The sequence below is a fragment of the Francisella salimarina genome, from assembly GCF_007923265.1.
GTDB classification, from domain to species: domain Bacteria; phylum Pseudomonadota; class Gammaproteobacteria; order Francisellales; family Francisellaceae; genus Francisella; species Francisella salimarina.
On sequence record NZ_VOJA01000004.1, the window covers coordinates 115,344 to 173,014 of the forward strand.

Consider the following 57,671-nt stretch of genomic DNA (forward strand, 5'->3'; position numbering starts at 1 on the left):
TACAAATGCACTATAAGTGTTATGAGGTGTCGTATTTGAATTAATCTCTTTTGCTCTTTGCTCAACTGGCGTTATATAGTCGCCAAGGTTAGGGTATGATGCAAATAAATCTGTTTCGACAGATTTTTCAATCTCGACATGTGGCTTAAGAATTAATGAGTCTAAAGGAAGTCTAAAGCCAAGCGGAGAATTACCTGCTAATAAGAACATATTTCCTCTTCTAAACTCCCATTTGGAGCTTATCCATTTTGTTTTACCAAAATCTAAGGGTAAGGCATAACCAACCTCTTCATCTAATCCAAAACTCAATTTCTCAGCTATAGTACGTCTTTCTAAAGGATCTTTGAGATTATATTTCATTGGGTCGACATCTACAGGAAGCTCAGCCTCTTTCATTATGTAGTAGATAGGATCTTCATAAGCAGCTATGATATTTTGATCGCTAACTCCCAAAATCAAAGATAGTGTAGATAGAAATTTTTTAGCATCAGCAGTTTTATATGGATATGATTTGCTCATATCTGCCAATAGTTCAGGACTTTTCCATACTGGATTGCCATCTTTTCGCCAATAAACAGTAGTTTGCCATCTTGGAAGAGGTTCTCCTGGGTACCATTTACCTTGAGCATGATGTAATAATCCACCATTAGTTGTAGATGATAATAGTTTTCTAGATAGTTTATTCGCCAGCTCTCTTTTGTGTGGGCCATCAGCTTCTGTATTCCACTGAGCTGATTCCATATCATCTATAGATACGAAAGTTGGCTCACCTCCCATCGTTAATCGCACATCATTTTCAACCAGGTCCCTATCAACTTTGAAGCCTAAATTGTAAATATCTTGCCATTGGTTTTCTGTATATGGTTTGGTAACTCTTGGAGACTCAAATATTCTTGTGACCTTGTTCTCGTAGAAGAACTCTGTTTCACAGACATCAGTAGCGCCCTCGATAGCATGAGCACTATTGTAGTGAGGAGTACAAGCTAGTGGAATATGGCCTTCTCCAGCAAAAAGCCCACTAGTAGAGTCTAGACCAATCCAGCCTGCTCCAGGTACATAAACTTCAGTCCAAGCATGTAAGTCTGTAAAATCTTCTTCTGGGCCATTAGGTCCATCTAATGAATCAACATCAGCTTTTAGTTGTACTAAATAGCCAGATACAAATCTTGCTGCAAGTCCAAGATGTCTTAGAACCTGTACAAATAACCAAGAGAAGTCTCGACAGCTACCTAGTTTCTTATCAAGTGTTTCTTTAGGTGTTTGTACACCTGGCTCAAGGCGGATAGTATAATCAAGAGTGTCGTATATTTTTTGATTTATTTCCACTAAGAAGTCTATTATAGGTTTCTTAGACTTATCTACTGATGCAACAAAGTTTCTTAATTCTTTTGAATCATCTTCTAACTCTAGATATGGTGCTAACTCTTTTTTCAAATCGTTTTTGTACTGGAAAGGGTAGTCCTTTGCTCCTTCTTCAACAAAGAAATCAAAAGGATTAATGGTAATCATGTCAGCAATAATCTCAACATCAATACTAAATTCATCAGTTCGTTCAGGAAAGACTAATCTTGCTAGATAGTTTCCAAAAGGGTCTTGTTGCCAATTAATAAAATGGCTATTTGGCTTAATTTTAAGCGAGTAAGATTCTATCGGTGTTCTGCTATGCGGAGCTGGTCTTAATCTTATTATATGAGGAGATAATGAAATTTTCTTATCGTACTTATATTGAGTTTTATGAGAAATAACTACTTTTAAAGCCATAATAAACCTACCTTTTATGCTTCTGTAATGAGATACATAGATAAAAATAATCATCTATATAATCTAATAATACATAATTTTAAGGATTTTATGAAAAGTAAGTTGGTTTCTAGAGATAAAAAAATAGATAGTATCAAAATAAAAAATATGAAAACCTAATTTACTATAAGCTTTCATATTCAATTGTCATGATTGGATATATGTTGAAGTAACAAAGTTAAAATATGGTTTACTATCACCGTAAATTAAACTAATATATAGTTTCAACATCGATTAATCATTTGAGAAATTTAATGAAAATAATGTTCTCAGCAGATGGTATCTCTAAATCAGATTTAGAGAAAACAGCCGCTGTTTCAAAGTATGTTGACTGTGTTAAAATTGGTCATATTTTATGTTCAACTCTATCATTTAAAGAAATTCATCAATTAGTTGGCGATAAAGATATCTTTTTGGATTTTAAATTACACGATATTCCTAATACAGTTAAAACCGCAATAGAAAACTACTCAAAAGCTATCCCAAATTTTAAATACTTCACATTTCACGGTACTGCTAGTGATGAAATGGTCAAAGCAGCACTTACAGCAGATACTCAAGCAATACCATTAGCTGTGATTACTCTTAGTAGTGATGCTAATTTTGATAAGGCAGGTAGTCTAGCAAAATTTCAGAGATGTGTGGATTTAGGTGTGGAAAACTTTATATGTCATCCACATTTAGTTGCAGATGTTAGAGCAAAATTTGGGGATAAAATCAAATTGTATGTACCAGGTGTGAGACTTGAAAGTGACTTAAGTGATGATCACTTTAATGCTTTGACACCTAAAAAAGCTAAAGAGCTAGGTGTTGACTACATTATCGTAGGTAGACCTCTTCTACGTGCAGATGATATTGTTGAGAAGCTAAAAGAATTTAAGTGTTAAGATGCAAAATCAAGATCTTAAAAGAATAATAATCTCGCCACCATTTGGTAAATATCTTAAATTTACCGAAACCTCTAATGTTTATGGTTCTTTTACAGTTAATAGACGCTGGGGGCTTATCAAACAAGCTCTCAAAACCATCCGTAAAATAGATAAAAATGCTTGGCGTAATAAGATTGGTTTGCGTAACCCAGGGTTGGCAAATACAAAGTCACCGAAAAGGTCGCAAGATATTATATCTTTGGCGGCATTAGAAATGTCAGACTGGCATAGTTTTGCAGAGACTTTAAAGTTACCAAAGTTTGCCAATCATAAGAATATTGAGATAAATATAGGTTGTCCTAACGCTAGTATTGTTGATTTTCCAGCTGAGCTAGCTCCGATATTTGCTGGTAGAAATATCAGTATCAAAATGCCACCAACTGTAGATCATAATGCTAAGATTAGAGAGTATCTTGCAGTAGGTATTACAACTTTTCATCTATGTAATACTATCCCTACAGCTAAGGGCGGTGTTTCAGGGTATCCATTACATGAGTATAGTTTGCCTGCTATCAAAAAAGCTAGAGAAGAGTTCGGCGATAGTATCACTATTATTGGAGGTGGTGGTATTTACACGCTAGATGATGCCAAGAAATATATCGAGGCTGGGGCGGATCATTTATCTCTAAGCTCTATAATGTTTAATCCTATTAAAGGTAAAAAAATAGTTAAAGAGATTGTTAAAAATTTTGGTTAGATTAATTTTTAAAAGCCTTTATTATTTGATTTAGCTACTTACTATGTAAGTTTTAGGGATATACTTTTTTCATGACAAAAAAAGTATGCAAAACTGCCTAGCACTACTAATCGCTAATGTGCGCCTTAAATTATCTAGTATTAGTCTTATGTAAGAAGTTAGTAGCCTTTCTTTTTAAGTAGTAGCTTATCTGTATTCTTATAAGACTGAGGGGCGAAATCTCCCATCCATTCTTTAACTGCTTTGAAGTTCTCGATAAATGTTTGTTTATCGCCATCTGATACTTTTTCAGCATTAGAGTTTACAAATTCAGCAAATTCGGTGATAGTTTGCTGTCTTTGCTTATCTGACATAATAATATCAGCATATAAGCCTGGACCTTGGCTAAAAAGTCTACCAACAATGTTGAGTTCCATTTTATATACAGGGCTCGCTAACTTTAGCATTCTTTGAATATCAACATTTTTGTGCTTAAGAAATAGACCTAGACAGTAGACACTAAAATGCTCAATACCTTGGATAAAAGTCATAGCTTCATCATGCTCTTCGGGAGTCATTTTTTCGATACTAAAGCCAATTCTCGCTAGATCATCGATAAAGTATTGATACTTATCTTGCTGTTTACCATCACAGACTACAATTACCTGATTGTCGGGAGAGCTAATAGTTGGACCAAATATGGGATGTAGCCCCACCACAGGACCATCATAATTAGCTAACATACTATCTAAAGGTTCTTTTTTGATACTAGTATAGTCAGCTAATATAGTGCCTTCAGAAAGATAGGATATTGTTTTTTTGATAATTTCATCAGTTAAATATATTGGTACAGATAATACAACAATGTCTTGATTAGCAAGTTTTTGCTCGGGGGTTTGCCAATCACTTTCATCAAAAATAGTTAGTGCATACTCAGGTAGGAATTTGCTAAAGATATTTTGAGTCATCTGACCCATTTCACCACTACCACCAATTATACAAATTCTTTTTTGCATATTTATACCTTAAAAGTAAAAGTTACAGGACCATCATTTGTCAAAGACACTTTCATATCAGCACCAAATATTCCTGTTTGGACTTTATCATATTTATTCTTGAATATATCTACAAACTCTTTGAATTTTTCTTTTGCTATTTCAGGAGGACAACCGCTACTAAAGCTTGGTCTATTACCTTTCTTTGTATCAGCAGCAAGTGTAAATTGTGGTACAAGAATTATCTCTCCATTAATATCTGCTAGAGATAAGTTCATCTTGCCTACATCATCTTCAAATATACGATACTTGATGATTTTATCAGTCATTTTTTCGAAGTTTTGGTGAGTGTCTTCTTTCTCAACACACACTAGTGCTAAGATACCTTTATTTATATCAGCAACTTTTTGACCATCAACCGCTACATTTGCGCAGTTTACTCTTTGTATGATACTAAGCATATCAATATATTGTTTTTGTTAAATCAATCCTTAAATTGTATCAAAAACATCTGTATACTCTTACAAAAATATTTGTTAAATAAAATCTCTAAATGAAAAAAATATTTCCTCTGGTTCTTTTTGTCGTTTTGTATCTTTTGATATGGGATGGGCTAACTCTCTTGATTCATTCTCCTTATAGTATTTCTCCGGATACTGCAGAAAATATTATGTGGGGTATGCATCCAAGTTTAATGTATGATAAGCATCCAGGGTTAGGTGCACTATTCCTTAGACCATTTGTATTACTTTTTTCACCATTATTAGCGAATCTATTAGCAACATCTATTTGTATAGTCGTTACTTGGCTCTATGTATACAAGATAATGAGGCTATATTTTGAGCATAAAGAAGCTATTTTTGTTACGCTACTATCATTATTAAGCTTTTTTTATATGGGAGAGTTTTTTCTTCAATATAATCAAAATATAATATTGTTGCCATTTTGGACAGCAAGTGCTTATTACTTTATAAAAGCTGTAAATTCTAATAGAGTTATCTATTGGCTCTTAACAGCTTTAATAGTTGCTTTAGCAGTTTATGCTAAGTTTCAAATAGCTATAGTAGCAATCGCAATGCTGATGTATTTAATATTTAATTACAAGATTCATTATACTAAGAATATCTTATTATCAGCTATATTTGGTTTTGTATTGCTAATACCAGGTATGGTTTCTTTGTATGAGCTTAACTTTATCACTATACATTATGCCGCAGCTAGAGTTGCGGAACCTGATTCAGGTATGCTTTTTAATATATTTAATGGCTTATTTGATAGTATATTTCAGCTACTTAATTTTGCTGTTGCTATAGTTATCCTTGTATATTTAGCTTTTAGAAAGAATTTAGTGAGAGGTGACTCTAAATTAGCCAATAACCAAAAGGCTATAGTTTATATAGGAGTTGTTCCATATATAATTTTTTGTTTATTAGAAATGTTTAATGGAACATTACCAACAGAGTGGTTAGTGTGTGCTACAGCACTATTTATTCCAGCAATATATGTGTTATTAAGGCTGAAAGTTTCTAATATTTCTATATATAAAATAGTAATGTTTGGTTTGATTGTGAATCTGATTTATTTTATTGTGTTTAATATAAATACTTTCACAAATAATAGGATAGAGCATAATAACATTGGCAATGGTATTGCCGTAGTAGCCGATAATTTAATTAAAGATAATCATTTAGCTTACCCAGAGTATGCATCAGGAAGCTGGGATTATGGACTTTATCTGACAGCATTTATGAGTAAGCATCCTAACTTTGTAAGAGAGTGGTACAAATTAAGCTCTAAAGGCTCTATGGTTATGGTTTTCCCTGGCTGTGGTGGTGAATATGGTTATATAGATAATGATATCAAAACACTCGGCTATAAGGTTATATATAAGAAGTGCCAAAATGTGCAATTAGTAGATAAAATAAAACCTCAAGAGAAACCTTTTACGTTCTATTTTGTTGAGAAGTAAGCTTTCTTATATGCACCATAAAAATTATAACTATAATAATCACACATAAAATTGGTCCAAGTATAATAGGAACCTGTTTGTCTATATGTTGACCTAAGAATCCAGAAATAAATAAGCAGATTGAAGCGCCGATTGAGCCAGACATTATCAAGAAAGAAGACACTTTAGGACTTGAGTAATTAGCATTATTTATACCATAGCCTAGAAGTGTAGGGAACATCGCCGCACATCCAAATCCTAATACTACACCACCTAATATAAATCCATAAAGACTCTCAGCAATCAAGAATATTATAAATCCTATCAAAGTAATAAATGAACTTATCATAATATAAACAGCAGGCTTAATTCTTGTAAGTACGAATAGTCCTACAATCAATCTTGAAATAGCAATAATACCCCAAAATAAGCCGATAATAAGACCGACATCGGTGACTTTTAGGTGCTTAGCTTCTTGTAAATATGGTGAGAACCAATATGAAACAATATATTCGATATATACATAAATCATTATCGCTAATGCAATCAGCACTACACTAAGATTTAGAAGTTTTGGTTTAGATGATTCGAGCTTGTTATCTACGTTATCAATTTTGATTGAACTTTTATCTTCAAACTTAGTCAAAAATATAATTACTAATAACACTAAGTATAAGCATCCCATGCCTATAAATACTGCACGCCATGAGAAGTGTTCAACTATATGACCACCAATAAAAGGTACAAATGCAGATCCTGCGCCAAAGAAGAAATTTAGAACATTTAGGCGTGATTCACTTTTGCCACTTTTAGCGTATGCTGCATGAATAGTCTGACTAACAGCAGGAACTAAAAAGCCTACACAAGTACCATTTAAAAGAGCGCACAAAGCATAGATATATAAAGGAAATCCTACTGCTATAGTAAATTGAGCGATAAGGCCTATTATCAAGGCAATTAATAAGGTATTTCTGCAACCTAAAGAGCTCATTGTTTTTGAGCTTAAGGCGTTACCTATCAAGAGACCTAATATATTCAACACATCAATATAGACAATATGTGATACATTTACATGATAATGACTAGAAATTTGAGGTGATACTAGTCCTAATATAGCTCCAAAACCACCTGTAATAAAAGCAGCTATGAAACAAATACTTACGGCTTTTATTTTTAAGTTTTCTGGGACTATAAAAGTTGATAATTGATTACTTGTATTAATTGATGCCATTACTATACTCTCTGTTTTTTTATTCCCATATTGAACTAAGCTGATGTAGTTTGACAGTTATATCATTTTTATTAGCTACTCTTATCTGTAATGTATTTTCTATTATATTAGAAGGATCAAATCGCATCGTAATAGACTCTTCACCTTTATTAACAAAAAGCTCTATACTAGTTGTATCTAAGAAAATATCTACACTTACATTTTGAGATGATATATCTACTATAGAAGCTTCTGTCATGACCTCCGAGAAGTTATTTTTTACAATTAACTGATTATTTTGATAGCTAATATTAAAGATATGATTTTGATTAGTTTTAAGAAGATTTAGTTGCCATTGCTCTTTAGAGCTAAAATCTAAATTTAGTTCTATTAGATTTGAAAGCAGAGCAATATCTTGATCGAAGTTTCTGATTTCTATAGTTTTATTTCTAAGGTTTTTATAATTATCTACAGGATAAGATAAAAGTTTATCTTTGTTTATTCTAAGCTGTCTCATTAAGCTCATAGCACCTGCAGAATCTTCTTTTGCTCGATTTTTAAAATCTTCCCAACAGTTCATCCAGCCTATGGTATACCTATTACCATTAGCTTCGAAAGTTTGTGGAGCATAAAATTCCTTCGCTGAGTCTATATATCTAAGAGGAGTCTTAGGTATGAAATGTTTGCCATCAAAATCACCAATATAGTAATACGATTGATAATTAAAATCTTTTTTATCTTTAGTTTCAAATATTGACAAAATAAGAACATATTTATCATCAAGGTAAAATAGATCCGGACACTCTAATGTTCTACCTGAGAGAGTTTTCTCTTGAAATAAGATACTATGATAAACCCAGCTCTCAGCATCATTAGATCTATACAGTACAACGCTTGGATATCCATTTGCATAGGTGCCAATAATTAGGTAGTAACAGTCAAATTTTTCATCAAACCATACTTTAGTATCTCTAAAATCATAAGAACAAAAATCTGGCTTATGATTTATTACTGTTGTGGGTTTTGAGAAGTGAATAGCATCTTTGCTTTTGATGAGATTTTGTTTTTCTATAAAGATATTTGGAGTATTGTCTAAATCTTCAAAGTGCTCTGTATAAGTCAGAAAAAGCTCATTATTGATAACTGTAGCACTTCCTGAGAAAGCCCCACCAATATATCTATCATCAAGATCGTTTTGTGGGTATATAGCAATAGGTAGATGTTGCCAATGTACCATATCTTCAGATACTGCATGTCCCCAGTGTAGCATTGGTGTATGCTTACCATAAGGATAATGTTGGTAAAACATATGATATTTACCATTGAAGTAAACTAGGCCATTTGGATCATTTAACCAAGCTTCTTTTGCAGTGAAGTGATATTGTAGACGTTTAGTATTTCTTATATTTGAATTATCATGAGAATGACATGACTGCCATTTACCATGTTTCAGACTAAAGCAGATACCTCCCTGCTCAAGCAAAGAATCATCATACAGCCAACCGTTCTCTATACTTATATTTTGAGTATCACAAACAATTTTTAGGATATATTCCTTATTAGCTTCTAGTAACCACTCAATATGATAATACTTAGTTTTTAGTGTGGTTGTTTGGATTGGATGACATTCTACAACTGTATCATTGTGATAGAGCTTAAATTGCCCATGCTGATTGGTATTATAGTCAAAAGATATTACACAGTTAGTTTTGACATTTAGGCTAAAAGAATTTTCATCGAGTTTTGTTATAAGCATTTTCAAAACAATAAAGAAGTATATAAGAAAAGTTTAAGTGACTAAATATCTATAGTCAATTTATAATCATTAAAACAAAATTAGGCTTACTATTTTGCACAATGTGTTATAGATTATATTGTTATAAATTTAGTAAAGAGAATTGGTTTTGATAAAAGATATAAAGGTAAGGCAGTTTTCAGTATTGTGGTTTATAGAGTTATGGGAGAGATATGCTTTTTATAGCTTCCAAGCTTTATTTATGCTTTTTATAACAGCTAGTCATATTAGTGAGTCACAAGGGTATCTAATTTTTGGGATATTTGCTTCATTAATTTATATTACGCCAACCATAGGTGGATATATATCTGATAAAGTTATCGGCATAAAAAATGCTTTAGTTACTGGTGCAATTCTACTGTTATTAGGTTATGTTGTATTAGCAATGTCTAATGATCTTAAGCATATTAGCTGGGCGTTATCATTAATTATTGTTGGTAATGGTTTATTTAAGCCTGCTCCAACAGCGTTAATTTCAAAGATTTTTAATGACAATCCTGCACAGTCACATTCAGCATTTACACTTTATTATATGGGTGTAAATATAGGGAGTTTTTTAGCAATAGCATTTACTCCTATTATTGCAAAATATACTAGTTATTCATATGCTTTTATAATTTGTGTTATTGGTATGATTTTAGCACTATCAAATTATGCTTGGCGTGCAAGATTATTAAAAGATATTGAACCAGAGAATAAAAAAATAACCAATAAAACTAAAGCTCTAGTCTCATTGGTATGTTTATTACAAATAGCTATTTGTTATGCTTTATTTCAGATGACAGATATATCTCTGTATTTAATAATAGTTGTCTGTTTATTAACTTTTTTGTACATGCTGAATGATGCAAAAAATACTTCGAGTAAAAAAGAAAAAATACTACAGATAATCGGTGTGATTTTAGTAATTGAAGCAGTTATCTATTTTATTATTTATAACCAAATGTTTTCTACATTAGTTTTGTTTGCTGACCATAATGTAAATCTTAATTTGATTGGGTTTAATGTTTCTCCAGCAACTTATGCAGCACTAGACTCTTTTTGGTTAGTGGTTCTAAGTCCTATTTTGGCAATACTGTATAAGAAGAGTGTAAGTCACTTATCAATCCCTTATAAATACTCTATAGGTACAGTGATAGCTGGGTTAGCTCCATTAACATTATACTTAGTCATTATGTTAACGCAGAAAAATGGCTTTATTGATGGTAATTGGATGATTATCTACTTCTTCTTTGGAGCATTAGCAGAATTGTTGGTTGCTGCTTTAGGTTTTTCTTTGATAGCGATTTATTTTAGAAAAGAGATAGTTACGCTAGGCATGGGCTTTTTTATGCTTGCATTAGCTTTTGGCGGCGCATTATCTGGTAAACTAGGTCAGCTTGTAGCTATGCCAGAAGGTAAGATTGATCCTATTATGAGTTTAAATATCTATCAAAATTACTTTTTATGGCTAGGTGTAATAACTATCATTTTAGGTATCGTATATGCTTTGGTAGCTAGACTAGCTACTAGTATAGCCAAGAAGAATAACATTTCTTTAGGATAATATAATAAGAGTTTTATAGTCTATTTATAATCTCATCGGTAAACTCTATTGTTGAGGCTAGTTTAGTTCCTTGAGTGTATATATCTGAAGTTCTAAAGCCATCTTCAAGAGTCTTATTGATAGCACTTGCAATGGCTTCTGCCTCTGTTACTAAGCCAAATGAATAAGAAAGCATTAATGAAGCAGATAATATCTGCGCAATTGGGTTTGCTTTGCCCTGACCTTTGATATCATAAGCAGAACCACCAGAAGGCTCATATAACCCAAAACCATCTTTATTTAAACTTATTGATGGTACTAAGCCAATAGAACCAGGTAATACAGATGCTAAATCAGAAATAATATCACCAAAAAGGTTACCAGTAACCATTACATCAAATTGACTAGGATTAAGTACCATTTGCATTGCACAATTATCAACATACATATGATTAACATTTACATTTGGATAATTTTTAGCCACTTCATTGACAATATTTCTCCATAGCCTTGATGTATCTAAGACATTAGCCTTATCTACAGATGTAAGTCTATTTGAGCGTTGAGTGGCTCTTTCAAATGCTTGTACGACAATATTTCTAATCGTATGTTCATCATACTCAGCAATATCAGTTGCACATCTTACACCACATTCATCTGTAAAAGTTCTATGCTCACCAAAGTAGATATCTCTAGATAATTCTCTAAAGATTTCAATATCTGCACCATTTGCAATACGACTATCCTTTAGTGGACAAGCTTCTTTGAGTGCTGGAAAAATCTGGCTAGGACGGATGTTTATATTAAAACCAAAGTGTTTTCTAAGAGCTAGGATACTATTAGCCTCACAGCCTTGCCATTTTTCTTCATTTTGAGCTTCAACAGGTCCGCCAACAGAGCCAAAAAGTATTGCATCAGAGTTTTTACATATCTCTAATGTTTCTTCTGGACAGTGGCTTTTATATTTATCATAAGCAGCACCACCAACAAGAGCTTCTATATAGTTAAATTTATGATTATATTTTTTAGCAATAGAATCAAGAACTTTGATTGCTGATTCCATTACTTCAGGTCCGATTCCATCACCTGCTAATATAGCAATATTTTTTTCCATTTTAGCCTCTTTGTGATTGTTCAAATTGTTTGATTATATCTAGATGTTCAATAAGATAAGTCATGTCATCAAGTCCTCTAATCAGGCAATCTTTACGGAAAGGGTCATAATCAAAATTATAAGTATCACCATCTGCACTAACCGTTTGCTCTTGTAAGTCAATAGTTATACTAAATTTTGGATCTTCAGCCTTATCACATAATTCTTTGACAATATCTTTGTCTAATGAGATTAACAATAAGCCATTTTTTGCAGCATTATTGAAAAAGATGTCAGAAAATGATGGTGCAATTATAACTTTGATACCCGCTTGAGTTAATGCCCAAACAGCATGCTCTCTTGATGAACCACAGCCAAAATTATCTCCAGCAATCAATATTTCAGAATTAGAGTAGTCAGGGTTATTAAAAACAAAACCACTATCTTTTTCCTTTAAGTTATGAAATAAACTTTTACCATAACCATCTTTTGTTGTTTGAGTTAGAAAGTTTGCAGGAATAATCATATCTGTATCAATATCACTTAGCCATAAAGGAATTGCGCTAGATGTTAGTTTTTTAAAAGCTTGCATTCTTATAGCTCCTTATCTAATTTATCAACACTACAAATCTTACCCATAACAGCACTAGCAGCAACTGTTTGTGGTGAAGCAAGATGAGTTATACTTCCTTTACCTTGACGGCCTATAAAGTTTCTATTTGAGGTACTAATACATCTTTGACCTTCTGGAACCTTATCATCATTCATTGCTAAACACATTGAGCAACCAGGCATTCTAAATTCAGCACCAGCATCCGCAAAGATCTTATCTAAACCTTCTGCTATTGCAATATTTCGTACTTGCTCTGACCCAGGAACTATATACATAGTTACATTTTTAGCAACCTGTTTGCCTTTTAAAACATTAGCCACAGCGCGCATATCTTCTATACGACCATTAGTACAGCTACCAACAAATGCCCACTGTATTTCTTTACCAAAGATATCTTCATCGGCATTAAATTTAGTATAGTCATAAGCTTGTTGAGCCAGTTTGTGTTGATGAGTAGGTATATCCTTCAAGCTTGGAATCTTAGCTGAGATACTGATAGCATGTTGAGGGTTTATTCCCCATGTAACCATTGGCTCAAGTCCTTCAATATCGACTTTGATAGTTTTGTCATAGTGAGCGTTTTCATCACTGATAAAGCTATTCCAATATTCTACAGATTTGTCAAAATCCTTACCTTGAGGCGCATATTTTTTACCTTTTAGATAACTAAAAGTTTTCTCATCAGGAGAAACCAAACCCGCTCTTGCACCACATTCTATCGACATATTACATAACGTCATACGCTCTTCCATAGTCATATCTTTGATTGCTTGGCCAACATACTCGATGACATAACCACCAGCACCGCCAATACCAATATTAGCGATTAGCTTCATGATAATATCTTTAGCCGTAGCTGACTTTGACGGCTTACCAACAAACTCTACTTTCATTGTCTTTGGTCTATATTGCAAAATACAGTTAGTAGCAAGTACATGTCCAACTTCAGATGTTCCCACCCCAAATGCCAAAGCACCAAATGCACCATGAGTTGAAGTATGAGAGTCACCACATACAAGAGTTATACCTGGTAATGTAAAGCCAAGCTCTGGACCTATGACATGGACAATCCCTTGATGTTGGCTTTCAAAATCATAAAAATCAATACCAAATTCTTTAACATTGCTTCGTAATTTCTCAACTTGAGCTTGAGCAGTTTTATCTTTCATCTCTAATCTATTGATTGGTGATGTTGATATACTATGATCTACAGTCGCAATAATCGATTTCGGATTATTGATAGGTATATTTAACTCTCTAATTTTATCAAAAGCTTGAGCAGATGTTACTTCATGCATAAGCATTCTATCTATATATAAAATATCAGGAAAGTCAGGTATATGTTTTACAACGTGAGCATCCCAGATTTTATCAATAATATTTTTTGCCATTTTATTTCCTATAGTTTGTTTCTATATATAGCTTATTAGTCGCTGTTATTAATGCTTTAAGTGAGGATATCTCAATATCTTGATCTACAGCAATCCCTTCAACGACCGGACTATTTTCACCAGTTTTGATTATAATGGTGGTTTCAGATTTAGAATTAATTCCAGCATCTTTTAATGATCTAGAGAAGTAATCTGAAATATTTATCTCTGGTATATGCTCCTGTATACCTTTTAATAGTGCTGAAAGAGCTGAGTTATCGCCATTATCAGTAACTTTATAGTCTATATTTCCAAAGAATTTTCCTTTAAGCTCAACATAGGTTTCACCATTAGATTTACCGTAGTCTATAGCTGATACATTAATCGGAGATTTAATCTGCTTATAAGCCAGTATTAGTTCTTCATCTGTGATACCTTTTCTACGCTCATGATAAATATCTTTTATTTGCTGAGCTATAGCTGCTTTTTCTTTATCATCACAAATATAACCATTTTCTTCGATAATTTTCTTAGCATGGTTACCACCTGATAATGGACCAAAAATAAAGCTAATTTCATTACCGACAGATTCTGGGTGAAATGGCTGATATGCTAGAGGATTATTCAATATAGCATTTGTATGTCCACCAGAAGTGTGTCGTGCTGAGTTTAGACCTGTGATAGGGTGGTGAGGTTGTCTTGATAACATTCTCTTGCCAATAAAATCTGAAATAGTTTTAAAATTAGCAATATTAATATTATTATAATAATGACAATCTTTTTGTTTACCAAAAAGGTTTATAAACATCACACATTGTTCTAATGATGCGTTACCAGCTCTTTCACCAACACCATTGATACAGCCCTCTACTTGTGTTGCAGGACCATCAAATACAGCGTTCATAGAGTTCTCTAATGCTAATCCCAAATCATTATGACAGTGTGCTGACCAGATTATATTTTTATCAGGGAATTCTTTTTTGATGATTTCAGCATGTTTAGTCATATTTTTGACAAAGTAGTTATCATTTTCACGCTCACAAGCTCCACCAATAGTGTCAGGACAGTTGATAACTGTAACACCAGCAGATACTGCAGCCCTAAAAACATCAGTAACATAGTCAAAAGTATCACCTAGTCTTGAATATCCTTCTGCACTAAACTCGACTTCAAAGCCTTGATCACTAGCTAGCTTAATTAACTCATAAACATTTTTGATATTCTGCTCGTTATCATTTTTGCTACCAAGACTAGCTTGAGCTAGATTTGGATCTACAGGCAAATACATATGAACTCTAGCTTTAGCTATTGCTAATGATGGACGTAATGCATCCATAGTTATTTCTACTTGATTTTTTCTTAACTGACATAGTCCAGCAATAACCATATTAGAGTTTTTCTCAGCCATTCTTTTTGAGATAGTATTTACTATTTCAAAATCTGTATTACTTGCTGAAGGGAAGCCTGCTTCTAGGACATCGATATTTAGCTTATCTGCAAGATCTGCATACGCAATATTATCTTCAAAAGACATCCCAGCTCCAGGAGACTGTTGTCCATCTCTAAGAGTTGTATCAAAAATATAAATTTTCTTTTTATCCATTTCACTGGCTCCTATACATAAGTTAAAGCATCTTTATAAGCTTCGCCTTTTTTAAGTTTTTCAAAGACTTCTTTTATTTGATTGGTTATTGTGTGGTCATTACTTTTTAACTTATTATCATCTATACTTGCCACAGGAGTGATTTCAGCAGCAGTTCCACAGAAGAAAGCCTCATCTGCATTTATTAGCTCATCAACTTTAAACAAGCGTTCTGTAACTTTATAGCCCAAATCTTTAGCAATTTGGATTATAAGCTTACGAGTTATCCCATCTAGTATAGTTCCTAATGGAGTTGTTATAACTTCATTATCTTTGACAAAAAATACATTCATGGCAGCACCTTCAGCTACATTGCCATCAGCATCTAGAAGCAGAGATTCATGGTAATGCGTACCAAGAGTCTCTCTAGAAGCTAATATACTGTTGACATAGTGACCACCAATTTTCGCATCACAGACAGTAGAGCGAGGGTGAATTCTTATATATTTACTAACTTTGATATCTACTTTATCAGCAGCCATATATTTACCCATATCTATGCAATAGATAGTGATATCAACAGGGTGATCTTTCGCTGGTAGAACACTAACTCCTCCTTCAGCAAAATATGCCAACGGTCTTATATAGCAAGATTTTTTGCCACTAGCTCTGATAGTATCTAATACAGCTTGGCATAGTTCATCAAGGGTATATTTACACGTCATGCCTAGGACACTCATCGAGTACATAAGTCTTTGCATATGCTCTTTTAGTTTTAAAACACCTACACCATTAGGAGTATCATAGGCTCTTATACCTTCAAATACAGATGACCCGTAATGCAAAGAGTGAGTATCTATACCAACTTTTGCTTCTTTATAGGAGATTATCTCGCCATTTTTCCAAATTTTACCTATCATATTGACCCTCGATATTTTGTAATTATTTAAAATATATTTTTATGCAACAATGTCTAAAATTATAGACAGAGGAGTTTTGTGCTGAGGGAGAGGAGTGCTTGAGAAGAGTTACTTTGAGATTTGATTTTTTGAGAAAACATAGCAGTGGCTGTTTTACCACTACCAACTGCTTCGACTATAGAGAAATTACTCCCTTTTTGTCTTCGTATCTGCATACATGAATCTACTTTTTTATGCATTTTCCCTTAGCTTTTGATTAAAGGATATTTTATTTAAAATACCACTATATAAAACTCAATATAGTTATTGTAGCCATATAATATTTTAGAGTAAACCTTGATTTAGCTTAACTAGTGAAATTTTTTGAAAGGGAAGAATTTAAAAGATAGTTAATTATCTGCGATCAGCATAAATTTTTGCTTGAGCAGCTGATAATCTTGCTATAGGAACTCTAAAAGGAGAGCAAGATACATAGTCAAGATCCAAATCATGACAGAAACCAACAGAGTATGGTTCACCACCATGCTCGCCACATATACCCATTTTAGCATTTGGGTTAACAGCTTTGACACCTTCTTTAGCTATTTCCATTAGTTTACCTACACCTTTAGGATCTAGTCTAGCAAATGGATCGAAGCTTAAAATACCCTTTTCAAGGTAGTCTTTAATGAATTTATTAGCATCGTCTCTACTAAAGCCAAAAGTCATCTGAGTTAAATCATTTGTACCGAATGAGAAGAACTCACTGCCAGCTTCAGCAAGCAGGCCTGCACCAATAGCTCCACGAGGAGTTTCTAGCATTACCCCAACTTTATAGTCGATATCTATTTTTTCACGTTTAAGAATTGTGTTAGCAACTTCTCTAACTATACCGCTTAGTAATTTGAATTCTCCAAGAGTGCTAACTAATGGAATCATAAGCTCAGGTTTAACTTCAATTCCCATACGTTTGCTTGATATTGCCGCATAGATGATAGCTTTAGTTTGCATCTCGATGATTTCTGGATATGTCACAGCGAGTCTACAGCCTCTATGACCCATCATAGGATTCATTTCATTTAAAGCTTCTATACGAGCTTCTAACTCACTGTAGCTAATATTAAATTCGCGGGCTAGATCATCAATCTCATCAACTTCATGAGGTAAGAATTCATGTAGAGGAGGATCTATAAATCTGATAGTTACAGCTAGATTATCCATAGCCTCAAAAAGCTCTTCAAAGTCTTGTTGCTGTACTGGAAGCAACTTATCCAAAGCCTTTTGTCTTTCTTTTTTATCTTTAGCTAAGATCATTTGTCTAACATAAGATATACGGTCTTCTTCAAAAAACATGTGTTCTGTACGGCATAGTCCGATACCTTCAGCACCATACGCTCTAGCAACAGAGGCATCTTTGAATGTATCAGCATTACATCTAACACGAAGCTTACGAACATTGTCAACAAATTTCATAAACTCTTCAAAGTCTTGAGTAACTTCAGGATCAACAGTTTTGATAATACCTCTGTATACAGTACCTTTTGTACCGTCAAGAGATAAATAATCACCCTCAGAGAAAACTTGACCTCTCTCAAAAGTAATAGTTTTTTTATCTTCATCGATTCTAGCTGCTTCTAATCCAGATACGCAACATTTACCCATTCCACGAGCTACTACAGCAGCGTGAGATGTCATACCACCACGTAGAGTTAAGATACCATTACAAGCATTCATACCTGCTATATCTTCAGGAGAAGTTTCAATTCTAACTAGGATAGTTTTTTCCTCACCACGAGCTTTAGCTGCTAGCAAAGATTCAACATCAAAATATATTCTACCACTTGCAGCACCTGGTGAAGCACCTAATGCAGAACCAAGAGGGCGCTTAGAAGCAAGAGCTTTTTCATCAAATTTAGGATGTAGTAGTTGCTCTAGCAAGTGAGGTTCAACCATCATCACAGCCTCTTCGTTTGTGATTAGGCCTTCTTTAGCCATATCAACAGCTATTTTCAAAGCTGCTTTTGCAGTTCTTTTACCGTTTCTTGTTTGTAGCATGAAAAGCTTACCATCTTCGATAGTGAACTCCATATCCTGCATATCTTTGTAGACATTTTCTAAATTTTTAGCAATTTTTACAAAGTCATTAAACACTTCTGGCATTTTGTCTTTCAAAGTTGAGATATGTGCAGGAGTTCTGGTACCTGCAACTACATCTTCACCTTGAGCATTGATCAAATATTCACCAAAAAGTTCATTCTCTCCAGTGGAAGGGTTTCTTGTAAAAGCAACACCTGTACCAGAGTTATTTCCAGAGTTACCATAGACCATTTCTTGGACGTTAACAGCCGTACCCCAGTTATTCGAGATATTATTGATTTCTCTATATATGATTGCTCTTTCAGCATTCCATGATCTAAATACAGCCTCTACAGCTGCTAAAAGTTGCTCGACAGGATCTGTAGGAAATTCTTTGCCAACTAGATCTTTATAGACTTTCTTATATTCTGCAACAATATCTTTATAGTCTTGAGCACTTAGATCGCAGTCATTTTTGACATTTCTCTTTTCTTTTTTATCATCAAGTATTTTATCGAAAGGTTTTTTCTCACAGTCCATAACAACATCTGCAAACATCATTATGAATCTTCTGTAGCTGTCATAAACAAACTGCTCGTTATTTGTCTTTGCTACCATAGCTCTTGCAACTTCATCATTTAGACCAAGGTTTAGAACTGTGTCCATCATACCTGGCATAGAAACTCTAGCACCAGAACGCACGGATACAAGTAGTGGATTACTTCCTCCACCAAAAGTTTTGCCTGTTCTTTTTTCTAAATCTGCAACATTTGCAAAAATTTGTTCTTTAACCTGATCATTTAGTTTTTGACGGTCATCATAGTATTTTAGGCATGCTTCTGTAGTTACTGTAAAGCCATCTGGTACAGGCAATCCACTATTAAGCATCTCACTAAGATTAGCTCCTTTACCACCTAACAAATCACGCATAGACTTATTACCTTCGCTAAAGGCATAGACAAATTTCGACATAAAAACTCCTCTCAAGTTTTTCATAAAATTAATTTGAAACTAAGCATACTCTCAAGTATACCTAATCTTCATCATAGCACATTTGCTGAGCTAGGTTAAAGATTTTTTGTGATGTATTTAAAAAACTTTTAGAAATTCAGTAATGGACTATTAAACAGATAAAAGTTTTTGTCTATAGAACTTTAACTCAGAAATAGACTCTCTAATGTCATCTAGAGCTTGGTGTGTAGATTTTTTATAGAAGCTCTCGCCATCCCCCCAATATTCATTGAGAAGCTTTAAGCTTGTAACATCAAGCATTCTATAATGGCAATAGTCGTCTATATCAGGCATATACTTTGCTAAGAATCTTCTATCCTGCCATATTGAATTACCACATAGAGGAGAACTTTGATAAGGGACATATTGTTTTATAAAATCTAAGGTTTTTCGCTCAGCTTCTTTTAATGAAGTCTTACTATCTCTTACTCTCTGAGTTAGACCTGTTTCTCCATGAACCTTTATACACCACTCATTCATTGTATTTAGAATTTCATCTGATTGATGGATTGCTATTGGCTCTGCTTCTGCAATGATATTTAGGTCTTTATCTGTAATAATTGTAGCTATTTCAATAATTGCGCAACTATCAACATTTAACCCCGTCATTTCAAGGTCAATCCAGATCAAGTTATCTGTAGATTGCATTTGCTTAATCCTTTACTCTTGATACATAGGTCGAAGTTCTAGTGTCAACTTTTATGATTTCACCAGTTTGTACAAAAAGAGGCACTCTAACTACCGCACCAGTAGATAGTGTTGCTGGTTTGCCACCTGTGCCTGCAGTATCACCTTTAAGACCAGGATCTGTCTCAATAATTTCTAAGTTAACAAAGTTCGGAGGGATGATGGAGATGGGTTGGCCATTAAAAAGAATTACTTGATATTCATCTTGATCCTTGAGCCATTTTTTTGTTTCACCAAGAGCATCTTGAGAAACCATATATTGCTCAAAAGTTTCTGGATGCATAAAGACATAGCACTCACCATCAAAGTATGAGTAAACAGCAGATAATTCTTCAACATCTGCAGCCTCAACAGATTCGCCAGATTTAAAAGTTTTTTCAACTACTCTGTCATTTAATAGGTTTTTTAGTTTAACCCTATTAAATGCCTGTCCTTTACCTGGTTTTACAAATTCATTTTCAATAATAACCATCGGGTTGCCATCAATTAAAACTTTCAGGCCACCCTTAAATTCATTAGTACTATAATTAGCCATTTTTATTCCTCTATTTTACAATGAAATTAATTCCAACATTCTGCATTATAATTTTCATCACTATCTTTCGCGGTTTTATTTACAATACCACCATCAACTTCAAGCTCTATCATTTCACATGGAGTATCGGCTGTTTGTGATCCTTGAGCAGTGGCTGTTATTACATAGCTTATATCAGGGCACTCAGGCTCCCCAGAGCAATATGTAAGGCGGTAGTAGTTATTAGGAGTGTTTTCATGGTAGAAACTATTTATGTTACTACCAGAAGGAAAAGATCCAAAACGGATTTCAAAATTATCAGCTGCACTAGCTGCTGAAAGCAGCTCAGAGGTTGCTTCAGTTCGGTGATTTCTCAGTATATAGTTGTTATACATTGGTATGCCAATTGATGCGAGAATTGCTATTATCGCGATTACAACCATCAACTCAACTAATGAAAATCCTTTTTTTTTATTATTTATCGGCATATCAACACTACTCTAATATATTTGAGGTTCGCCATTTGGTCTAGTTCTATAGCGACGATGTTGCCATAAGTATTGCTCTGGATATTTTCTTATAGCATCTTCCAGGAATTTATTTGTCATTTCAGCATCTTTATGGGCGTCACCTGTAAACTCTAATGGCTCACCTATGACAATTTTATACTTTTTTAGGCACTTTTTTCTAACATAATATACAGGTAGTACTACAGAGTTTGTTTTTTCAGCTAACCATGGGGTTACGGTCAAAGTTGAACACAATGTTCCAAAAAATGGAGCAAAAATAGAGTTTTCAAGTCCAGTGCTTTCTAAGCCAAAGTCTTGATCTGGAGCGTACCACATAGAGTAGCCTCTTTTTAAGCTTTTAATAACACTTATTAAGTTTTTACTGTCTAGACATCTATATATGTTTTTTTCACGATATTTTTTGATTAGCTCCTCAAGAAGGTCATTGGTATTCTTTTGGTACATAACTGTAAGAGGGGGATGATTTTCTGCTACATGGCGTCCAACTATTTCTATACAGTGAAAGTGAAAACCTAAGAATATAACATTTGTATTCGGGTTTTCATGATATTTTTTGAATATACTTAATGAATCACCTTCCCATTCAAATTTTATTTTATTGAACCTTTTTTTTGATAAAAACCAAGCGGCAGTAGTTTCAGCTCCTGATAGAACCATAGAATAATAGCTTTTATCAACAAGTTTATTTATTTCTTTTAAAGACTTTTCTGGGAATGCAATCTTTAGATTTTCTCGAGCAATTCGATTTCTGCTTTTTAAGAATGGTTTAATAACAATACCAATAGCAAGCACTATATACTTATGAGTAAAAAGAGGTAACTTGGAGCCAAAGTTCATTATACCTACAATAACCCAAATACCCCAGTTCTTCGGTTTAAGCTTGTTACTATTCATCAGTATCTTTAAATTAAAATCTTAAACCTATTTTAACATACACTTTTTTAATCATAAACATTAATAAATCTTTTCTTCTCCTAGAGGTCTTGTCTTATAGCGACGATGTTGCCATAGATACTGCTCAGGATGTTTTTTTATGATATCTTCAAGAATTTTATTTGTCAGTTTCGCATCTTCAAAGTCATCACCAGTAAATGTGATTGGGTCACCTGTTATAATACTGTAGCCAGAGAAATTTGGCTTTCTGATATAGTATGCAGGGATTACTGTTGAGCCAGTCTTTTTTGCTAACCATGGTGTTACAGTTAGGGTGGTGCAAAGTTTACCAAAAAATGGAGCAAAAACCACATGCTCTTTAAAGTCTTGATCTGGAGCGTACCACATTGACACTTTTCTCTTCAAACTTTTTATGACAGAAATAATATTTTTCCTTTGGAAGCATTCAGTTACATATTTCTTTCGGGATGAGGTGATTATGTGTTCCATTAGGGGATTTTTGTGATATTGATACATTACGGTAAATGGACTATAGTGTTCACCAATATATCTACCAGCTATTTCAAGACAATGGAAGTGAAAACCCAGTACTAGCAATGTTTTATCTTTATCATAATGAATTTGATCAAATGTTTTTAGGTCATTGTCAAAAGGAATTTTGTTAAAGTTTTTTTTAGACATAAACCAGGATATTAGACTTTCAAACCCTGCCATACTTGCAGATTTGTAACTCTCATTAGCCAGTTTTTCTATCTCTTGATCCGATTTGTCGGGGAATGCGATTTTAAGATTTGTTATAGCAATCTGTTGACGTTTTTTTAATAGAGGTTTTGCCAAAAAACCTATACCTAACGCAATTCGCATTAACACACTGTAAGGAAGCGTGTTTACTAAAATCTTAGCAATCCAGATTATAATCCATAAACCCCAATATTTTGGTTTAAGTAGAGATTTATCCATATTACTTTTTATGAGTAGCTTGGTAATGTCTTGTGATAATCCACTGTTGTAAGATACTAATTACGTTGTTAGTTAACCAGTACAGTACTAGACCAGATGGGAATGAAGCAAATAAGAATGTAAATATCACAGGTAAGAACATCATTATCTTAGCTTGCATAGGATCTGCAGGAGCTGGAGATAGTTTTTGCTGTAAGAACATTGATATACCCATAAGTATAGGTAATACAAAGTAAGGATCTTTCATTGATAAGTCATGAATCCAGAAGATAAAAGGAGCTTGTCTTAGCTCTACAGATTCTAGTAATACCCAGTACAGTGAAATGAAAATAGGAATCTGTATAAGCATAGGTAAACAACCACTTAGAGGGTTTACCTTCTCTTCTTTATACATTTCCATCATTTTCTTACCTAGAGCCTGACGATCATCTTTATATGTTTCTTGTAAGCGTTTGATTCTAGGTTGTAACATTCTCATTTTTGCCATAGAGCGATAACTCTTAGCAGAAAGAGGATAGAATATGAGCTTGATCAGGCAGGTTACAAGGATAATAGCTAAGCCCCAGTTACCTACTAGTGAATGTATGTGATTCATCACCCAGAAAATTATCTCTGAGAAGAATGATAACATTCCGTAATCTAGAGTTTTTTCTAGGTTAGGAGCTAAATCTACTAAGTTGGCTTTAATAATTGGTCCACTATATAGTACTGAGTCTATATTTTCTGATTGACCAGGTGCGATCGAAAGTCCAGTGTAAGCACCTGCTTCAAATACATCATTGTTTAGGTTTTTATAGTAAATTTTTGAGTCATTTGATTGTGGAATCCAAGCGCTCATAAAGTAATGCTGTATGAAAGCAACCCAACCTAGACCTTGACTACTTATAACCGTTGGCTGACCGTTAGTTTTTGAAATGTCTTTGAAAGATTCTTTTCTGAAAGAGTCATTAGCTGTTGAGTAAGCGACACCAGTAAAAGTATAGCTGTGAGCATTTAATAGGCTAAAGCTATCGCCCGCTGGATTAAAGTCTCTAGCTAATGAGTCATCAATAATAACATTTACAGGCGCTGAAGTTGTATTTTTAATATTCTGAGATACAGATATATTGTATTTAGCATCATCAAAAGTATATGTTCTAGTTATTTCTAACCCATCAACATTTCCAGTAAGAGTTAGTACCTGTTTTCCATTTTCTTTTTTGATTCCCTGACTTTCAAAATTGACATTAATAGGCTTTTTGTTGATAACAATAGTACTTTTAGCAATATATTCTGAACCTTGCTTATTTGTAAGCAGAGACATTGGGGTTTTATCATCAAGACTAATGCTATAATCTTCTAATGATGCTGAAATAATAGCACCATCAAGTAAGCTGATCTTAAGATTTTTGAATACATCTGTGTTAATAGTTACGCTTTTAGCATCATCATATTTTGAGAAACTTGTAGTTTTCGTTAATGATGCTTTTGCATCAGATGTTGACACGTTCGTTGTGGCAGGAGTATCACTATTATAGTGACTATTGTCTTGTTGAGTTTGAGTCGTTTGTGATTGACTGCTTTTTGATGGGAAAGTTTGCTCCCATCTACCCATCAATGAGATAAGCATTATAGCTATCGTGACTAATAGTAGTATTCTTATATGATTAGCTTTCATTGTTTATTATTAACCTTTTTATTTTTACAAGGAACCGGATCGTAGTAGTCTCTTTTTGCAAACGGATGACATCTTAAGAGCCTACGGGTACTTAAATATAATCCCTTTAGTATACCATGAGTTTTTAGAGCTTCTAGAGCATATTCTGAACAAGTAGGATAATATCTGCATCTAGCAGGTATAAAGGGGCTTATACAATAGCGGTATAAATTGATTAGAGCTATAAAAGGAACTAGTGTAATTCTTTTAAAAAATTTTCGAAATTTTTTATCGAGTGCCACAGTTCTTCCTTAGTCGCTTGAGCAGCTGGTTTTTTACTTAAAACTATCAAGCATTTGTGTTCTAAGATATCTTTGTGTAAGCGAAAAGATTCTTTAATAAGTCTTCTACAAAGATTTCTTTTAGTAGCCTTTTTGATGCTTTTTTTTGGTAAGATTGCACAAATACCTGGCTCTTTATGAGTTCTGTGACTTAAAAGGAATGTGAAATGTAGGGTGCTGAGTTTTTTATCTACATTACCAAAGGCTTGTTTAATCTCACTTTTATCGAGTATATTTTGCTTTGTTAGGCAAAAGTTACGCTGCAAGCTTTGCTCTACCTTTAGCTCTTCTGTTTCTAATAACTTTTCTTCCGCTTAATGTTTTCATGCGAGCACGGAAGCCATGAGTTCTTTTTCTTTTTAAGTTTGAAGGTTGGAATGTTCTTTTCATTTTAATTTCCTCTTTAAAATTCTAATCTTTATTTAATACATTACAGAAATAGTTTCGGTATTCTATAGAAAAAACCTTAGTTAGTCAAATACTAATTGCTAGAGTTGGAGCATGGTATTAGATTCATCTCTGATAATTGTTTCCAAGATTTATCAGGACAGTTTTTAGGTTTTTCAGAGGGGAAGCAGTAGCCTTGCCATCCTCTATAGTTTTCAACCTCTAAACATTTTTTGAACTTTTTGACGCTGAGGTATGCAGGTGTCCAAGTTGCGGAGTTTGAGCCAACTAGTTGTTCTTGTTGCTTAGGTTGGTCTATGGCTGGTATGTTACCCTCTTTAGCTTCCTTACTTAAAGGAGATGGTGTAGCATTCATTGCCATAGGCGTTGCATGATCGCTGGGTTTAACTGAGTTAGCTTCCGTTAGGGCAGGATTAACGTTAACATCAGAACCACTACTAGCTAAGCTATTGTCTATTGTGGCATTTGCAGAAAAACCAATAGAAACATACAACGCAGCCACAAAGAAAGTACATATTTTTTTCATTTTCTCATAATAAGTATGTCAATTTATATAGCTCATATAATATTTATTTTCTTTCCAGTATTCAAGTTAATGATTCTTGCTATGATATAATTCATACAAAATTTACAAGGTTTTTTTAATTTTATGCAAGATTTGTATCATGTAATTGGTTATCCAGTTAAACATAGTTTATCTCCCAAAATTCAGATGGAATTAGCTGAGCAATATCATCAAGATATACTTTTTACAGCTGTTGAAATTAAGCCAGAGAATCTAGCAACAAAGATTCAAGAGTTCCGTGATAATTCTCAAATTAAAGGGTTAAGTGTAACTGTACCACATAAGGAAAAAGTATACGATTTAGCAGATGATGCAGATGATACTGCTAAGGCTGTTAAAGCTGCTAGTAATGTTGTTTTTACCGAAGATCGTAAAATGATAGCTCTAAACTATGATGGTTTGGGTATAGTTAATGATATTAAGAATAACTACAAAATAGGTTTTGTAGGTAAAAAGGTTCTTGTTGTAGGTGCCGGAGGAGCTGCCAAAGCAGTTATTGCAGCGGTTATCAAAGAGTCTCCATTATCTGTGAGTATTACTAATAGAACCAAAGTAAAGGCAGATGCAGTAAAAGGTCTATTCGGGTTAGATGATAAAATAGATGTGATTGATTTTGATGATATCAAAGAATCATTTGATATCGTGATTAATTCAACATCATCAAGTATTTATGGTGAATTGCTTCCTTTACAGAAAACAAATTTTAATAGAAACGCATTTGCTTATGATTTGATGTATAGTTCAGATGGTGGGACTATTTTTACAAAATGGTGCGAAGATAACGGTATTAAGGCTGCAGATGGTAAAGGAATGTTAAAAGAGCTTAGTCTTGCAGTATTTAAGTATTGGCGAGGATTATGACTAATGTAGTCATTGTGCTAAAATATTTCTATGTAGTATCTACTAGCATAACTGCTTCTGAAGGTTAAGTTGAAAAAAAAGATATTATTCCTTGGAGTCGGTGGTATTGGAGTTTCAGCGCTGGCTATTGCAGCCAAAAGGTTAGGTGCAGATGTTGCTGGTTATGATAGTGTACCGAATAAGCTAACTGCTAAGCTAGAATCTTCAGGTATTTCAATATTTTCAAGTCCCACTAGTATTGATGTTTCAGTCTATGATACTGTAGTATACTCAAGTGCAATTCTTGATAGCCATCCATTGTTGTCAAAGGCACGTGCTTTAGGGGTGCAGTGTTTACAAAGAGCGATGTTTCTAGCGTTATTAATGAAAGATTTTAGGTATAGCATCGCAGTCACCGGAACTCACGGTAAGACTACAACATCAAGTATTTTAGCTACATTGCTATGTAAGCTTGATACAACTAGTAGTTTTGTTGTTGGTGGTGTAGTTAAATATGCTGACTCTAATATTCAGGTTAATGGTACAGACAGATTAGTTATAGAAGCAGATGAAAGTGATGCTTCATTTTTATATCTAAACCCAAATGTCGCAATAGTTACGAATATTGATCTTGATCATATGTCGACATATAAAAATAGCTATGACAACTTACTTGAGAACTTTGCAAATTTTTTGATGAAAGAAAGTATCGAAAATATATATTTGTGTGTTGATGATTATGGTTGCAATGATTTGCTAGAGAAGTATCGTTCGCAAGTAATAGGAAATATTGTATCCTATGGGTTTGCTACAAACGCAAGCGCTCAAATATATGACTACAGGGTAAATGGAAGCTTAACCTCGTTCTCTATTAAATATAAGTCTAGCAAATATGATTTTAAATTAGAGTTGCCTGGCAAATATAATGTTCAAAATGCTGCAGCATGTGTAATAACATGTCTAGACTCGGGGTTTAGATATGAGGATATTTATAAAGCATTAATTACAGTGAAAGGTGTTGTGAGAAGATTTGATATATATACTAAGCGAATATTGGGTCATGAGACTCCTATTGTTGATGATTATGGACACCATCCTGTAGAAGTTGTAAGTAGCATTGGAGCTGTGAGAGATAGGTATCCGGATAAAAAAATAATACATGTCTTTCAGCCACATAGATACACGCGCAATAGGGATTTGTTAACGGACTGGTCAAAAGCCTTATCTTTAGCCGATCAGCTAATAATACTTCCAACATATTCAGCGGGAGAGCAGGTTATACAGGGAGCTGAGAGCCAAGATCTTATCAGAAATATCCCCAAAGCGCTTATGGCTGATAGTTTTGATCATGTGCTTTCTCTCTTAGAGAAGCTTGTGGATGATAATATGGTTGTGTTAATTCAAGGAGCGGGAGATATTACAAATTTGGTGGGTATGATAGGTGAATAGTATAGAAAAAGGAACTCTTTATGTTGTATCAACGCCTATTGGTAATTTACAAGATATAACTTATAGAGCTATGAACATTCTGAGTGATGTTGATGTGATTCTAGCAGAAGATACACGAATGACAGCTAAACTATTGGCTAGCCTTAATATTCGTGGTAATCAGAAGTTAATTTCTTGCCATGATTTTAATGAAGGGTCACGAGTTGATTATGTCAAAGAGCTTTTGAGTGGAGATAATAGAGTAGCTTTGGTTAGTGATGCAGGTACACCATTAATTTCAGATCCTGGTTATAAAATAGTTGCGAGCTTACGCAAGGACGGTCATAAAGTAATTCCAATACCAGGTGTTAGTGCTGTTATTACAGCACTATCTGCTGCAGGCATACCGTCTGATAGTTTTATGTTTAAAGGATTTTTGTCAGCAAAACAAGCTAAAAGGCAACAGCAAATCCGTGACTTCCAACAAGCAAATACAACAGTAGTAATATATGAGTCTGTACATAGAATTACATATCTTTTGAATGATTTGTTAGAGATAATGCCTCATAACAATATCGTTGTTGCTAAGGAACTTACCAAGCAGTTTGAAAAATTTGTTGCTGGTTCAGTAGAAGAAGTGCATAAGTTTTTTAAGGATAATCAAGATGTCATAAGAGGTGAGTTTGTCGTTATTATTGATTGTAATAATGGCGATGTTGACGAGCAAAATAATTTAAAAGTTGATATCGATGACCTATTAAAAGATCTGCTTGAAGATATTCCCGTTAAAAAAGCAGTGAAGCTGGTAGTTAAACTAACTGGTGCAAAAAAGAATGATATATACGAAAGGGCATTAGTCATAAAAAAAGAAGTAACTGGTTAGTTTATTTACTAGTTCTGAATTTCTGTATTTGTACTCTTAGCATGTTGATTCTGAATATTCTTCGGAAGCTGGCTTTCAAAGCCTTTTAAAAAAGAGTCTTTATCTTGCTGGTTTTCTAGATTAGTGCTATAGAATGCACCCATGATATAGCTAAACTCAGCTACTTGCTGTTTTGAAAGAGTATATTTTTTGTTATTTAAACCTGCCTTCATGCCACTAATAAATGATTTTTCATCTAGAGTTGATGGATTATGATTTTTGGGTATTTTAAACAAATTAAAACCTAAGCTATAGCTAAATTGATCTTTGCTGATATCTTTAGGAAGAGTTTGAGTATTGCTTTTTAGTATTTCTCTAAGTTTTGTGTTTTCTATAAGCTTAAATTTTGATTTAGTGCTATTATAATGATCAGATATTCCAGCTATAACCGCTTGTGGATTGTATAGATCACTTTTCGGTTTGGGAGTAAACAGGAAGCCTTTTTTAAGGCTACTTTCACCAGTTCTATACCCCATCGAGAAACTAACTTTTTCTATATCATAATCTTTTAAGGAAATACTATCTTGATTATTTATTCTATCTCTTAGACCTTTATAGAAGTCTTCTAAAGAGTATTTTTCATCCGTACCACAGATATTTTTATCTTTGAGTTCTTTTGCAAAATTTACAGCATTATTGTAGTAGTTTTGAGAGTTTGTATTTACTATTTGTGAGCTGATACCCAAAGATATGCTTAGTAGACAAATTAGAGGAATATATAATTTTTTAAGAATTTTAGTTAGCATAAATTCAAAAACACATTTGTGCTAATAGATTGTTTTGTTGCTATACTATAAATATAAAACTATAAAAATAAAATATTATGCTACAGCGCGTGTTTTATACTTTAGGTCAGATGTTTAAATGGCGAAAAGCTCTTAGGCTATCAGATACTAATCATTTGGAGACTATAATAAATTTAACTCCAGAGATGCTAGTTAAGAATCAAGTAAAATATCTTGCTTTAGATTTTGATGGGGTTTTAGCAAGTCACGGTAAGCCTGAAATGCATCCTGAAGTTATGGGTTGGCTTACGAAATTTGTTACTAAATTTTCAGAAGATAGAGTTTTTATTCTTTCTAATAAGCCTACTCAAGAACGACTAAAATATTTTAACAAACATTTTCCTCAGATAAGATTTATATCTGGTGTTGCAAAAAAACCTTATCCAGATGGTCTTAATAAAATACTAGAATTGGTTGGTTGCCAGCCTGGTGAGTTAGCGCTTGTTGATGATAGGTTGTTAACAGGATGTCTTGCTTGCTTGATAGCAGGTTGTTATCCGATACTGATAACTAGTCCCTATGTTGATAGAGATAATTACACAAAAGAAGAGAGATTCTTTGGTTTTCTTCGCTATTGCGAGCAAAAAATATTTCCGCCTAAACCGTAATTACTAGTATTTTGTTTGATTATTACTTAATATTATATTAGTAGCTTTAAATTAAAATTTACTTATGACAAAAAGAATTTTCTGGTTGGCTTCAATGCTCTTTTGGAGTATTGGCTTTTCTAACCCTACATTTACTCAAACTTTTTTTGATGACCATGATTACTCGACTGAAGGAAACTTTGCGGTCAAAAATCAGGGCTATCGAAATGATGCGAAGATAAAAATATATAATCATGATTTTAGTAAGGATGATTCAGAAAATTATAATTGTGCTTTTACCAGCTCTGGAGAAGTAAGGTGTGGAGATTATCAGATTAAAACCCCTAAATTTAAAGACAAAGATTTGGCTAAAAAGATATCTCGACATTATAAAAAACTTCAGGATGTCAAAGGTGTGAGTAAGGGTGATGACTTTAACTGTGCCCTTGATGATAATAACGATGTCTATTGTTGGGGTAGTAATAAGAGAGGTCAATTAGGTAGTGATACTGATGCGAAAAAAGTTAAAAAGCCTCTAAGAGTAGACATAGATAATAGTATTAACTTCAAGAAGGTGTATACAAAAGCTCACTATGCGTGCGCTTTAGATGAAGAGGGTCATGCATATTGTTGGGGTGATGGAAGTAATGGTGAGGTTGGTAATGGTAAAAAAGGTCTTTTTGATAAACCACAGAAGGTCCAGACAGATATCGAATTTAGTAGATTAAGCATGGCGACTACTTATACCTGTGGTATTGAAAAAGATACAAATGATCTATATTGTTGGGGTAAAAGTCAAAATGGTCAAAAAAATCTCGATTCAACTGTACCTGTAAAAATGTAGCCACAAATGCCTCACGATACAAAGCGCTTTCTTACAAACTCTAAAAGTTCTAAGATACTTACTGAAATTATTAATCAACTTGAAGATTGTGAAGAGTTTGTTATAAGTGTTGCTTTTGTGACTTTAGGTGGAGTTATCTGTATTTTAGAGACTTTGCGTCAATTAAATGCTCAAGGTATAAAGGGCAAAATCTTAACAGGGTGTTATCTAAATTTTACAGAACCTAAAGCTCTTGAGAAGCTCATGGAGTTTGATAACATCGAGCTAAAAGTTCTTAGTGATGATAACTTCCATGCCAAAGGTTTCTTTTTTCGTAATAAGGATAGTTGGCGAATAATTCTTGGTAGCTCAAACCTTACTCAGTCAGCACTTACAGTAAATAATGAATGGAATCTGCTTTTTGAAACTTCTAATAATGACTCAACAACGGAGCAAATTTTAGCAGAATTTGATTATCTTTTTGCTAAAGCAGAATATGCTAGAGATATCATTCAGGAATACAGTCAAATATATCAACAAATAAGTAGTGATATTGCTAGCTATAGATCTATCGACACTAAAATATCTCCCAATAAGGTTCAACAAGATGCACTTGAGAATCTGAATCGATTAAGACAGCAAGGCAAAAATAAAGCATTAATAATTAGTGCTACAGGGACTGGAAAAACTTTTTTAAGTGCTTTTGATGTAGCAAAAGTAAAGCCGAAAAGGTGTTTGTTTATAGTACATCGTACAAATATTGCAATAAAGGCAAAAGAGACTTTTGAAAAAGTAATAAGAGATAAAACACTTGGCCTGTATACAGGAGAAGTTAAAGATCCTGCAGATTATCTATTTGCTACGGTACAAACGCTAAAAACCCCTAAAACATTAGCAAGCTTTGAGACAAATGAGTTTGACTATATCATAGTTGATGAAGTTCATCATGCAGAAGCACAAAGTTATAAAAAAGTTTTATCACACTTTAAGCCAAAGTTTTTACTTGGGATGACTGCTACTCCAGAGCGGAGTGATAATGCTGATATCTTTAAGCTTTTTGATTATAACATTGCTTATGAAATTAGGCTTCATCAGGCGTTAGAATATAATTTTCTTTGTCCATTTCACTATTTTGCTATAGAGGATTTTTATTTAGAATCAGAGCAGGTTTTTGCGAAGGATTTTTCTAAATTAATTAGTGACCAACGAGTTGGGCATATTATTGATAAAGCTAATTTCTATGGTTATAGTGGCAAATCACGATCAGCTTTAATGTTTGTTAGTAATGTTGATGAGGCAGTACAACTTGCGACTAAGCTCAGTCAAAGAGGTATCAAGGCTAAAGCTTTATCAAGTCAAGACTCAGAGCGTGTAAGACAAGAAACTATTGGTGAACTTGAGAGTGGGTTACTTGAGATTATTGTTACAGTAGATATTTTTAATGAGGGTATTGATATTCCATGTGTTAATCAGGTTATCCTTCTAAGGCCTACTCAAAGCGCTATAGTCTATATACAGCAGTTAGGGCGTGGACTGCGTAAGTATAAGTCTAAAGACTTTGTTGTGATTTTGGACTTTATCGCAAATTATAACAACAATTTTCTCATTCCTGTGGCATTAAGTGGAGATAATAGTTATGACAAGGACGAGCTTAAAAAGTTTGTAGTCTCACCAAATAATTATTTAGCTGGTGAAAGCACAATTACCTTTAGTAATATTGCTAAGGAAATAATCTATAAAAATATTCAAAGGACAAACTTCTCGCAACTAAAAAATATAAAAAAAGATTATGTTCAGTTAAAGAAAGAACTAGGTAGAATTCCTAGATTAGTAGACTTTCAGGAATATAACTTTATCTCACCAGAGGTTGTTCTATCGACTAAAGATACTTATTATGATATTTTGTTGGCTTTTAAAGAAAGTGTAGTGAGTTTAAATCAACGACAATACAATATTATAAAGTTTATTTCTAGAGAGTTTACCCCAGCAAAAAGGCTTTATGAAATTTTAATTTTAGAGGAGCTTTTGAAATCGAAAACTATGAGTAAGGCTTATTTAGAGAAAGTGTTACGTAATAGTTTAGGTGATTTTGATATTATAAGTTTTACAAATGCACTAGAGCATTTGTCTCTAAAAATATTTACAGTAAATGCCGGTAGAGCAGATTATGAGCCTCTAATATCTGTGGATGAACAAGAGATTAGGCTACTGATATCAGATGCTATCGATGAAAGCAGATTCTTGTATGAGCAAATTAAGGATCTAATAGAGTATAACAAGTTAGTTTATTTTCAGAAATATAATCTAAATAAGTCTCATGGATTATCGTTATATGCAAAATACTCTAAAAAAGAAATTGCCTATCTATTTAATCAAGATTATGCCAATGGAGGAGTTAATCTTGCTGGATATAGATCTTTTGAAGATAAAGTACTACTGTTTATGACATTTGATGAGAATAAAAAATTTGATACATATGATAATAAGTTTCTCTCAAAACAGACCTTTTCATATTACTCAAAAAAAGGTAAGACTCTTGGTGATCGTTTAGAAAATGCTCTTAGCCAAAATCGATATAAAAGCTATGTTTTTGCACGAGTAAATAAAGATAATAGTTATATTTATCTTGGTATAGTTGCTAAGTGTCTAGTTGCTAAAGAAATAATTGCTGAAAAAAAGTTTGTTGAGTATATCTTTGAGTTAGAGAAGCCTCTAACAAATGAGATTTGGCATTATTTTAAAGCTGTTTATAAAACCAAGATTTGATGCGTAATTAAATGATTTTTTATTTTTGTTTGTTATAATGGAAATTGAAGGAAGAACAAATTTGGAGAATCCTAATGGCATACAAAAAAGTTTTATTAGCTGTGAATGTTTATGAAAATGCAGACATCGTTATTAACTCTGCAGTAGACTTCGCTAAAAAGAATAATACAGAAGTTTTAAAGGTTGTTACAGTTATTGATTGTGTAGCTCCATTTGCACCATCTATAGTTGATTTTCAACACTCTATAGAGCAAGAAGCAAAAGAAGCTTTAGATAAGCTTGTAGCTAAGATTTCAGGTATCAAGGTTGAGCATGAAGTACTTGTTGGTAACCCTGCAGTTGAAATCGTTGATTATGCTGAAGAGAGCAGTTGCGATGTGATAGTTTTAGGTTCTCATGCAACTCATGGTATAAATTTACTTCTAGGTTCAGTAGCGAATGCTGTTCTACATAAAGCAAAATGTGATGTGCTAACGGTGAGAGTTAGTGAGAATGAAAAAGAAGCAAGTAAAGCGCATAACTATCAAAGGCTTCTTGTACCTACTGATCTTGAAAATGACTCATGTTCCGTTGTTGAAAAGGCAAAAGATGTTGCAAAGCTGTATGGTTCAAAAATTGATACTGCGTTTGTTATACCAAATGATAGTATCTCTTTAATGACATATGAAACAGAGAAGGTTGAGCATGCAATAGAGAAGTTTGCAGATAAAAATGGTATCACTGGAGAGAAGTCTGTGATGATTGGTGGTATCGCTAACAGTTTATTAGAAAAAGCAGCTGAAAATAAAAATGATTTGATAGTTGTGGGAAGTCACAGAAGAAGTGCTATTGGTAGATTTTTCTTAGGCTCTACAGCAAATAGTATCTTACATGAAGCTAATGTTGATGTCTTAGTTGTAAGACTTAAGTAATTACCGTTTTTCTCTTTTTTCATAAAAATTAAATTCTAAAAAAACTCATAAAAAGACTCAAAAAAGTGTATTTCTTTTGAAAAATATATTTAAATAAAAGAATCGGACAAAAAAATAAATACTTTTTATGAAAAAATTATTAGTACTTTTAGCAAGCTCAGCAGAGTGGTATGAGTTTACTGTATATTCATTTTGTGCAGGATATATTGGTGCAGCATTTTTCCCAGGTGATCATTTTATAAAATTTTTAGCTGCCTTCGGGGCATTTGCTGCAGGATTTTTAGCGAGACCTCTTGGTGGAATAATATTTGGCTATATTGGGGACAAAAAAAGTCGCTCTACAGCTTTAGCATTAGCGGCATTTTTTATGGGGGTACCTACTGTTGGGATGGCATTATTACCGTCGTATGCAACTATAGGTATTTTGGCTCCTTTACTTTTAGTTGCTTTTAGAATTTTACAAGGTATAGCTATAGGTGGTCAGTATAGTGGTTCAGTTGTTATTCTTGTTGAGGCAGAGTCAACATTATTCGGTAAGGCTAAAGCTGGTGTAAATGTTATAACTAGTGCTTTTGGAGGGATATTGTTAGCGATTGTAACTTTTCAAGTTATTAGATATCTAATTCCAGATGAGACTATGGCAAATGGTGGCTGGAGAATACTTTTTGGTATAGCAATTATATTGGTTGTTCTGTCGTTTTTCATTAAGCATAGTGGCGATGAAAAAGAGCCTGAAAAATCAAATGTGAGTCTAACTAAAGTGATACTTAAAAACTATAAAAGTTTAATATATATGATTTTATTATGCTTTCCTGGTGCAGTTGTTGCTTACTTCCAGATTACAATTTTACCTAATATAATTAAGAAAATATTAGGTCATGCAGATGTTAATGTCGCAGTATTGACAACTATTAGTATTATTATGTTTATCGTTACATGTAATATTGCTGCTAGACTTACTAAGTATTTTAAAATAAAAACGATTACTGCTTTTGGTCTTGTCCTGATGCTTGTAATCTCACTTCCTATGTATGCGCTATATAAAGCTAATAGCGATTTATTGATAGTCTTCTTTGTGACTATGGGAGCAATATTTGGAATATTCTATGGCAATATTATGGTGTTGTTTACAGAGTGTTTGCCTAGAGAGATTCGTTATACTGGATTTGCTTTAGCTTATAATATTGGTTTTGGTGTGTTTGGTGGTTTATTGCCATTCTTATGTTTCTTTTTAGCTTACTCTATATCTGATTATATGGCTGTGGGCATGATTTGTATAAGTGCGCTTGTTGGTTTGATAACGATATATAAATTCGAGCCAGAAAATCTTAAAAAGTCTATAATAAACGATAACTAGTACTCAAAGAGTTTCTTTAAGGTAGTTGCTAATGAGTTATTATTTTTTGAGTGAAAACTGCTTTATTTACAATATCAGTAATAAATTATCTTTAGACGATAATCTCAAAATTTTAAATATCTATAAGTCTTTTATTAGAGATAGAGCATTTTGTCACAAGTTTGGTATCTATGATATTGTTCCATCTTATAATTCAATAGCGTTTCATTTTGATTATAAAAATCTTGATCGTTTGCAGGAAGCTATTCTAGCCAAAACTGAATCTATAGATTTTAGTGCCATTATTGATTCAAAAACACATTATATAGCGGTTGACTATAGTGGTGAGGATTTACCCAAAATATCTGAGATTTTAGGAATAGAAATATCTGAGATTATAAAAAGACATACTCAAGTTGAATACCATATTGCGATGTTAGGTTTTAAGCCATATTTTCCATACCTACTTGGTTTAGACAAAAGTTTAAGTGCACCTCGCTTAGCAACACCACGAAATAGAATACCTGCTGGATCTGTTGCAATTGGAGGTTCTCAAACAACTATTTTTCCTGAGCAATCGCCGAGTGGTTGGAATATTATAGGAGTATCTAAGTTTAGAGATTTCTCTAACTTTAGTGCTGGTGATAAGATAATTTTTAGGGAGAAGTGATGCTTTTGATAAACTGTGATTTAGGAGAGAGGGGTGTTGCTCATCCTATTGATGATAAGTTAGTTGAATATATAGATATTGCAAATATTGCTTGTGGTGGTCATGCAGGTAATAAAGAAAGTGTTGATTACTATGTGAATCTATGTCGAGATCACAATGTCAAAATTACAGCACATATTTCCTACCCAGATAAAGAAAACTTTGGTAGAAAGGTAATAAGCATTGCTAATGATATTTTATGTTCATCTTTTGATGAGCAGTTTGCACTTTTTGATAAAGATATCAATGCTATTAAACCGCATGGAGCCTTATATAATGAGCTAAATGTTAATCATGAGTTAGCAAAAGTTTTTATAGGCTGGTGTATTAAAAACGATATTCAAGAGTTGGTTGTTAGCCCTTTTGGTATAGTTGCTGAGTATGCCAAAGAAAATGGTATAAAAATTGTTAAAGAGAGTTTTGCAGAGAGAGGCTACATGCTTGATAGTGTTAATAACCCTATGCTAATACCAAGAGGCCAACCAAATGCTGAAATACATAATGTAATGGAGGCAGTTGAGCAGTATAATCAGCTTAAACAAGGATTTATTAAGATAGATGATCAAGATATCTTATTTGAGTCACAAACTGTATGTATACATTCTGATAGTAAGATAGCTTTAGAGTTAGCGCAGCAGATGTACGATATTAGAGGCTAAAATTATGGAGAATATCTTTTCGACTAAAGGAGGGTTACTTTTTCCAATTTCATTACGGGAATATGGTAAGCAAGATAAAGGAGCATCTCCTAAAGGGGCTCAAGATCAATTAAGCTTTATGACAGCCTATAGTATCTTTAATCAGCCTGTAGATTTTCAAGCTATTGAAATGATTTATCCCAGCGAGATTGTAGCTACTGATGATATATTGGTTTATTTATGTGGGGCTAGCTATCAAGATACTTTTATCGATGAAAATATCTGCGTAAATTATAATCAAGTCTTTGAGCTTAATAGAGGCCAAAAGTTAGAGTTTAAAGGTTCAAAAAAAGGCTTTCGCACAATAGTTTTTGCCGTAAAAAAACAATCACAAACCATCGAGTTGGTTGGCAAACAGAGATCGTTAGAATTAGAAGACTATATAAGTCAAAACTATCGTCATAGCTTCATAAGAGTAATCAAGGGACCTGAGTATGATATTTTAAAAGATTGTGCTTTTTTTGAGAGTAGTTGGACTATTTCAACAAACTCTAGTCAGATGGGGTTACCTTTAGATGGAGTTTTTCTTGATACACAAAAAATTGAAATGATATCCCAGCCTGTAACAGATGGTACAATACAGTTAGCCCCAAGTGGTCCGATAGTATTGTTACGACATCGACAAACAGTGGGGGGATATCCGCGGATTGCAACTGTTATTGAAGCAGATATTAATAAATTATCACAGTATGCTCCTGGATCTAAGGTAAGGTTTAAGTTGGTTAGTTTAGAAGAGGCTTGTGAAGTAAATAATATTCTCAAAGACCTTATTAGTAAGGTATAAACTGATATAGTAACCTTTAAAGATTCCATATTTAAGTATATTATTCTTAGAGAAATCAAAAAATATAAGGTACTGTGCTCGTGATAAAAAAAATATTCCCGAAGCAAATAGGTGTTTATAAAGCGACAGTTATATTAAGTCTTCTGTTTGGCTATGTATATAATATCCCACTTATTATAAAATTTTTCCAAGATGTTGCTCAAGATAGTACATTTAGCTTATGGTTTGTGATTAGCTGTTTTGCAGTTTGTTTCTTAGCTTTTTTTCTGATTTTTAATCTGATTAATTTTCGTTATATATTTAAGCCATTAATGATTGTTTTGATTGCAATTGGAGCAATTGTTTTTTACTCGGAGATGTTTTTAGGAATTACTTTTACCTATGGTGTGGTAGAGAGTATTTTTGATACAAATACACATGAGGCACTATCTTATTTATCTATTGGGAGTGTTGCTAGTTTTATATTTTTTGGTGTTTTACCAATTGTTATACTTCTCAGAGTTAAAATAGTATATCCAAAATTTAGTAAAAGTGCTTTGATTAGAATCGCTAATATCATAGGGACTTTAATATTAGTTGTAATGATTTTAATTACAAACGTAAAAACTATTTTCCCATTCTTTAGAAATCATAATGAATTAGGAGATTACCCTAATCCAATAATTTACGTAGGTATCACTTCAGCAATTATTGCAGAGAAGTTTATTCCACCTTTACCGTACCAGCCAATTGGTGATGGTGCAAAAGAAGTTAGAAATACTGATAAGCCAAATCTAATGGTATTTGTCTTAGGCGAGACAGCGAGAATGCAGAATTATCAGTATAATGGATATAATAGAGACACAAATCCTTATACTAAAAATCTTGGAGTTATTGCGTTACAAGATGTAGCATCATGTGGTACTTATACAGCATTGTCAGTACCTTGTATGCTATCTAATATGCCAAGAGTTGACTACAATGCAAGGCAAGCTGCTGCTAGAGATAATGTCTTAGATATCATGAAAAAAGCAGGTTTAGACGTCATTTGGTATAATAATAATGGCTATGATTGTAGATATACTGGGGTATGTAAGCGAATAGAAAATATCTATATCAATACTAGTGATTGTAAGGGTAATAGTGCAGGTGGATTTTGTCATGACTCAGTGTTACTAAAAGAGCTAAAAGAGAATCTTGCAAAAAATGATGATGGTAAAAGTAAGGTAATTGTTTTACATCTAGTTGGAAGTCATGGACCAACTTATTATCAGCGTTATCCTGCAGAGTTCAAGAAGTTTACTCCGACATGTGACCAGGGTGATATAAATGCCTGTAGCAGAGAAAAACTAGTAAATACTTATGATAATACTATACGTTATACCGACTATATATTATCAAAAGTTATTGATACTTTAGATAGCAAAGAAGTAACTACTAAATATGATAGTGCAATGGTCTACATATCTGATCATGGAGAGTCTTTAGGAGAGGACGGCTTATATCTTCATGCCGCACCTTATGGTATAGCTCCATTATATCAAAAAAGAGTGCCGTGGATTATGTGGTTCTCTAAAGATTTTTTAAAAGATAATAAGCTTAATAAAGCTTGTTTAGTTAAAGAAGCTAAGAGAGAAGACACTTTCTCTCAAGACAATGTTTTTGACTCATTCTTAGGACTTATGAATATCAAGACAGCTGCATATAGTCCAAAACTAGATATTTTTGCAAATTGTCGAAACGCTGGGTAGATTAGATGTTAAATAAGCCTAAATATACGCTTTTTAAAAATACTTCATATGCACTAAATGGCTTAGTAGATATTTTTAAAAATGAAAAATCTTTTCGTCTGCAGTTACTTCTTTTTGTGATTTTGACAGTAGCTATTTGGGTACTGCCTTTTAGTATAGTTTCAAAGTTTGTTCTACAGATTGTATCAATGTTGCCAATTTATGCAGAGATTATAAATAGTGCTATTGAAAGGGTAGTTGATTTAGTGACAACTGACTATCATATATTAGCAAAGCAGGCTAAAGATGCAGGTTCAGCTTTGGTCTTTGTATCTTTTGTAATAGAACTTATTGTTTGGATTATGATTATTTATCTGAATCTATGTTATTGAAGTTGTATAAATGCTCAGAAGTGAAGTATTTATATTTTTGAATTTTTATTATATAATACTAGCCTTTTTATAAAAAAGCTTGGTTTTTAGAATCAAGGGACTAATATTTTATTTTAGAGTTGTTGCAAAAGCAATGCTTATTTAGATATATTTTTTAAAGTGATTTCTTATTGCTATTCTTTGTTTTTTTATTGTAGACTTTGTGATGTTAAAATAGATGTTGAAACATTGTAGTTAGGGAGATCACATAAATGCTACGTAAACTGGTTAAAACTTTAATACCAAGTCAGGATAAAATTTTTTTTGATTTAATGATAGAAGCAACTGAGTCGGTAGAAGATTCGGCTAGAATTCTTGACAAACTTGTTAAAGAGGAAGATAACCTAACGATATCTGAGCTATCAGAAGAGCTGAGATTAACAAGAACTGTAACAGTTGAAGTAGCTAATAAAATGGATCATGAGTTGGCTCGTTACTTTGTAACCCCAGTTGATAGGGTAGAGTTACATAACATTACTACTTTACTTCTAAAGTTAAATAGAAGAATCGTTAAAATCCACAGGTATATGCAGATACTAATGGAAGAAGAGCGTGGCAACGTAAATATATATCTAGCAACTAGTGTCGAGACTTTACGTAAAATGACAAAAGTACTTGATGATATGATGAAAGCTTTTGTCAAAGGGGATAATAAAGAACTTAAAAACTTCTATATTAGAATTACAGCGTTAGATGAGAATGTACTTGAAGAACTAGGTCATGCGCTTAAGAAATTCTCTCACTATGATGAGGGGGATGTAATATTTATCATGAAAGTTAAAGATATTTATAAGGCTATAGAGAGTGCTATCTCTACGTGTACATCTGTAGCAGAATCAATTATGAGATTGTATGTAAAAGAAGTTTAACGAACAAGGTAAATAAAGATGATTACATCAGTGCTTATAGCCATCATTGTAGTAGCGTTGTTTTTTGAGTTTACAAATGGTTTCCACGATGCTGCAAATGTAGTTGCAACACCTATCGCAACCAAATCTCTAACACCATATCAAGCTATTGGTTTGGCAGCATTTTTTAACTTTTTGGGTGCTTTCTTTGGAACAGCTGTTGCTGCAACAATATCAAAAGGCTTAGTAGATACAAGTGTTGTTACCGATATTGTTCTAATATCTGCTTTATTAGGAGCTATTAGCTGGAACTTTTTTACTTGGAGTTTTGGTATACCGTCGAGCTCATCACATGCTCTGATCGGATCATTAGTTGGTGCTGTAATTATTAGCTCTAGTTACCAAGATGTTAACTATGTGACAGTAATTCATAAGGTCATTATACCAATGATAAGCTCACCTATTATGGCATTCTTCTTAGCACTTATAATATGTATTATTCTACTTAATATTTTTATGAGGTTCTTTATGGTTAGAACTACAAATAAATACATAAGAGAAATGCAGGTGCTATCTACCAGCTTATTGTCTTTTTCTCACGGCTCTAATGATGCTCAAAAAACAATGTCAATAATAACACTTGCGCTACTAAGTGCAGGAGTTGTGCAAACTACTCAGGTTCCTAATTGGGTTATCGTTTTATGTGGTGTTGCAATGGGGCTAGGGACATTATCAGGAGGTAAAAAGATAATTAAAACTTTAAGTGCAAAGCTATCAAAACTAGAGCCGGTTAATGCTGTTTCTGCAGAATTAAGTTCAGGTATATTAGTTTTGGGTGCTTCACATATAGGTTTGCCAGTTAGTACTACTCAAGTGGCATCGGGTTCTATTATGGGGGCAGGTTATGCCGATTCCGGTGTAAACTGGAAAGTTGTTAAGAAAATGGTAACAGCATGGGTTTTGACAATTCCAGCATGTATCGTTGTTACTAGTGTTATATATACTATTCTTTTCAAAATTTTTGGTACTTTCTAAAAGTTAATTACTATAAATCTCTTTTTTTAATAAATAAAAAGCCTATAATTCAAAGCAATTAAATTTACTACCTAATACTTAAATGCAAACAAAGATCAATAAGTTTATGGTTTATCTTCATTGGGCCACGGTTATCTTGATATTTCTAGCTTTTATATCAATAGAGTTTAGAAGTATATTTGGTAAACATTCTCTATTTCATGATGTAATGAAAACATCTCATTTATATATTGGTTTTTTGATTCTGTTTATTACTATTCTAAGGTTGGCTATAAGAAAGTTTGTAAGTTTTCCATTTATAGGGCAACGACTTGAGTATAATAAATTTAGGACTATGGTCGCTAATTTGGTACACATATTTTTATATTTTTGGTTAATTACTATGCCAATATTAGGTTGGTGCTTGATAAGTGCAAAAGGAACTTATGTTATTCCTTTTGGTTTGCCAGCTATTACAGATGTGCTCTCAAGAGCTAGTGTCGTCAGACTTAAAGAAATCCATGAAGTTTTTGCATATGTTGGGCTAGCTGTAATATTTATCCATGCATTAGTAGCAATTACAGAGTATTATATCATTCGTAGTAGAAGAGGTTAAAATCTACTGATATTGGACTTGTATTTTTTTGATACCTTCTCTAACAATTTTTAGAAGCTCGTCTTTATATTTAGAGTGCTTGTATATAAGTATCAGGTGAGACTCTAATGGAAAATCTATCTCAAAGCCTTCTATTTTGACAATATCATCACATTCCTTGAGGACAGCATCATAATAAAATTTTGGCATAAATCCTATAGTATTTTCACTCATCAGTAAGTTAGCTTTTTGAATCTCGTTATCAACCGTAAATTTAATTTTATCAAGATTAAATTTGTAACTTTTATTATCGTGTTTAAACTCATTTGTGCCTTGAGAAAAGTCATATCTGTTAAATACTAGAGGAGCTTCAAGAACCTTATCTGGATTATTATGTAGATCTTTTACAAACTCTTTGTTTCCGTATAAGTATGCAGGTAGCTTAACGGCATCTACAGATGTACAAACTATCCAATCATCTAAATCAAGAAACTCAAGATGCTTGTTAAATATTTGTATGACATTGTATGAATCAAACTGGAACTGGCTGCCATTAATATTATCTACCTGGTAACTATCTAGTGCAAAATTAAATGCTTCGTTATTAATCTGTTGTATCTGTGGTAATGCTAAATCAATAATGATTTTGATAAATAGGGGAGTACCAAGTACTTTTATAGATTGGCGTTGTCTGAAGCCACTTTGTTTTACATTTTGGATAGTATTTTCCAGATCTGTCACAATTTTATTGCAAGAGTGAAAATATTTCATGCCATCACTAGTTGGAGATATACGATTTTGTACATTTCTAATAAGTTTTAGATCTAGGTATTTTTCTAGTACATCTATCTTATTTTTTATAGTATTCAGTTCTACAGAGTAGCACTTTTTAACTGAGCTATAAGACCCTAATTCCACTAACTTTAGAAAGTAGCGTGTAGCTTCAATAATATCTTTGTTAATACCACTCATCTTATTAGAAAAACTTGTCAATCCTACTATTTATAATATCATTATGAGAAGTATTACAAAAGCACTAAAAGAATGTAACAAAACTATCTATAGACTCTCTTTCGGTACGATAGTTATTTACAGCAGCGTTAGTATCTTCATAACCAATTGCTATACCACATAGCAAAGTATAGTCGTCAAATCCTTGTAGCTCTTTTTTGACTATATCTGGATAGTGTCCTAGAGAGGCTTGAGGACATGTTGCAAGTCCTAAGTCTAGAGCAGCTAGCATTATTGATTGGATAAGCATACCACAGTCCATATAGCCACTAATTCCTGTATTGGGGTGCTTAAATATGAATATGGCTGAAGGTGAATTAAACGATAAATAGTTTTTTTTCCATTGCTCAATACGTCTTTCTTTATCTTCTCTCGCTATATTTAACGCATTATATAAGTCATGACCACACTTAACAGCACGTTCTTTAAGTTCTCCATCTAATGGAATATTGCTATCATAATCATACTCCATTCTTGGAGGTTCGCGGTTATCACATGCAGATAGTATCTTACTCATCAAGGCCATCTTCTTTTCACCGCTTACTATAGCAATTTTCCATGGTTGAGTATTTTTGCTAGAAGGTGTCCACCTTGTGGTATCAAAAAGATTTTCTAGTATTTTCTTGTCTATAGGCTTATCAAGAAACTCTCTAACGCACTTACGATTTTTTATAGCTTCAGATATTTGCATAAGTTTTACCTATTAATTGTTATATCTATAATTTAGACCATAAGCTTTGATGATACTTTATTTTTTAATACCTAAAAAGTCAAATGTTGTTAGGCAGGATACTATTGTAAACACTTGACAAAAGAAATTATTATTTGATATATTGATTGGTTCCCTATTTTCAAATCTGAAAAAGGCAATGAATGTATATAAAAAGGAGGGTAAGTATGAAGTTAGCGCGAGTCTTTACAAAAAAAGTTTCTCTAGCGAAAACTCTTAGCTCGAAACCACAAGGTTTTCAAGCTAGTACAAAGAATGCTGAAGAAAAGAAAATTAAAAAATGATTTTTACTATCAAAGCTATATAATAGTTTCTAAACACTAGAAAAGGAGATAAGAAAGTGTTTACTAAAAAAATGGCTTTCACTTATTTTATTACAGTTATATTGATTTTTAATTCTGGCTGGATTGATAGTATAGTCTTATATAATTCTTTTGGTGCCAGTGTGGCAGTTATGTCGGGTAACTTGAGGATTTTAGGACATAGTATTGCTGGTGGTGACTGGGTATTTATGTATAAAGTAGCTGTGCTTGTTTTTGGCTTTGTTGTAGGTGCTGCTGTTAATGGGGTCATTATGAAAACAGATGCCTATGTTATCTCTGAAGATCATACTAAGACACTAGTCCTACAAAGTGCTGTAATGCTTACAGGTACTTTATTGATAGATATTTTTAGTAATCATCGTGTTATTGATGATTTATTTTTAGCTATGGCAATGGGTATGCAAAATAGTTTTACTACACTATTTTTTGGAGGTTTTGCCCGAACAACTCATATGACGGGTACAACTACTGATCTGGGAATAGAAATTGGTAGAGCCTTACGAGGCAAAACAGATAATTTATGGAAAATACCATTTTTTGCTGTATGTATGACAATGTTTGTCGTTGGTAATGCTGTAGGTGTGATTTGGGTTGAGATTACGGGAGATTACTTCACCCTGATGTTATTCCCATCAGTCATATTACCAATTTTTGTTGGTATTGTGATTCTACTAACCTATAATATGAAGGTTAAAAATCATAGTCTTTAGTTTAAGGTTGGTAGTAAGTCCAAAGAGTTTAGAATCTGGAGAGCAATAATAATAATTGCAATAACCACAATTAGCATAGTTATTAGAGAAGAGCTAGCTAGAGCTTTTTGTTTACGGTAGTTTATAACCCATAGCATCATAACAGGTAAAGCAACCTGAAGTATCGCTACAAAAATACTTGCATAGCCAAGAGCTGTTTTAAAGCCATCTGGGTAGGCAATCGCATAAATATAAGCCGGTAAAAATGTTATTACAAAAGCAAGCGTTTTATGTTTGTGTAAGTTCTTAGCTATTTTATAAGTATTCCTATTAAAATCAAAAAGCCCTAGTGCAACACCAAGAAAAGATGTTGCTAAGGCAAAGAAGCCAAATAGAAAAGATATTGTCGAGATATATCCAGAGCTAGTACTGAAGTGATCAATAATAACGGATGTGATTTCACCAGATTGCTTACCTAAGATGCCAGTGGGTGTTGCAACTGGAAGTGAACCAAGAGTTGCAAAAATCCATAATATATAAACTATCAGCGGTATTGTGCTACCAATTACAATAGCTTGGCGTAGAGATTTTCTATTCGATCCCACATAGGTTCTTAATGTGGGGATTATATGATGAAATCCAAATGAGGTTAGAAGTATGGGAAATGCTGCCCAAATAAAATTAGGATTCTTGATTTGATAATTTAGATGATCAGTAGAAATGTGTGGGATAAGAACAGCAACTAGTAGTAGAAATGCTAAAAGTTTGCCTGTAAACATAATTTTGTTAACATGATCAACTAGCCTTGTACTGATATATATAAAAACTCCTAGTATTAGTATAAAAATAATGCCTGTGAGTTTTTCTGAGATATTAAAACCAAGACTTCCTAGTGTTGTTGAAATTAAGTATCCACCACCGACAGTATATGCGGCTACTAAAGAGTAGAGTAAAAGAACATAACAAATCCAAACTATACCGACACCAACAGGACCTAAGGTCTGTTTTGTCATTTCTACAAAATTAGCGCCATCTTCCATTTTTAGGTTAACTTCTGCTAATATCAGAGCTGTAAATGTCATCAAAGCCCATATACTGATAATTAAAATAGAACCTATAAAAAAGCCACAGCTCGCTACAGTTGCAGGAATTGCTAACATCCCAGCACCAATACATGTGCCGGATATAATCATTGCTGCGCCAAATTTTCTTGATAAAAACATATTAGATTGTATAAAAAACTGGAATTTTAAATCCCAACTCTACCATTTAAAGCTTATAATATATTTATTATAGCCGATAAGATTGTTATTTCTACAAAATGGATAGTATGAAGGATAAAATTAGGCAAGCTTTGGTTGAGCTTGATATTCTAGCAACAGAAGAGCAGGTTGAACAATGGCTAGAGTATTTAAAACTTCTTGAGAAATGGAATAAAGTTTATAATATGACTGCTATTAAGAAGATTGATGATATGCTAGTCAAGCACTTATTTGATAGTCTCGCTGTAGCTAAGTATATCAAAGGTAGCTCAACTGTCGATGTTGGTACTGGAGGAGGTTTGCCAGGAGTGGTTTTGGCGATACTATATCCGCAGCATCAGTTTACTCTGGTTGATAGTGTTGGCAAAAAAATCATGTTTCTCAAAAATGTCAAAAAAAGCTTGGGCTTGGATAATATTAATCCATTAAATATACGCATTGAAAACTTAGATGGTAGCTTTGATAATATTATCTCGCGTGCATTTAGCTCAGTTGATACATTTTATGAATTATGTAAGCATTTCTTAACTAAAGATAATCAAATGCTAGCTATGAAAGGCCCAGATCTAGAGGAGCAGAACTTAGCATCTTTGCCATTGGATATTGAAAAGCATAGCATAAAAGTTCCTTTCTTGAATGCTGAGAGAAACCTTATTATAATGAGAAAAAATAATGATCGATAAAGAATTTATTCAAAACTCATATACGAATATCATCAAAAATATAGACTCAAATGCTAGGCTTCTGGCTGTCAGTAAGTATCAGTCTATCGACAAAATAGAATATTTAGCAAGTCTTGGGCAATTAGATTTTGGAGAGAATTATTTTCAAGAATTAGAGCAGAAAGCTCAGCAATTACCAAATCTAAAATGGCACTTTATTGGTTCACTGCAATCACGTAAGATAAAGCATATTGTTAAGTATGCTGATTCAATTCAAAGTGTAGAGAAAATAGAACATCTTGAGAAAATAAGTAAAGCTGCTATTAATGAAAATAAGCATATAGATGTTTTCTTACAAATAAATATAGATGATGATGTCAGTAAATCTGGTTTTAAATCAACTCAGTTAGATGATGTTATTGAAGCTATAGTTAAAGCGAAAAAATTCAGTAATCTAAAGGTGGTTGGACTAATGTGTATACCTGCAAAATCAGACTCTCCAGAAAAGAGCTTTGCAAAAATGAAGGTATTTTTTGACACTATTAATGCTAGTTTAGCTTATGAATTAAAATTATCGAGACTGTCAATGGGAATGAGCGCTGATTATAAATTAGCTATACAGTATGGCAGTACAGATGTTAGGATAGGAAGTAGCCTTTTTGGTATTAGAGAAGCCTAGTTTATTATTTTCTTTATATATTTAGAAAGTAGTTTTTTATATATCTCATTAATTATTAAAACTATAAATACAGCTACAAATGTTTCAAAGGCTCTGTCTAGTGCTATTGTGTATGATGTCGCTGACGATAAAGTGATTATACTCCAACTAATAATCATACATGACACAAAAAGATTCAGTAGTAGATAATATGATATAGAACAATTAACTAAGAAAAAAAGAGCCAGTAGTAGAGCTATTTGTAAATAGTAATGATTTTTTAATGGAATCATTAGTATCGCGATTATGAGAGGACCTAGTATATTGGCAAAACCTCTTTTAAGAGCAGTTATCTTTACTTTTTCATAAGAGTAGCCAAGAACCAAAACTATAGTCATCATAATCCACCATGGATTAGTATTTGGTAGGTATATAGTCATAAAATTCGTTACCAAGTATCCTATAGCAAGTGACGCAAGAGCAATAATCATCACATGATGATATTTATCTCGAATCCTCTCGCGGTTAGAGTGTGGCTGATCTCTATATAGCAGTATATTTATCAAAGCATAATAGAATACAAGCAATACCATTACTACTATTACACAAGTTAGAGTTATACCTATACTGACATGACTATATCCGAAAGCACTTGAAACATATCCAATAAAACAAAACTTTGTGAGTATCTCTGGCATTATTCTAAATTTTGTTGGTAGATAAAAAGTCAAGCCACCCATTATGAGTGTACAAAAAGGTACAACTATAGGTAGTTGCGATACAACGGTTCCAATAATCATAGCGGCACTTATAGAGATAATAGCGATAATGATATATAGATAACTTTTCCTATATACTCCATGGATTGAAGCAGTACACAAGGCTGTAATACCTACTAGGCTATTAACAAAGGCCTTAGGTAGAAGAAGATAGCTTATGAGGGCAACTAAACCTAACAGTATTGTCAATAAAAAAGACTCTATAATTATTTTTTCACGCACTATTAGCTTTAATGTTGTATGTGATTTCATGGTTATTATTTCGTTAGAAAAGTACGATAAGGATAATTGATATAACAAAAGATATAAATACACATCTTCTTACATCAAGTAAAAATTTGACTATTCATAACAAGTTTTACAAACTCTTTAACTTTGGGTTGAACAAATTTATTTTTAGGATAGTAAATATAAATATCTTGATGATCTAAAAACTCGTCTTTAAGCAATTCTACAAGTTTACCATTCTGTATTTCATCTTTTACAATATATTCATGAAACTGAGCAATTCCAAGATCATTTAAGACACATTCTTTCATAAACTCCATGTTATTCGCAGATAAATCAGAAGGAGGCACTTGAGCCTTTACTTTGCTTTCTCTAATATTTACAAGAGCAGTAGCTCTAGAACTATGGGGAATATACTTATGATTTACTAGATCAGATAGGTTAGAGGGGATACCATAAAGTTCTAGATATACAGGACTTGCACATAATATGTATCTTGTTGTAGCTATTTTACGAGCAATAATATCTTCAGGAGGAGTCCAGTTAACTCCTAGAATTATATCTGTTTCTTGAGTTTTAAAATTAGGCATTCTCTCTTCAATATTTACTTCAATTTTAACCTTGCTAAATTTCTTGGAGTATTCTTTGATCAGACCTATCAGAACACTCTTGGCAAAAAATGAGGAAGTATTTATTTTTAGGATGCCTGATGGTTCGCTATGAAAAGATTCTGCTAGATCACGAATGTTTTCAATTTCATTTTGTAATGTTTTACAATACTCAAATAAAAGCTTGCCTTCATGCGTCAATGAAAGTCTACGTGTTGTCCTAATTAGCAAGTCAACTTTGAGTTCCTTTTCTAATTGCTTAATAGTGTGACTTACAGCAGCTTTTGTTATACCAAGAGCATCTGCAGTATTTGTAAAGCTTCCATAAGTTACTAATTTATAAAAAATTTCAAAAAAATTAATAGGTATATTTTTTTTATTTTTAATTGTCAAATTTTACTAAACATAAGTTTATTAATGATGATATTGTAAAATATATTTTTTAATTTACTATAGCAATAGTTAAATTTTTTGATAAAAAAGGAATGGCTATGAAAAATTATAAAATCATACTTCTGCTTAGTTATATAAGTATAGCGAGCGCATCAGCTGTGATACTAAATCCGGCTTTACCTCACATCAGTAGTGAATTAAATCTTGCAAATGGGCAAGTAGAGTGGATTGTGAGTATTTTTCTGGTAGGGTATGTTGTTGGACAACTTATATATGGCCCAATTGCCCGTAGGTTTGGTAGTGTAAGTACATTACGAATAGGCTTAGTTATTAATTTGATAGGTATTATAGTTTGTATATTTGGTGGGATTCACTTATCTTTTGAGTTATTGCTTTTAGGTAGATTGATTACGGCTTTAGGATCATCTGTTGGATTGGTTTGTACGTTTATTATTTTGAATCACTCTGTAGAACCATCTAGAGCAAAGACAGCACTGTCATTTGCTAGTATATCTTTTGCATTGTCTGTAACTTTAGCTATCATGATAGGTGGCTTTGTTAATTACTATTCACATTGGAACTACTGCTTTTATGTTCTATTAGCTCATGGGGTTGCGATGTATTTATTTACTTATTTATATCAAAATGAAACACCTAGTATTTCAAAGATTAATGTTGGCAATATTTTTTCAGGGTATATAAATGCATTATCAAGTCCAAAACTTTTGATTTTTGCTTTTATAATAGGTGTAATGTCAACATTTAGTTATTGCTATACGACAGCTGCGCCATTTATTACTCAGCAACTTTTTGATTTTAATAGTGCTGAATTAGGTACTTATAATGCTATGACTATAGTAGGTATTATAGCGGGCTCATTTGGCGCAGCAAAAATTATCAATAGTTATGATAATGTTCTAGTTTTGAAAATTGCAATTGCTACTTTGTTGGTTAGTTTTATGATTATAGCTTCTATGGCATATTTTGATATTATTACGCCGATTATGTTTTTTGGTATTATTACGCTGATGTATTTTATTACAAGTTTCATATATCCGGCAGCATCACATATAGCATCCAATGCTTTAGCTGATGACAAAGCGAGTGCTTCTGCAATGATGAATTTTATAAACATGGCAGTTGCAGTTTTATCGGTAAGCATCATGGGCTATATAAGCTTAGATTATATATATAGTTTTGTTGTTATTTGTTTAGTGGTGTCAGTTACTGCATTTTTCTTTTTGTTTCTAAAAGGTTTTGCTAAGGAATAATCTTGGTAATATCCTAGCTATAGGTTTTTATATATAGTAAAATCATAGCCATATCAATTAATTACTTTTTTGCGTTAATATGTCATCTTTAGAAAGGGTAAATGGTTTTTTTGAAGCAAGTATTCAAGCAAAGATTGAGACAGCAAATATTTTACCTCCAGCTATTGCACAGGCTGCAAAAGCGATGGTGTCTTGTTTAGAAAATGGTGGTAAAATTCTAGTATGTGGTAATGGCGGATCAGCAGCTATAGCGCAGCATTTCACCTCTAAGCTTCTAAATCATTTTGATATGGAGAGACCTCCTTTACCAGCAGTAGCCTTAACAGCGGATGTTGCAACAATTACAGCTGTTGGAGATCACTATGGATTTGCCCATATTTTCTCTAAGCAAGTAGCAGCATTAGGCAATGAAGACGATATTTTATTAGTTGTATCTGCAAATGGTGACTCACAAAATATTATCAATGCTGTTGAAGAAGCACATGACTTAGATATGAAAGTTGTTGCATTGACTGGTGCAATCGGTGGTAGATTGCAAGCTATGTACAATGCAGATGATATCGAGTTAAGGGTTCCTTCTGACAATATGGCAAATATTCAAGAGAACCATTTTCTTATAATTCATTGTTTGTGTGATATTATAGACCAGAAATTATTTGTAGGCTTAGAAGATTAATATAATGACATTTAAAACTATATTAAAGAATGTATGTATTGTTTTGTTCTTTTTAAGCTTATCAGCTTGTGGAGTTATTGAGCCTTATACGGCTCCTGTTCCTCAAGGTAAAGAGATTAAGAATAAAAAACTTTTTGATATCAAGCCTAATATGACTAAAGGCGAGGTTGTTTATATATTAGGCTCGCCAGATATTATCGATACATTTAATCCAAACCAGTATATTTATATAAATACATATAAAAAACATATGACTGATACTGATTATAGTGAGTCAAAACTAATACTAACTTTTAATAATCAAGATAGATTGATAGGTATATCAGGTAATTATGCTCCACCAACTGATGAACCAGTTTTCTAAATTAATAAAAATATGAAAAAACAAAATATATTCAATATCCTAATTATTAGTGCTATTGCTGTAGGATTTTTATTCCTCAACTTTTGTCAACCTATCTTTGCAGATGATTTTGGTAGATTATCTGCGTCAGCTTTAACCAAAGGCAATTTGATAAGTATAGTATATAACCAATATTTGAACTGGACAGGCAGGGTATCTGCAGAGTATTTGGCTTACTTGCTTTTCAATAAAGATCACCTTGTTATAAGCCTCTTTATTATAGATATATTAAACTCTATACTTTTTAGTATATTTATCATTCTCAGTTTTAAAATTGTAAGTAAGGATCAATATGAACTTAGCTCCAAACGCTTTGTGATTTTTTTCTTTTTCTTGAGTTTTATTTTTTTATACTCTGGGGTGATAGGTAATGCTTTATGGAAAACAGCGGCAATTCAGTACTTCTGGGGAATTGTATTGTTGGTAGGGTATTATTACTTTATTTTTATAAGGCAAAAAAACTCCATAACTTTTAGTATTTTTGTAGGAATTTTTATAGGTTTATATAATGAAATATATGTAGGAGTTTTAACTATCCTTTTATTAGCATATTTCCTTGACTGTAAATTGGACAATAAGAGTATCAATAGAAATGTAGTTTACTTTTTTGTCGCCCTTATAGTAGGAGGTATTATATTGGCAGTAGCTCCTGGTAATTATAAAAGACTAGATGTTTTAGCAGGTTCGAGAAATATTGATTTGTTACAGAATATAAAGTTTATGTGGCAACTATTGATTTATCATCCTTATGCGAAGCTTTTGCATTATATGTTGGCTTTTATAGGACTGCTTTTAATTTTGGATAAGGATATTAGGCTTAAAACAAAGTTTATTTATTTTGCTGCATTGATTAGTTCTTTGTTCGTTTTGACTCCGATTGTTGGCCAGTATGGAGGATTAAACCAAAGAGTTTTAATGATTTATTATGTACTATTTTTTATGATTATTTTTGGATTATTATATAATTCTAAAAATGTTTTTATTATAAGGTTTATTGAAATTCTTTGTAGATTATCCTGGCTGCTGTTGATTTTACTTTTATTTCAGTTATGGATGCTTTTCTCAGTTTACGATTCATTACATGATTATGAATCGCAAAGACAGCAACTAATACACTATTATCATGAGCATGATGTCAAATCTGCATCTTTTCCGGTAGATTATAGGCTCTATTTAGATAAAAATTATAGATTTGTCTACTTTGATGATATTACTTTTAATAAAAATGATTGGAGAAATAAGGGCTTTGCTAATTACTATGGTTTTGATAGTGTTGTATTAAAAAGATAAATTATAAACCAAAGTAAAACTCAGTATCTGTTTCATTTACGATTACACGATAATCTATAGAGACATCAGAGTCATTACACAAGGATTTCAAATCACTCAATAAAATATTTCCTAATAATTTCCTTAGTTTAGGACTTCTACCTGGTAGAATGTCAATCTCAAGTTGAATAAAGCCATCAAAGTTACTTGAACTGTCGCCAACTAGATAGGTTTTGCATGGGTAGATAAGAGTTCTGCATGTATGAATGTCTGTTTTAATCACTTCAATAAGTTTAGAGTGTAGGCTTCTAGAAAAGTCATCTAATTTATTCGAGATTTTAATATTATCTGTATAGTGAATTTTAATTGTAGGCACAAAATAACCAATTTTCTGCTAATACAGAAAATAGTAGCATAAATGAAAGTAATATGTTTATAGAAGAAACTTGATAAAAAGAAATAATTAAGCAGCTGTAGAAAGAGCTTTGATCTTAGCACTTAGACGAGACTTATGTCTAGCAGCTTTGTTTTTATGGATTAGACCTTTAGAAGCGTATTTATCTAAAATAGGAACTACTTTTGCGAAGTTCTCTTTAGCAGCTTCAACATCACCTTTCTCGATCGCATAAGCAGCTTTCTTTAAGAAAGTTCTCATCATAGAACGACGTGCAACGTTGTGTTGACGATTTCTTTCAGCTTGAATAATTCTCTTTTTTGCTTGTTTTGAGTTAGCCAATTTAATTCTCCAGTTTTAATTTTTTAACTTTTATAACCTTAGGCTTCTCTAGGGGGATACGTGAGAAACACAAATATATAAATTTAATAGCTAAAGTATTTTGCATACATTGTATATTTTTGTCAACAGAATTTGTAATATTATTAATGATTATTTCGTTATTTAAATATGGCAATCACTACATTTTAAAGTTATTTTATAGCATAATAGGTATCTAGATTTATTAAATAAAAAATTACTTCTTAGTAGCAACAGAGCTTAAATATTATGAAAAATATCAGAAACTTTTCGATAATTGCACATATTGATCATGGTAAGTCTACTCTTTCAGATAGATTTATACAGGTGTGTAATGGTTTGACTGAGCGTGAAATGAAAGAGCAAGTCCTAGACTCTATGGATATAGAAAGAGAGCGTGGAATCACTATCAAAGCACAATCTGTAACTTTAGATTATGTAGCTAGGGATGGTCAAACATATCAGCTTAACTTTATTGATACTCCTGGGCATGTTGATTTCTCTTATGAGGTATCGCGTTCATTAGCTGCCTGTGAAGGTGCCTTGCTGGTGGTGGATGCAGCACAAGGTGTTGAAGCTCAGACAGTAGCTAACTGCTACACAGCTATTGATCAGGATTTAGAGGTTATACCAATTTTAAATAAGATTGACTTACCATCTGCAGAGCCTGATAGAGTCGCAGAAGAGATTGAAGAAATAATAGGTATCGATGCTACTGGAGCAACTACATGTAGTGCTAAAACAGGTATAGGTGTTGAAGATGTTTTAGAGACAATTGTTGCTAAAGTCCCAGCACCAGAGGGTGATGTTAATGCAAAGCTGCAAGCTCTAATAATAGATTCATGGTTTGATAATTATCTAGGTGTTGTTTCTCTTGTGAGGATTAAAAACGGAACTCTTAAGAAAGGTGAGAAATTTAAAGTTATGTCAACTGGAGTTTCTTATCAAGCTGATAGAGTTGGGGTATTTACTCCAAAGATGAAAGATCTAGATCACTTGAAAGCTGGTGAGGTTGGTTTTATTATAGCAGGTATTAAAGATATTCATGGAGCTCCTGTAGGTGATACTCTAACTCATACGCATAATCCAACTGATAAACCTGTTCCAGGATTTAAAAAAGTCCAGCCACAAGTTTATGCAGGGATGTTTACTATAAGCTCAGATGATTATCCTGATTTTAGAGAGGCATTAGATAAGCTAAGTTTAAATGACGCTTCACTGTTTTTCGAGCCAGAAGTTTCACAAGCATTAGGATTTGGCTTTAGATGTGGCTTCCTAGGAATGCTACATATGGAAATTATTCAAGAGAGGCTTGAAAGAGAATATAATCTTGATTTAATTACTTCAGCACCAACAGTTGTCTATAAGGCAATCAAGAAAGATGGTGAAACTATAGAAGTAGATAATCCATCAAAATTGCCAGAGCCAGGTGCAATAGCAGAAATACATGAGCCAATTGTAAGAGCGAATATTCTTGTGCCAAAAGACTATGTTGGTAGCGTAATTACAATATGTGTTGAAAAAAGAGGAGTACAAGTCGATCTTAACTATGTTGGTAACCAAGTGTCTATAACTTACGATTTACCAATGATTGAGGTGGTGTCTGATTTCTTTGATACTCTCAAATCTGTTACGAAGGGTTATGGTTCATTGGATTACGAGCTAATTCGCTATGAAGCAGCAAATATGGTTAGGCTAGATGTGCTTATAAATGGAGATAAAGTTGACGCATTAGCAAGTATAGTTCATAAAGATCAAGCAAAGTACAAAGGTAGAGAACTTGTTGAGCGCCTTAAAGAGCTAATTCCAAGACAAATGTTTGAAGTAGCAATTCAAGCAGCTATAGGTGGGACTATTGTTGCCAGAAGTACAGTTAAAGCATTGCGTAAGAACGTTTTAGCAAAGTGTTATGGTGGTGATGTTTCGCGTAAGAAAAAATTACTAGAAAAGCAAAAAGAAGGTAAAAAGAGAATGAAAAATATTGGTTCTGTTGAAATTCCTCAAGAAGCTTTCTTGTCAGTTTTGAAGAAATAGTCTCTATAGTTATTACTATTTGTAGTGACAGATCATTGATCTGTTAGCCTATATTAATCTATCATAAGACAGCACACTGTGCTGTCACTACAAAAGGGTATAAAATATTTAAATATGCAAAATAAAAAAATAATAGTAGGTATATCAGGAGGAGTTGATTCATCTGTTTCTGCTTTGTTGTTAAAACAGCAAGGTTATGATGTAACAGGTGTTTTTATGAAAAACTGGGAAGAAGATGATACTGATGATTTTTGCTCAGCAGAACAAGATATTGCTGATGCTCAAGCAGTGTGTGACTCTATTGGGATACCTTTCAAAAAGATTAATTTCGCAGCTGAATATTGGGATAATGTATTCGAGCACTTTCTAACAGAGTATAAGGCTGGTAGGACACCTAATCCGGATATTTTATGCAACAAGGAAATCAAGTTTAAAGCTTTTTTGAGCTATGTGCATTTGTTAGGAGGTGACTATATTGCTACAGGACACTATGCTCGTACTAAAGTGGCTGAAGATGGTTCAGTGCAGTTAGTCAAAGGTCTTGATGATAGTAAAGATCAAACATATTTCTTATACACACTTGGTCAAGAGCAGTTAAAGCAGACAATGTTTCCTATTGGTGATATTGAAAAATCTAAAGTACGTGAGATTGCTAAAGAGAATAAATTGGTAACATTT

Annotated in this window: 57 protein-coding genes and 1 pseudogene (2 of these 58 cut by a window edge); 29 read left to right on the top strand and 29 right to left on the bottom strand. The window is 33.0% G+C overall.

Going from position 1 to position 57,671, the window contains the following annotated elements:
- On the bottom strand, window positions 1–1,761 hold the 5' portion of the coding sequence (locus FQ699_RS06020) for a transglutaminase family protein (RefSeq protein WP_146421577.1). The gene continues 1,614 nt to the left of window position 1, outside the view; only the first 1,761 of its 3,375 coding nucleotides appear in the window; the start codon lies at window positions 1,759–1,761; its stop codon lies off the left edge, out of view.
- 293 nt (window positions 1,762–2,054) lie between these two features.
- Between FQ699_RS06020 and pyrF the strand changes: the two genes are divergently transcribed.
- The gene (pyrF, locus tag FQ699_RS06025; protein WP_179951678.1) at window positions 2,055–2,687 is read left to right on the top strand and encodes an orotidine-5'-phosphate decarboxylase; all 633 of its coding nucleotides are present in this window, start codon (window positions 2,055–2,057) and stop codon (window positions 2,685–2,687) included.
- Window position 2,688: 1 nt separating this feature from the next.
- A pseudogene (locus FQ699_RS06030) lies at window positions 2,689–3,431 on the top strand (diguanylate cyclase).
- Between the two features lie 153 nt (window positions 3,432–3,584).
- Here FQ699_RS06030 and tyrA read toward each other — a convergent pair.
- Window positions 3,585–4,421 carry a bifunctional chorismate mutase/prephenate dehydrogenase gene (gene tyrA, locus FQ699_RS06035; RefSeq protein ID WP_146421580.1) on the bottom strand — a complete coding sequence of 279 codons (837 nt, stop codon included), beginning with the start codon at window positions 4,419–4,421 and terminating at the stop codon, window positions 3,585–3,587.
- Between the two features lie 2 nt (window positions 4,422–4,423).
- Window positions 4,424–4,861: a D-aminoacyl-tRNA deacylase gene (gene dtd, locus FQ699_RS06040; RefSeq protein WP_146421581.1), complete on the bottom strand. Its 438-nt coding sequence runs from the start codon at window positions 4,859–4,861 to the stop codon at window positions 4,424–4,426.
- A 92-nt stretch (window positions 4,862–4,953) separates the two neighbouring features.
- On the opposite strand from dtd, the gene FQ699_RS06045 reads away from it, so the two are divergent.
- The gene (locus tag FQ699_RS06045) at window positions 4,954–6,369 is read left to right on the top strand and encodes a glycosyltransferase family 39 protein (protein WP_146421582.1); all 1,416 of its coding nucleotides are present in this window, start codon (window positions 4,954–4,956) and stop codon (window positions 6,367–6,369) included.
- Here the strand turns inward: FQ699_RS06045 and FQ699_RS06050 are convergent.
- Window positions 6,344–7,579, bottom strand: coding sequence for an MFS transporter (locus tag FQ699_RS06050; RefSeq protein ID WP_146421583.1), 1,236 nt, complete (start codon window positions 7,577–7,579; stop codon window positions 6,344–6,346). The genes FQ699_RS06045 and FQ699_RS06050 overlap by 26 nt on opposite strands.
- Window positions 7,580–7,598: 19 nt before the next feature.
- Complete coding sequence (locus FQ699_RS06055) at window positions 7,599–9,314, bottom strand: glycoside hydrolase family 32 protein (RefSeq protein ID WP_179951679.1); 1,716 nt, start codon at window positions 9,312–9,314, stop codon at window positions 7,599–7,601.
- Window positions 9,315–9,462: 148 nt separating this feature from the next.
- Here FQ699_RS06055 and FQ699_RS06060 point away from each other — a divergent pair, with 148 nt between their 5' ends.
- Window positions 9,463–10,899 (top strand): peptide MFS transporter, encoded by a 1,437-nt coding sequence (locus FQ699_RS06060; protein ID WP_146421584.1) that lies wholly within the window; start codon window positions 9,463–9,465, stop codon window positions 10,897–10,899.
- 13 nt (window positions 10,900–10,912) lie between these two features.
- Here FQ699_RS06060 and leuB read toward each other — a convergent pair whose 3' ends face one another.
- The 16 genes from leuB to FQ699_RS06140 all read right to left on the bottom strand — a co-directional run bounded on the left by leuB (window position 10,913) and on the right by FQ699_RS06140 (window position 26,018).
- Window positions 10,913–11,992, bottom strand: coding sequence for a 3-isopropylmalate dehydrogenase (gene leuB / locus FQ699_RS06065; protein WP_146421585.1), 1,080 nt, complete (start codon window positions 11,990–11,992; stop codon window positions 10,913–10,915).
- A 1-nt stretch (window position 11,993) separates the two neighbouring features.
- On the bottom strand, window positions 11,994–12,563 hold the full coding sequence (gene leuD / locus FQ699_RS06070) for a 3-isopropylmalate dehydratase small subunit (RefSeq protein ID WP_146421586.1): 570 nt from the start codon (window positions 12,561–12,563) through the stop codon (window positions 11,994–11,996).
- 2 nt (window positions 12,564–12,565) lie between these two features.
- Window positions 12,566–13,975: a 3-isopropylmalate dehydratase large subunit gene (gene leuC / locus FQ699_RS06075; protein ID WP_146421587.1), complete on the bottom strand. Its 1,410-nt coding sequence runs from the start codon at window positions 13,973–13,975 to the stop codon at window positions 12,566–12,568.
- Window position 13,976: 1 nt separating this feature from the next.
- Window positions 13,977–15,557 (bottom strand): hydroxymethylglutaryl-CoA lyase-like TIM-barrel protein, encoded by a 1,581-nt coding sequence (locus tag FQ699_RS06080; RefSeq protein WP_146421588.1) that lies wholly within the window; start codon window positions 15,555–15,557, stop codon window positions 13,977–13,979.
- An 11-nt stretch (window positions 15,558–15,568) separates the two neighbouring features.
- The gene (locus tag FQ699_RS06085; RefSeq protein WP_146421589.1) at window positions 15,569–16,456 is read right to left on the bottom strand and encodes a branched-chain amino acid transaminase; all 888 of its coding nucleotides are present in this window, start codon (window positions 16,454–16,456) and stop codon (window positions 15,569–15,571) included.
- A 393-nt stretch (window positions 16,457–16,849) separates the two neighbouring features.
- Window positions 16,850–19,483: a pyruvate, phosphate dikinase gene (gene ppdK, locus FQ699_RS06090; RefSeq protein WP_013921843.1), complete on the bottom strand. Its 2,634-nt coding sequence runs from the start codon at window positions 19,481–19,483 to the stop codon at window positions 16,850–16,852.
- Between the two features lie 150 nt (window positions 19,484–19,633).
- Window positions 19,634–20,170: an oligoribonuclease gene (gene orn / locus FQ699_RS06095; RefSeq protein ID WP_146421590.1), complete on the bottom strand. Its 537-nt coding sequence runs from the start codon at window positions 20,168–20,170 to the stop codon at window positions 19,634–19,636.
- A 4-nt stretch (window positions 20,171–20,174) separates the two neighbouring features.
- Window positions 20,175–20,744, bottom strand: coding sequence for an elongation factor P (gene efp, locus FQ699_RS06100; RefSeq protein WP_146421591.1), 570 nt, complete (start codon window positions 20,742–20,744; stop codon window positions 20,175–20,177).
- A gap of 26 nt (window positions 20,745–20,770) precedes the next feature.
- Window positions 20,771–21,211 (bottom strand): type IV pilin protein, encoded by a 441-nt coding sequence (locus FQ699_RS06105; RefSeq protein ID WP_146421592.1) that lies wholly within the window; start codon window positions 21,209–21,211, stop codon window positions 20,771–20,773.
- 12 nt (window positions 21,212–21,223) lie between these two features.
- Window positions 21,224–22,147, bottom strand: a complete 924-nt coding sequence (locus tag FQ699_RS06110; protein ID WP_146421593.1) for a lysophospholipid acyltransferase family protein — start codon at window positions 22,145–22,147, stop codon at window positions 21,224–21,226.
- A gap of 60 nt (window positions 22,148–22,207) precedes the next feature.
- Entirely contained in the window at window positions 22,208–23,107 is a 900-nt protein-coding gene (locus tag FQ699_RS06115) for a lysophospholipid acyltransferase family protein (RefSeq protein ID WP_146421594.1), read from the bottom strand.
- Between the two features lies 1 nt (window position 23,108).
- On the bottom strand, window positions 23,109–24,764 hold the full coding sequence (gene yidC, locus FQ699_RS06120; RefSeq protein WP_146421595.1) for a membrane protein insertase YidC: 1,656 nt from the start codon (window positions 24,762–24,764) through the stop codon (window positions 23,109–23,111).
- Window positions 24,761–25,045, bottom strand: a complete 285-nt coding sequence (gene yidD, locus FQ699_RS06125) for a membrane protein insertion efficiency factor YidD (RefSeq protein WP_013921850.1) — start codon at window positions 25,043–25,045, stop codon at window positions 24,761–24,763. The genes yidC and yidD overlap by 4 nt, the downstream gene beginning before the upstream one ends.
- A complete protein-coding gene (gene rnpA / locus FQ699_RS06130) occupies window positions 24,997–25,350 on the bottom strand; it encodes a ribonuclease P protein component (RefSeq protein ID WP_146421596.1) in 354 nt (117 codons plus the stop codon). The genes yidD and rnpA overlap by 49 nt, the downstream gene beginning before the upstream one ends.
- Complete coding sequence (gene rpmH, locus FQ699_RS06135; RefSeq protein WP_003014180.1) at window positions 25,340–25,474, bottom strand: 50S ribosomal protein L34; 135 nt, start codon at window positions 25,472–25,474, stop codon at window positions 25,340–25,342. Before rpmH ends, rnpA begins: the two co-directional genes overlap by 11 nt.
- Window positions 25,475–25,565: 91 nt before the next feature.
- Window positions 25,566–26,018 carry a hypothetical protein gene (locus FQ699_RS06140; protein WP_146421597.1) on the bottom strand — a complete coding sequence of 151 codons (453 nt, stop codon included), beginning with the start codon at window positions 26,016–26,018 and terminating at the stop codon, window positions 25,566–25,568.
- A 123-nt stretch (window positions 26,019–26,141) separates the two neighbouring features.
- On the opposite strand from FQ699_RS06140, the gene FQ699_RS06145 reads away from it, so the two are divergent.
- The 3 genes from FQ699_RS06145 to rsmI all read left to right on the top strand — a co-directional run bounded on the left by FQ699_RS06145 (window position 26,142) and on the right by rsmI (window position 29,208).
- Window positions 26,142–26,918: a shikimate dehydrogenase family protein gene (locus FQ699_RS06145; protein ID WP_146421598.1), complete on the top strand. Its 777-nt coding sequence runs from the start codon at window positions 26,142–26,144 to the stop codon at window positions 26,916–26,918.
- Between the two features lie 69 nt (window positions 26,919–26,987).
- Window positions 26,988–28,346 (top strand): UDP-N-acetylmuramate--L-alanine ligase, encoded by a 1,359-nt coding sequence (gene murC, locus FQ699_RS06150; RefSeq protein WP_146421599.1) that lies wholly within the window; start codon window positions 26,988–26,990, stop codon window positions 28,344–28,346.
- Window positions 28,339–29,208: a 16S rRNA (cytidine(1402)-2'-O)-methyltransferase gene (gene rsmI, locus FQ699_RS06155; RefSeq protein ID WP_146421600.1), complete on the top strand. Its 870-nt coding sequence runs from the start codon at window positions 28,339–28,341 to the stop codon at window positions 29,206–29,208. The genes murC and rsmI overlap by 8 nt, the downstream gene beginning before the upstream one ends.
- A gap of 8 nt (window positions 29,209–29,216) precedes the next feature.
- On the opposite strand, the gene FQ699_RS06160 is transcribed toward rsmI, so the two are convergent.
- Window positions 29,217–29,993 (bottom strand): hypothetical protein, encoded by a 777-nt coding sequence (locus FQ699_RS06160; RefSeq protein ID WP_146421601.1) that lies wholly within the window; start codon window positions 29,991–29,993, stop codon window positions 29,217–29,219.
- A gap of 77 nt (window positions 29,994–30,070) precedes the next feature.
- Between FQ699_RS06160 and FQ699_RS06165 the strand changes: the two genes are divergently transcribed.
- The 13 genes from FQ699_RS06165 to FQ699_RS06225 all read left to right on the top strand — a co-directional run bounded on the left by FQ699_RS06165 (window position 30,071) and on the right by FQ699_RS06225 (window position 43,264).
- Entirely contained in the window at window positions 30,071–30,640 is a 570-nt protein-coding gene (locus FQ699_RS06165) for a YqeG family HAD IIIA-type phosphatase (RefSeq protein ID WP_146421602.1), read from the top strand.
- Window positions 30,641–30,704: 64 nt separating this feature from the next.
- Window positions 30,705–31,463 (top strand): RCC1 domain-containing protein, encoded by a 759-nt coding sequence (locus FQ699_RS06170; protein WP_146421603.1) that lies wholly within the window; start codon window positions 30,705–30,707, stop codon window positions 31,461–31,463.
- Window positions 31,464–31,469: 6 nt separating this feature from the next.
- Window positions 31,470–34,208, top strand: a complete 2,739-nt coding sequence (locus FQ699_RS06175) for a DUF3427 domain-containing protein (RefSeq protein WP_146421604.1) — start codon at window positions 31,470–31,472, stop codon at window positions 34,206–34,208.
- A 74-nt stretch (window positions 34,209–34,282) separates the two neighbouring features.
- Window positions 34,283–35,119 carry a universal stress protein gene (locus FQ699_RS06180; protein ID WP_146421605.1) on the top strand — a complete coding sequence of 279 codons (837 nt, stop codon included), beginning with the start codon at window positions 34,283–34,285 and terminating at the stop codon, window positions 35,117–35,119.
- A gap of 127 nt (window positions 35,120–35,246) precedes the next feature.
- Window positions 35,247–36,476, top strand: a complete 1,230-nt coding sequence (locus FQ699_RS06185) for an MFS transporter (protein ID WP_146421606.1) — start codon at window positions 35,247–35,249, stop codon at window positions 36,474–36,476.
- A 31-nt stretch (window positions 36,477–36,507) separates the two neighbouring features.
- A complete protein-coding gene (locus FQ699_RS06190; RefSeq protein ID WP_146421607.1) occupies window positions 36,508–37,125 on the top strand; it encodes a 5-oxoprolinase subunit B family protein in 618 nt (205 codons plus the stop codon).
- Window positions 37,125–37,823, top strand: a complete 699-nt coding sequence (locus FQ699_RS06195; protein ID WP_146421608.1) for a 5-oxoprolinase subunit PxpA — start codon at window positions 37,125–37,127, stop codon at window positions 37,821–37,823. Before FQ699_RS06190 ends, FQ699_RS06195 begins: the two co-directional genes overlap by 1 nt.
- Window positions 37,824–37,827: 4 nt before the next feature.
- A complete protein-coding gene (locus FQ699_RS06200; protein ID WP_146421609.1) occupies window positions 37,828–38,646 on the top strand; it encodes a 5-oxoprolinase subunit C family protein in 819 nt (272 codons plus the stop codon).
- 80 nt (window positions 38,647–38,726) lie between these two features.
- Entirely contained in the window at window positions 38,727–40,376 is a 1,650-nt protein-coding gene (locus FQ699_RS06205) for a phosphoethanolamine transferase (protein WP_146421610.1), read from the top strand.
- A gap of 5 nt (window positions 40,377–40,381) precedes the next feature.
- The gene (locus tag FQ699_RS06210; RefSeq protein ID WP_146421611.1) at window positions 40,382–40,747 is read left to right on the top strand and encodes a diacylglycerol kinase; all 366 of its coding nucleotides are present in this window, start codon (window positions 40,382–40,384) and stop codon (window positions 40,745–40,747) included.
- Window positions 40,748–40,998: 251 nt separating this feature from the next.
- Window positions 40,999–41,655 carry a hypothetical protein gene (locus FQ699_RS06215; protein ID WP_013921870.1) on the top strand — a complete coding sequence of 219 codons (657 nt, stop codon included), beginning with the start codon at window positions 40,999–41,001 and terminating at the stop codon, window positions 41,653–41,655.
- An 18-nt stretch (window positions 41,656–41,673) separates the two neighbouring features.
- Entirely contained in the window at window positions 41,674–42,669 is a 996-nt protein-coding gene (locus FQ699_RS06220; protein WP_146421612.1) for an inorganic phosphate transporter, read from the top strand.
- Window positions 42,670–42,751: 82 nt separating this feature from the next.
- Window positions 42,752–43,264, top strand: coding sequence for a cytochrome b (locus FQ699_RS06225; protein WP_146421613.1), 513 nt, complete (start codon window positions 42,752–42,754; stop codon window positions 43,262–43,264).
- Between the two features lie 3 nt (window positions 43,265–43,267).
- Here the strand turns inward: FQ699_RS06225 and FQ699_RS06230 are convergent, their stop codons facing one another.
- Window positions 43,268–44,215, bottom strand: a complete 948-nt coding sequence (locus FQ699_RS06230; protein WP_146421614.1) for a LysR family transcriptional regulator — start codon at window positions 44,213–44,215, stop codon at window positions 43,268–43,270.
- Between the two features lie 64 nt (window positions 44,216–44,279).
- Entirely contained in the window at window positions 44,280–44,945 is a 666-nt protein-coding gene (locus tag FQ699_RS06235) for a nitroreductase (RefSeq protein ID WP_146421615.1), read from the bottom strand.
- 379 nt (window positions 44,946–45,324) lie between these two features.
- Between FQ699_RS06235 and FQ699_RS06240 the strand changes: the two genes are divergently transcribed.
- On the top strand, window positions 45,325–46,017 hold the full coding sequence (locus FQ699_RS06240) for a YoaK family protein (protein WP_146421616.1): 693 nt from the start codon (window positions 45,325–45,327) through the stop codon (window positions 46,015–46,017).
- Here FQ699_RS06240 and FQ699_RS06245 read toward each other — a convergent pair.
- Window positions 46,014–47,219, bottom strand: coding sequence for an amino acid permease (locus tag FQ699_RS06245; protein ID WP_146421617.1), 1,206 nt, complete (start codon window positions 47,217–47,219; stop codon window positions 46,014–46,016). The genes FQ699_RS06240 and FQ699_RS06245 overlap by 4 nt on opposite strands.
- Before the next feature lie 98 nt (window positions 47,220–47,317).
- Between FQ699_RS06245 and rsmG the strand changes: the two genes are divergently transcribed.
- Complete coding sequence (rsmG, locus tag FQ699_RS06250) at window positions 47,318–47,941, top strand: 16S rRNA (guanine(527)-N(7))-methyltransferase RsmG (RefSeq protein WP_146421618.1); 624 nt, start codon at window positions 47,318–47,320, stop codon at window positions 47,939–47,941.
- Window positions 47,931–48,599 carry a YggS family pyridoxal phosphate-dependent enzyme gene (locus FQ699_RS06255; RefSeq protein ID WP_146421619.1) on the top strand — a complete coding sequence of 223 codons (669 nt, stop codon included), beginning with the start codon at window positions 47,931–47,933 and terminating at the stop codon, window positions 48,597–48,599. The genes rsmG and FQ699_RS06255 overlap by 11 nt, the downstream gene beginning before the upstream one ends.
- Here FQ699_RS06255 and FQ699_RS06260 read toward each other — a convergent pair.
- Together FQ699_RS06260 and FQ699_RS06265 are read right to left on the bottom strand one after the other, a co-directional pair.
- Window positions 48,596–49,609: an FUSC family protein gene (locus FQ699_RS06260; protein WP_146421620.1), complete on the bottom strand. Its 1,014-nt coding sequence runs from the start codon at window positions 49,607–49,609 to the stop codon at window positions 48,596–48,598. The genes FQ699_RS06255 and FQ699_RS06260 overlap by 4 nt on opposite strands.
- A gap of 74 nt (window positions 49,610–49,683) precedes the next feature.
- A complete protein-coding gene (locus FQ699_RS06265) occupies window positions 49,684–50,580 on the bottom strand; it encodes a LysR family transcriptional regulator (protein WP_179951690.1) in 897 nt (298 codons plus the stop codon).
- Between the two features lie 104 nt (window positions 50,581–50,684).
- On the opposite strand from FQ699_RS06265, the gene FQ699_RS06270 reads away from it, so the two are divergent.
- From FQ699_RS06270 to FQ699_RS06285, 4 genes are all read left to right on the top strand, one after another.
- The gene (locus FQ699_RS06270; protein ID WP_146421622.1) at window positions 50,685–51,857 is read left to right on the top strand and encodes an MFS transporter; all 1,173 of its coding nucleotides are present in this window, start codon (window positions 50,685–50,687) and stop codon (window positions 51,855–51,857) included.
- 79 nt (window positions 51,858–51,936) lie between these two features.
- Complete coding sequence (locus FQ699_RS06275) at window positions 51,937–52,533, top strand: SIS domain-containing protein (RefSeq protein WP_146421623.1); 597 nt, start codon at window positions 51,937–51,939, stop codon at window positions 52,531–52,533.
- A 4-nt stretch (window positions 52,534–52,537) separates the two neighbouring features.
- Window positions 52,538–52,897 carry an outer membrane protein assembly factor BamE gene (locus FQ699_RS06280; RefSeq protein WP_146421624.1) on the top strand — a complete coding sequence of 120 codons (360 nt, stop codon included), beginning with the start codon at window positions 52,538–52,540 and terminating at the stop codon, window positions 52,895–52,897.
- A 12-nt stretch (window positions 52,898–52,909) separates the two neighbouring features.
- Window positions 52,910–54,226 carry a DUF6056 family protein gene (locus FQ699_RS06285; RefSeq protein ID WP_146421625.1) on the top strand — a complete coding sequence of 439 codons (1,317 nt, stop codon included), beginning with the start codon at window positions 52,910–52,912 and terminating at the stop codon, window positions 54,224–54,226.
- Window position 54,227: 1 nt separating this feature from the next.
- Here the strand turns inward: FQ699_RS06285 and FQ699_RS06290 are convergent, their stop codons facing one another.
- Entirely contained in the window at window positions 54,228–54,581 is a 354-nt protein-coding gene (locus tag FQ699_RS06290; protein ID WP_146421626.1) for a tautomerase family protein, read from the bottom strand.
- 87 nt (window positions 54,582–54,668) lie between these two features.
- Window positions 54,669–54,941, bottom strand: coding sequence for a 30S ribosomal protein S20 (rpsT, locus tag FQ699_RS06295; RefSeq protein WP_004286750.1), 273 nt, complete (start codon window positions 54,939–54,941; stop codon window positions 54,669–54,671).
- Between the two features lie 267 nt (window positions 54,942–55,208).
- On the opposite strand from rpsT, the gene lepA reads away from it, so the two are divergent.
- Window positions 55,209–56,993, top strand: coding sequence for a translation elongation factor 4 (gene lepA, locus FQ699_RS06300; protein ID WP_013921886.1), 1,785 nt, complete (start codon window positions 55,209–55,211; stop codon window positions 56,991–56,993).
- Window positions 56,994–57,107: 114 nt separating this feature from the next.
- Window positions 57,108–57,671, top strand: partial view of a tRNA 2-thiouridine(34) synthase MnmA gene (gene mnmA / locus FQ699_RS06305; protein ID WP_146421627.1) — the 5' portion only. It continues 516 nt past the right edge of the window; 564 of the gene's 1,080 nt are visible here — the first part of the coding sequence; the start codon lies at window positions 57,108–57,110; its stop codon lies beyond the right edge, outside the window.

What these genes read in the sequence shown, in the direction of transcription:
- FQ699_RS06215 (WP_013921870.1), top strand. Translation starts at nt 40,999, where the DNA reads ATGCTACGTAAACTGGTTAAAACTTTAATACCAAGTCAGGATAAAATT.
- FQ699_RS06275 (WP_146421623.1), top strand. Translation starts at nt 51,937, where the DNA reads ATGTCATCTTTAGAAAGGGTAAATGGTTTTTTTGAAGCAAGTATTCAA.
- efp (WP_146421591.1), bottom strand. Translation starts at nt 20,744, where the DNA reads ATGGCTAATTATAGTACTAATGAATTTAAGGGTGGCCTGAAAGTTTTA.
- FQ699_RS06220 (WP_146421612.1), top strand. Translation starts at nt 41,674, where the DNA reads ATGATTACATCAGTGCTTATAGCCATCATTGTAGTAGCGTTGTTTTTT.
- leuB (WP_146421585.1), bottom strand. Translation starts at nt 11,992, where the DNA reads ATGGAAAAAAATATTGCTATATTAGCAGGTGATGGAATCGGACCTGAA.
- FQ699_RS06200 (WP_146421609.1), top strand. Translation starts at nt 37,828, where the DNA reads ATGGAGAATATCTTTTCGACTAAAGGAGGGTTACTTTTTCCAATTTCA.
- FQ699_RS06195 (WP_146421608.1), top strand. Translation starts at nt 37,125, where the DNA reads ATGCTTTTGATAAACTGTGATTTAGGAGAGAGGGGTGTTGCTCATCCT.
- pyrF (WP_179951678.1), top strand. Translation starts at nt 2,055, where the DNA reads ATGAAAATAATGTTCTCAGCAGATGGTATCTCTAAATCAGATTTAGAG.
- FQ699_RS06110 (WP_146421593.1), bottom strand. Translation starts at nt 22,147, where the DNA reads ATGAATAGTAACAAGCTTAAACCGAAGAACTGGGGTATTTGGGTTATT.
- FQ699_RS06190 (WP_146421607.1), top strand. Translation starts at nt 36,508, where the DNA reads ATGAGTTATTATTTTTTGAGTGAAAACTGCTTTATTTACAATATCAGT.
- tyrA (WP_146421580.1), bottom strand. Translation starts at nt 4,421, where the DNA reads ATGCAAAAAAGAATTTGTATAATTGGTGGTAGTGGTGAAATGGGTCAG.
- FQ699_RS06245 (WP_146421617.1), bottom strand. Translation starts at nt 47,219, where the DNA reads ATGTTTTTATCAAGAAAATTTGGCGCAGCAATGATTATATCCGGCACA.
- FQ699_RS06180 (WP_146421605.1), top strand. Translation starts at nt 34,283, where the DNA reads ATGGCATACAAAAAAGTTTTATTAGCTGTGAATGTTTATGAAAATGCA.
- FQ699_RS06045 (WP_146421582.1), top strand. Translation starts at nt 4,954, where the DNA reads ATGAAAAAAATATTTCCTCTGGTTCTTTTTGTCGTTTTGTATCTTTTG.
- FQ699_RS06160 (WP_146421601.1), bottom strand. Translation starts at nt 29,993, where the DNA reads ATGCTAACTAAAATTCTTAAAAAATTATATATTCCTCTAATTTGTCTA.
- FQ699_RS06145 (WP_146421598.1), top strand. Translation starts at nt 26,142, where the DNA reads ATGCAAGATTTGTATCATGTAATTGGTTATCCAGTTAAACATAGTTTA.
- FQ699_RS06055 (WP_179951679.1), bottom strand. Translation starts at nt 9,314, where the DNA reads ATGCTTATAACAAAACTCGATGAAAATTCTTTTAGCCTAAATGTCAAA.
- FQ699_RS06270 (WP_146421622.1), top strand. Translation starts at nt 50,685, where the DNA reads ATGAAAAATTATAAAATCATACTTCTGCTTAGTTATATAAGTATAGCG.
- yidC (WP_146421595.1), bottom strand. Translation starts at nt 24,764, where the DNA reads ATGAAAGCTAATCATATAAGAATACTACTATTAGTCACGATAGCTATA.
- FQ699_RS06185 (WP_146421606.1), top strand. Translation starts at nt 35,247, where the DNA reads ATGAAAAAATTATTAGTACTTTTAGCAAGCTCAGCAGAGTGGTATGAG.
- FQ699_RS06255 (WP_146421619.1), top strand. Translation starts at nt 47,931, where the DNA reads ATGATCGATAAAGAATTTATTCAAAACTCATATACGAATATCATCAAA.
- FQ699_RS06225 (WP_146421613.1), top strand. Translation starts at nt 42,752, where the DNA reads ATGCAAACAAAGATCAATAAGTTTATGGTTTATCTTCATTGGGCCACG.
- FQ699_RS06280 (WP_146421624.1), top strand. Translation starts at nt 52,538, where the DNA reads ATGACATTTAAAACTATATTAAAGAATGTATGTATTGTTTTGTTCTTT.
- lepA (WP_013921886.1), top strand. Translation starts at nt 55,209, where the DNA reads ATGAAAAATATCAGAAACTTTTCGATAATTGCACATATTGATCATGGT.
- dtd (WP_146421581.1), bottom strand. Translation starts at nt 4,861, where the DNA reads ATGCTTAGTATCATACAAAGAGTAAACTGCGCAAATGTAGCGGTTGAT.
- FQ699_RS06105 (WP_146421592.1), bottom strand. Translation starts at nt 21,211, where the DNA reads ATGCCGATAAATAATAAAAAAAAAGGATTTTCATTAGTTGAGTTGATG.
- FQ699_RS06210 (WP_146421611.1), top strand. Translation starts at nt 40,382, where the DNA reads ATGTTAAATAAGCCTAAATATACGCTTTTTAAAAATACTTCATATGCA.
- orn (WP_146421590.1), bottom strand. Translation starts at nt 20,170, where the DNA reads ATGCAATCTACAGATAACTTGATCTGGATTGACCTTGAAATGACGGGG.
- ppdK (WP_013921843.1), bottom strand. Translation starts at nt 19,483, where the DNA reads ATGTCGAAATTTGTCTATGCCTTTAGCGAAGGTAATAAGTCTATGCGT.
- FQ699_RS06230 (WP_146421614.1), bottom strand. Translation starts at nt 44,215, where the DNA reads ATGAGTGGTATTAACAAAGATATTATTGAAGCTACACGCTACTTTCTA.
- FQ699_RS06080 (WP_146421588.1), bottom strand. Translation starts at nt 15,557, where the DNA reads ATGGATAAAAAGAAAATTTATATTTTTGATACAACTCTTAGAGATGGA.
- FQ699_RS06115 (WP_146421594.1), bottom strand. Translation starts at nt 23,107, where the DNA reads ATGGATAAATCTCTACTTAAACCAAAATATTGGGGTTTATGGATTATA.
- FQ699_RS06285 (WP_146421625.1), top strand. Translation starts at nt 52,910, where the DNA reads ATGAAAAAACAAAATATATTCAATATCCTAATTATTAGTGCTATTGCT.
- FQ699_RS06260 (WP_146421620.1), bottom strand. Translation starts at nt 49,609, where the DNA reads ATGAAATCACATACAACATTAAAGCTAATAGTGCGTGAAAAAATAATT.
- leuC (WP_146421587.1), bottom strand. Translation starts at nt 13,975, where the DNA reads ATGGCAAAAAATATTATTGATAAAATCTGGGATGCTCACGTTGTAAAA.
- FQ699_RS06085 (WP_146421589.1), bottom strand. Translation starts at nt 16,456, where the DNA reads ATGATAGGTAAAATTTGGAAAAATGGCGAGATAATCTCCTATAAAGAA.
- rsmG (WP_146421618.1), top strand. Translation starts at nt 47,318, where the DNA reads ATGGATAGTATGAAGGATAAAATTAGGCAAGCTTTGGTTGAGCTTGAT.
- FQ699_RS06235 (WP_146421615.1), bottom strand. Translation starts at nt 44,945, where the DNA reads ATGCAAATATCTGAAGCTATAAAAAATCGTAAGTGCGTTAGAGAGTTT.
- FQ699_RS06175 (WP_146421604.1), top strand. Translation starts at nt 31,470, where the DNA reads ATGCCTCACGATACAAAGCGCTTTCTTACAAACTCTAAAAGTTCTAAG.
- FQ699_RS06170 (WP_146421603.1), top strand. Translation starts at nt 30,705, where the DNA reads ATGACAAAAAGAATTTTCTGGTTGGCTTCAATGCTCTTTTGGAGTATT.
- FQ699_RS06165 (WP_146421602.1), top strand. Translation starts at nt 30,071, where the DNA reads ATGCTACAGCGCGTGTTTTATACTTTAGGTCAGATGTTTAAATGGCGA.
- FQ699_RS06140 (WP_146421597.1), bottom strand. Translation starts at nt 26,018, where the DNA reads ATGAAAAAAATATGTACTTTCTTTGTGGCTGCGTTGTATGTTTCTATT.
- rpmH (WP_003014180.1), bottom strand. Translation starts at nt 25,474, where the DNA reads ATGAAAAGAACATTCCAACCTTCAAACTTAAAAAGAAAAAGAACTCAT.
- leuD (WP_146421586.1), bottom strand. Translation starts at nt 12,563, where the DNA reads ATGCAAGCTTTTAAAAAACTAACATCTAGCGCAATTCCTTTATGGCTA.
- FQ699_RS06050 (WP_146421583.1), bottom strand. Translation starts at nt 7,579, where the DNA reads ATGGCATCAATTAATACAAGTAATCAATTATCAACTTTTATAGTCCCA.